The organism is Pantoea sp. (assembly GCF_028283705.1).
GTDB lineage: Bacteria > Pseudomonadota > Gammaproteobacteria > Enterobacterales > Enterobacteriaceae > Pantoea.
The window spans coordinates 55275-112945 of sequence record NZ_JAPWKD010000032.1 but is presented as its reverse complement, the minus strand read 5'-3'; the positions used below and the strand labels follow the sequence as shown (position 1 = coordinate 112945).

At 54.1% G+C, this 57671-nt stretch carries 51 protein-coding genes and 3 pseudogenes (1 of these 54 only partly in view); 31 read left to right on the top strand and 23 right to left on the bottom strand.

From position 1 onward, the window contains the following. The 4 genes from PW844_RS23525 to PW844_RS23510 form a co-directional block, all read right to left on the bottom strand. On the bottom strand, positions 1-754 hold the 5' end (the start) of the coding sequence (locus PW844_RS23525) for an acyltransferase family protein (RefSeq protein WP_299457024.1). 1199 nt of this gene lie to the left of the window's left edge; 754 of the gene's 1953 nt are visible here — the first part of the coding sequence; the start codon lies at positions 752-754; its stop codon lies beyond the left edge, outside the window. 334 nt (positions 755-1088) lie between these two features. Continuing rightward, positions 1089-2351, bottom strand: coding sequence for a histidine-type phosphatase (locus PW844_RS23520; RefSeq protein ID WP_299458296.1), 1263 nt, complete (start codon positions 2349-2351; stop codon positions 1089-1091). An 18-nt stretch (positions 2352-2369) separates the two neighbouring features. Then, complete coding sequence (locus tag PW844_RS23515; protein WP_299457022.1) at positions 2370-3182, bottom strand: inositol monophosphatase; 813 nt, start codon at positions 3180-3182, stop codon at positions 2370-2372. A 151-nt stretch (positions 3183-3333) separates the two neighbouring features. Then, positions 3334-3915 carry an ACP phosphodiesterase gene (locus PW844_RS23510; protein ID WP_299457019.1) on the bottom strand — a complete coding sequence of 194 codons (582 nt, stop codon included), beginning with the start codon at positions 3913-3915 and terminating at the stop codon, positions 3334-3336. 102 nt (positions 3916-4017) lie between these two features. Here PW844_RS23510 and queA point away from each other — a divergent pair, with 102 nt between their 5' ends. The 6 genes from queA to PW844_RS23480 all read left to right on the top strand — a co-directional run bounded on the left by queA (position 4018) and on the right by PW844_RS23480 (position 10037). Then, entirely contained in the window at positions 4018-5085 is a 1068-nt protein-coding gene (gene queA / locus PW844_RS23505) for a tRNA preQ1(34) S-adenosylmethionine ribosyltransferase-isomerase QueA (protein ID WP_299457017.1), read from the top strand. A gap of 97 nt (positions 5086-5182) precedes the next feature. Further along, positions 5183-6307: a tRNA guanosine(34) transglycosylase Tgt gene (gene tgt / locus PW844_RS23500; RefSeq protein ID WP_299457015.1), complete on the top strand. Its 1125-nt coding sequence runs from the start codon at positions 5183-5185 to the stop codon at positions 6305-6307. A 24-nt stretch (positions 6308-6331) separates the two neighbouring features. Continuing rightward, entirely contained in the window at positions 6332-6664 is a 333-nt protein-coding gene (gene yajC, locus PW844_RS23495) for a preprotein translocase subunit YajC (protein ID WP_084873094.1), read from the top strand. A gap of 25 nt (positions 6665-6689) precedes the next feature. Further along, on the top strand, positions 6690-8537 hold the full coding sequence (secD, locus tag PW844_RS23490; protein ID WP_084873096.1) for a protein translocase subunit SecD: 1848 nt from the start codon (positions 6690-6692) through the stop codon (positions 8535-8537). Between the two features lie 10 nt (positions 8538-8547). Then, positions 8548-9516 (top strand): protein translocase subunit SecF, encoded by a 969-nt coding sequence (gene secF, locus PW844_RS23485; RefSeq protein WP_299457009.1) that lies wholly within the window; start codon positions 8548-8550, stop codon positions 9514-9516. Between the two features lie 254 nt (positions 9517-9770). Beyond that, a complete protein-coding gene (locus PW844_RS23480) occupies positions 9771-10037 on the top strand; it encodes a hypothetical protein (protein ID WP_299457007.1) in 267 nt (88 codons plus the stop codon). Positions 10038-10109: 72 nt separating this feature from the next. Here PW844_RS23480 and PW844_RS23475 read toward each other — a convergent pair whose 3' ends face one another. Continuing rightward, positions 10110-10661 carry a DUF3251 domain-containing protein gene (locus PW844_RS23475; RefSeq protein ID WP_299457005.1) on the bottom strand — a complete coding sequence of 184 codons (552 nt, stop codon included), beginning with the start codon at positions 10659-10661 and terminating at the stop codon, positions 10110-10112. A gap of 195 nt (positions 10662-10856) precedes the next feature. Here PW844_RS23475 and nrdR point away from each other — a divergent pair, with 195 nt between their 5' ends. The 6 genes from nrdR (at position 10857) to pgpA (ending at position 14908) form a co-directional block, all read left to right on the top strand. Then, a complete protein-coding gene (nrdR, locus tag PW844_RS23470) occupies positions 10857-11306 on the top strand; it encodes a transcriptional regulator NrdR (RefSeq protein WP_021185864.1) in 450 nt (149 codons plus the stop codon). A 3-nt stretch (positions 11307-11309) separates the two neighbouring features. Then, positions 11310-12422 (top strand): bifunctional diaminohydroxyphosphoribosylaminopyrimidine deaminase/5-amino-6-(5-phosphoribosylamino)uracil reductase RibD, encoded by a 1113-nt coding sequence (gene ribD, locus PW844_RS23465; protein WP_299457002.1) that lies wholly within the window; start codon positions 11310-11312, stop codon positions 12420-12422. 72 nt (positions 12423-12494) lie between these two features. Next, positions 12495-12965 carry a 6,7-dimethyl-8-ribityllumazine synthase gene (gene ribE / locus PW844_RS23460; RefSeq protein WP_299457000.1) on the top strand — a complete coding sequence of 157 codons (471 nt, stop codon included), beginning with the start codon at positions 12495-12497 and terminating at the stop codon, positions 12963-12965. Positions 12966-12984: 19 nt separating this feature from the next. Then, positions 12985-13404, top strand: coding sequence for a transcription antitermination factor NusB (gene nusB, locus PW844_RS23455; protein WP_084873111.1), 420 nt, complete (start codon positions 12985-12987; stop codon positions 13402-13404). A 45-nt stretch (positions 13405-13449) separates the two neighbouring features. Beyond that, entirely contained in the window at positions 13450-14427 is a 978-nt protein-coding gene (gene thiL / locus PW844_RS23450) for a thiamine-phosphate kinase (protein ID WP_299456998.1), read from the top strand. After that, a complete protein-coding gene (pgpA, locus tag PW844_RS23445) occupies positions 14372-14908 on the top strand; it encodes a phosphatidylglycerophosphatase A (RefSeq protein WP_299456996.1) in 537 nt (178 codons plus the stop codon). The genes thiL and pgpA overlap by 56 nt, the downstream gene beginning before the upstream one ends. 1 nt (position 14909) lies before the next feature. Here pgpA and PW844_RS23440 read toward each other — a convergent pair whose 3' ends face one another. The 4 genes from PW844_RS23440 to xseB all read right to left on the bottom strand — a co-directional run bounded on the left by PW844_RS23440 (position 14910) and on the right by xseB (position 18996). After that, a complete protein-coding gene (locus PW844_RS23440) occupies positions 14910-15884 on the bottom strand; it encodes an aldo/keto reductase (protein ID WP_299456994.1) in 975 nt (324 codons plus the stop codon). An 85-nt stretch (positions 15885-15969) separates the two neighbouring features. Continuing rightward, complete coding sequence (gene dxs / locus PW844_RS23435; RefSeq protein ID WP_299456992.1) at positions 15970-17835, bottom strand: 1-deoxy-D-xylulose-5-phosphate synthase; 1866 nt, start codon at positions 17833-17835, stop codon at positions 15970-15972. Positions 17836-17854: 19 nt separating this feature from the next. Further along, positions 17855-18754: a (2E,6E)-farnesyl diphosphate synthase gene (gene ispA / locus PW844_RS23430; RefSeq protein ID WP_299456990.1), complete on the bottom strand. Its 900-nt coding sequence runs from the start codon at positions 18752-18754 to the stop codon at positions 17855-17857. Further along, positions 18754-18996 (bottom strand): exodeoxyribonuclease VII small subunit, encoded by a 243-nt coding sequence (gene xseB, locus PW844_RS23425; RefSeq protein ID WP_084873123.1) that lies wholly within the window; start codon positions 18994-18996, stop codon positions 18754-18756. The genes ispA and xseB overlap by 1 nt, the downstream gene beginning before the upstream one ends. A gap of 235 nt (positions 18997-19231) precedes the next feature. Between xseB and thiI the strand changes: the two are divergent. Next, a pseudogene (gene thiI, locus PW844_RS23420) lies at positions 19232-20682 on the top strand (tRNA uracil 4-sulfurtransferase ThiI). A gap of 149 nt (positions 20683-20831) precedes the next feature. Here thiI and yajL read toward each other — a convergent pair. Further along, a pseudogene (gene yajL, locus PW844_RS23415) lies at positions 20832-21429 on the bottom strand (protein deglycase YajL). Beyond that, positions 21395-22303, bottom strand: a pseudogene (gene panE, locus PW844_RS23410) (2-dehydropantoate 2-reductase); the annotation flags it as partial. The pseudogenes yajL and panE, both read right to left, overlap by 35 nt. A 126-nt stretch (positions 22304-22429) precedes the next feature. Between panE and PW844_RS23405 the strand changes: the two are divergent. Further along, the gene (locus PW844_RS23405) at positions 22430-22921 is read left to right on the top strand and encodes a YajQ family cyclic di-GMP-binding protein (protein ID WP_084873131.1); all 492 of its coding nucleotides are present in this window, start codon (positions 22430-22432) and stop codon (positions 22919-22921) included. Here PW844_RS23405 and PW844_RS23400 read toward each other — a convergent pair. Beyond that, positions 22918-24696: a sigma-54-dependent Fis family transcriptional regulator gene (locus PW844_RS23400; protein WP_299456984.1), complete on the bottom strand. Its 1779-nt coding sequence runs from the start codon at positions 24694-24696 to the stop codon at positions 22918-22920. The genes PW844_RS23405 and PW844_RS23400 overlap by 4 nt on opposite strands. 290 nt (positions 24697-24986) lie before the next feature. Here PW844_RS23400 and PW844_RS23395 point away from each other — a divergent pair, with 290 nt between their 5' ends. Both PW844_RS23395 and adhP read left to right on the top strand, forming a co-directional pair. Further along, entirely contained in the window at positions 24987-26507 is a 1521-nt protein-coding gene (locus tag PW844_RS23395) for an aldehyde dehydrogenase family protein (RefSeq protein ID WP_299456982.1), read from the top strand. Between the two features lie 32 nt (positions 26508-26539). After that, positions 26540-27580, top strand: coding sequence for an alcohol dehydrogenase AdhP (adhP, locus tag PW844_RS23390; RefSeq protein WP_299456980.1), 1041 nt, complete (start codon positions 26540-26542; stop codon positions 27578-27580). A 33-nt stretch (positions 27581-27613) separates the two neighbouring features. Here the strand turns inward: adhP and PW844_RS23385 are convergent, their stop codons facing one another. The 8 genes from PW844_RS23385 to PW844_RS23350 all read right to left on the bottom strand — a co-directional run bounded on the left by PW844_RS23385 (position 27614) and on the right by PW844_RS23350 (position 36417). After that, positions 27614-28978, bottom strand: a complete 1365-nt coding sequence (locus tag PW844_RS23385) for an MFS transporter (RefSeq protein WP_299456978.1) — start codon at positions 28976-28978, stop codon at positions 27614-27616. 132 nt (positions 28979-29110) lie between these two features. Then, complete coding sequence (gene cyoE / locus PW844_RS23380; protein ID WP_084878335.1) at positions 29111-29998, bottom strand: heme o synthase; 888 nt, start codon at positions 29996-29998, stop codon at positions 29111-29113. 12 nt (positions 29999-30010) lie between these two features. Continuing rightward, positions 30011-30340, bottom strand: coding sequence for a cytochrome o ubiquinol oxidase subunit IV (locus PW844_RS23375; RefSeq protein ID WP_084873144.1), 330 nt, complete (start codon positions 30338-30340; stop codon positions 30011-30013). Next, a complete protein-coding gene (locus PW844_RS23370) occupies positions 30340-30957 on the bottom strand; it encodes a cytochrome o ubiquinol oxidase subunit III (RefSeq protein WP_084873146.1) in 618 nt (205 codons plus the stop codon). The genes PW844_RS23375 and PW844_RS23370 overlap by 1 nt, the downstream gene beginning before the upstream one ends. Then, positions 30957-32939, bottom strand: coding sequence for a cytochrome o ubiquinol oxidase subunit I (cyoB, locus tag PW844_RS23365; protein ID WP_299456974.1), 1983 nt, complete (start codon positions 32937-32939; stop codon positions 30957-30959). The genes PW844_RS23370 and cyoB overlap by 1 nt, the downstream gene beginning before the upstream one ends. Before the next feature lie 4 nt (positions 32940-32943). Then, positions 32944-33855: a cytochrome o ubiquinol oxidase subunit II gene (gene cyoA, locus PW844_RS23360; protein WP_299456972.1), complete on the bottom strand. Its 912-nt coding sequence runs from the start codon at positions 33853-33855 to the stop codon at positions 32944-32946. A gap of 436 nt (positions 33856-34291) precedes the next feature. After that, the gene (ampG, locus tag PW844_RS23355; RefSeq protein ID WP_299456970.1) at positions 34292-35785 is read right to left on the bottom strand and encodes a muropeptide MFS transporter AmpG; all 1494 of its coding nucleotides are present in this window, start codon (positions 35783-35785) and stop codon (positions 34292-34294) included. Between the two features lie 53 nt (positions 35786-35838). Then, complete coding sequence (locus tag PW844_RS23350) at positions 35839-36417, bottom strand: lipoprotein (RefSeq protein ID WP_084873154.1); 579 nt, start codon at positions 36415-36417, stop codon at positions 35839-35841. Between the two features lie 270 nt (positions 36418-36687). Between PW844_RS23350 and bolA the strand changes: the two genes are divergently transcribed. The 9 genes from bolA (at position 36688) to PW844_RS23305 (ending at position 47073) form a co-directional block, all read left to right on the top strand. Beyond that, positions 36688-37002, top strand: a complete 315-nt coding sequence (bolA, locus tag PW844_RS23345; protein ID WP_084873155.1) for a transcriptional regulator BolA — start codon at positions 36688-36690, stop codon at positions 37000-37002. A 302-nt stretch (positions 37003-37304) separates the two neighbouring features. After that, positions 37305-38609 (top strand): trigger factor, encoded by a 1305-nt coding sequence (gene tig, locus PW844_RS23340; protein WP_084873158.1) that lies wholly within the window; start codon positions 37305-37307, stop codon positions 38607-38609. Between the two features lie 337 nt (positions 38610-38946). Next, complete coding sequence (gene clpP, locus PW844_RS23335; RefSeq protein WP_084873160.1) at positions 38947-39570, top strand: ATP-dependent Clp endopeptidase proteolytic subunit ClpP; 624 nt, start codon at positions 38947-38949, stop codon at positions 39568-39570. Positions 39571-39699: 129 nt separating this feature from the next. Next, positions 39700-40971 (top strand): ATP-dependent protease ATP-binding subunit ClpX, encoded by a 1272-nt coding sequence (clpX, locus tag PW844_RS23330; RefSeq protein ID WP_167136586.1) that lies wholly within the window; start codon positions 39700-39702, stop codon positions 40969-40971. A gap of 190 nt (positions 40972-41161) precedes the next feature. Then, positions 41162-43516 carry an endopeptidase La gene (gene lon, locus PW844_RS23325; protein WP_084873164.1) on the top strand — a complete coding sequence of 785 codons (2355 nt, stop codon included), beginning with the start codon at positions 41162-41164 and terminating at the stop codon, positions 43514-43516. 213 nt (positions 43517-43729) lie between these two features. Then, the gene (hupB, locus tag PW844_RS23320; RefSeq protein ID WP_014606441.1) at positions 43730-44002 is read left to right on the top strand and encodes a nucleoid-associated protein HU-beta; all 273 of its coding nucleotides are present in this window, start codon (positions 43730-43732) and stop codon (positions 44000-44002) included. Between the two features lie 237 nt (positions 44003-44239). Beyond that, positions 44240-46108, top strand: coding sequence for a peptidylprolyl isomerase (gene ppiD, locus PW844_RS23315; protein WP_299456938.1), 1869 nt, complete (start codon positions 44240-44242; stop codon positions 46106-46108). A gap of 140 nt (positions 46109-46248) precedes the next feature. Continuing rightward, the gene (locus PW844_RS23310; RefSeq protein ID WP_299456936.1) at positions 46249-46572 is read left to right on the top strand and encodes a helix-hairpin-helix domain-containing protein; all 324 of its coding nucleotides are present in this window, start codon (positions 46249-46251) and stop codon (positions 46570-46572) included. A gap of 102 nt (positions 46573-46674) precedes the next feature. After that, positions 46675-47073 carry a thioesterase family protein gene (locus PW844_RS23305; RefSeq protein WP_299456934.1) on the top strand — a complete coding sequence of 133 codons (399 nt, stop codon included), beginning with the start codon at positions 46675-46677 and terminating at the stop codon, positions 47071-47073. A gap of 43 nt (positions 47074-47116) precedes the next feature. Here PW844_RS23305 and queC read toward each other — a convergent pair whose 3' ends face one another. Both queC and PW844_RS23295 read right to left on the bottom strand, forming a co-directional pair. Then, positions 47117-47812 (bottom strand): 7-cyano-7-deazaguanine synthase QueC, encoded by a 696-nt coding sequence (queC, locus tag PW844_RS23300; protein WP_299456933.1) that lies wholly within the window; start codon positions 47810-47812, stop codon positions 47117-47119. A gap of 26 nt (positions 47813-47838) precedes the next feature. Continuing rightward, positions 47839-49566: an SgrR family transcriptional regulator gene (locus PW844_RS23295; protein WP_299456931.1), complete on the bottom strand. Its 1728-nt coding sequence runs from the start codon at positions 49564-49566 to the stop codon at positions 47839-47841. 93 nt (positions 49567-49659) lie between these two features. On the opposite strand from PW844_RS23295, the gene cof reads away from it, so the two are divergent. Continuing rightward, positions 49660-50484, top strand: a complete 825-nt coding sequence (cof, locus tag PW844_RS23290) for an HMP-PP phosphatase (RefSeq protein WP_299456929.1) — start codon at positions 49660-49662, stop codon at positions 50482-50484. Positions 50485-50518: 34 nt separating this feature from the next. Here the strand turns inward: cof and PW844_RS23285 are convergent, their stop codons facing one another. Further along, complete coding sequence (locus tag PW844_RS23285; RefSeq protein ID WP_299456927.1) at positions 50519-51553, bottom strand: PLP-dependent cysteine synthase family protein; 1035 nt, start codon at positions 51551-51553, stop codon at positions 50519-50521. A 115-nt stretch (positions 51554-51668) separates the two neighbouring features. On the opposite strand from PW844_RS23285, the gene PW844_RS23280 reads away from it, so the two are divergent. From PW844_RS23280 to amtB, 5 genes are all read left to right on the top strand, one after another. After that, complete coding sequence (locus PW844_RS23280) at positions 51669-52130, top strand: Lrp/AsnC family transcriptional regulator (protein ID WP_084873177.1); 462 nt, start codon at positions 51669-51671, stop codon at positions 52128-52130. Between the two features lie 24 nt (positions 52131-52154). Beyond that, entirely contained in the window at positions 52155-53924 is a 1770-nt protein-coding gene (locus PW844_RS23275; protein ID WP_299456924.1) for a SmdA family multidrug ABC transporter permease/ATP-binding protein, read from the top strand. Further along, positions 53917-55692, top strand: a complete 1776-nt coding sequence (locus PW844_RS23270) for a SmdB family multidrug efflux ABC transporter permease/ATP-binding protein (protein WP_299456921.1) — start codon at positions 53917-53919, stop codon at positions 55690-55692. The genes PW844_RS23275 and PW844_RS23270 overlap by 8 nt, the downstream gene beginning before the upstream one ends. Positions 55693-55950: 258 nt before the next feature. Further along, positions 55951-56289 carry a P-II family nitrogen regulator gene (gene glnK / locus PW844_RS23265; protein ID WP_007886947.1) on the top strand — a complete coding sequence of 113 codons (339 nt, stop codon included), beginning with the start codon at positions 55951-55953 and terminating at the stop codon, positions 56287-56289. Between the two features lie 31 nt (positions 56290-56320). Then, positions 56321-57610, top strand: coding sequence for an ammonium transporter AmtB (amtB, locus tag PW844_RS23260; RefSeq protein WP_299456865.1), 1290 nt, complete (start codon positions 56321-56323; stop codon positions 57608-57610). Positions 57611-57671 lie beyond the last annotated feature (61 nt).

Genomic DNA, 57671 nt, shown 5'->3' with positions numbered 1-57671 from the left:
CCAGCCAGCCGGGGAAGTCACTGTTGTTGGCCAGCAGCATGGCGGAGGCCACAATCAGCAGCCAGCCGAGCAGATTACACCCGTTGGCGGCGCGCCCCTCTATTGGCTGTGGTTGCCACAGTGCCAGCAGCACCCCGGCACCCAGCTCCCAGGCGCGGGTCGGCAGCAGATAGAACGCGCGGGTACTGTTAACCGGGGTCATCCACAGGCAGGCGATTAACGAGGCGATGCTGATCACCAGAATCACCCCTGGCATGGAGCGTCTGAAGCGTGCGGTCAGTAGCAAAATAAAGGGCAACACCACGTAGAACTGTTCTTCGATGCCGAGTGACCAGGTCATCAGCAGCGGGTTTAAATCGGAATCGGTGCTGAAGTAGTCGCCACTTTTCATCAGCAGCATATTGGGCACGGAAATAAATACCGCCACGCTGTATTTTGCCAGCTGACTGAATTCGAGCGGGGAAAGCAGGAGATAGCCGAGTAATAGCAGGACCGCCATCATAAAAAACAATGCCGGGGCAATGCGTCGTATACGTCGTAAGTAGAATTGATAAAAGGAGAAACGCGCTTCGGTTATTTCCCGGCTGATAATGCCACCAATTAAAAATCCAGAAATAACAAAGAAAATATCTACGCCAATAAAACCACCGGGCAGGAAGGTCACACCTGAATGGAACAACACCACTGATAAGATCGCGACGGCGCGCAGGCCGTCAATATCCGCGCGATAACCGAAATTACCCGATTTGGTCATAAGGCCACCCGTTGCTCTTAAATATCCTGACGCCTGAGGCGAAAAAAATAAATCGGCGCATCCTGTCGCCGAAAAACAAGGGTAAAAAAATAATGAATCAAGGGATGATTGACGTTTAAAGGTTAACGCGAGGTAAACGGAATGCGTACCTCTGACGGAAAATATAGATAATTCTCAGATGGCTCTGGCAAATGACTTTCGAGATTTTAATGATTGTGATTTTGGCTGGTAAGCCGGGTGAATATAAATTAACCGTAGCGGCGTAATTTATCACGCCGTTTTACCGAACATAAAAATGCCGATAAAAGAGCGCGATAAATCGCGCTGCGACACGTCATTGTGGGTAATTGACCGGGATTATCGCCTGCTTATCCAGCGCCTGGCTGAAGGTATTCAGTGTCGATTGATAAGGACACAAGGTGCCGACATCGGTAATTCGACAGTTTTTCTCATGCCACTCCTCGCGCAGCAACGGATGGCGATCGTCGACCGGGGCTAAGTGCCGCAGATCATCCAGACTTTGTGCCTGGAAGTAGATATGTAAAAAACGCTCGCCAGTTTGCGTATCGCGCCAGCGTTCGAACACCAGGCTACTGCCGGGTGGAACATTGCCACGGGAATACCCCGGCAACTGCCAGCTGAAATTCATCAGCGTTCGCACACGAGCGATATTGGTATCGTGCGCCACCAATAGCAGCCAGCGGGTAGCCGGTGAAGCGTTCTGTGCCGGGCCGACACCCTGTTCCAGCCCTTTAATGATGGCATCCAGCAAAATCGACCCACGGCGCTGTGCCAGATAAGGGACGTCGTTGCTGAGATCATAGCTGGCGGTCAAAATCGGTAACAGTGCGGTGATCTGGCTGGAGGCGGTGATATTGCCCCATGCCAGCTGGCTGAGCGGCAGGTTCTCGCTCCAGCCCAGCCGCAGAGTTTCCACCATACTGGCCAGCACGCTCAGGCCCTGTACATAAGTGTGTCCTTTTTTGGTTTGTTTCAGCTGCCACGGGCGATCAAACTGAGCGCAGTGGTTACCGGGCGCACAAACCGCCTGTTTAAGCTGCTGCACAGCGGGTTGCAGCTGCTGTTGCAGTGCCGCCAGATCACCGGCTTTAGCCACCATCGCAGCATATTCCCGGGAGGGATCGAGGTCAGCAAAGGGCAAATCCTCCGACTGGAACAGTGGGTCGGTATCGCCATCAACATGATGTATCGCGACCCCACAGCCAGGAAATGCACCATCAACCAGCGCCTGTGCGGTGGCGCGCGTGCGCTGTTTGGGGCTGGCACGCACGTAAATTTCGTCGCCAGCAGGACAGCCCTGGGTCAGCAGACCGAGCTGTCGATAGTGCTCGCCTTCCCAACGACCTTTGTTCACCACTGCGGCGTAACCGTGTCCGGTCAGTTCACCGTCGGCAGTGACCCAGCGTGTCCAGGGGCGATCGGTTGCCGCTTCGATCTCTTTACGATTGCCGGGAGTGGGGGGACGCACGCCGTGTCGGCTGAGCTCCACCACTTTTTCCAGCTGATAGTGATCGGCAGCCTGACTGCTACCGATCAACAGCCACAGCGCACTGACCAGCAGCAAAGACGATCGCATGGACATCGGTGAATCCTTTTATAAGCGGGCAGAGGAGGCTGGCAGCATCGCTTTCAGCTGTGGATAGAGCGTCGCATTGGTAAGCAGCACCGGATTGCCGTTTTTCAGCCCGTCGTTGTGCAGATAATCATTGGTGACGCCGCCTGCCTCACGCATCAGGACGATGCCTGGCAAACCGTCCCACGGGTGCATATGGGCTTCGAAATAGCCGATCAGACGCCCGGCAGCGGCCCAGGCGCTCATCAGCGCACCCGAGCCGGTACGGATAAACATGCCACCCTGTTGCAGCAGGGCAGAAATAAAGTTTGTAAGGGGGGCTGGCGGCTGGCTGTTGGAGCTGCTGATACCCAGCACCCCCTGATCCAGCTGCCGGGCGCTATGTACCTGGATACGTTTGTCATTAACCCAGGCACCTTTGCCGCGGCAGGCATGAAACAATTCGTGATGATTGGGATCGCACACCACGCCAATCACCGCTTCATTTTCACACACGATGGCCAGCGACACGCACCAGTTATGCAGACCATTAATAAAACAGCTGGTGCCATCGATCGGATCCACCACCCAGATAAAGCGCGCACCTTCCGTCTCGCCGCCGCTTTCTTCGCCCAGCACCGCGTCTTCGGGAAAGCGCTCGGCAATCAGGGATTTAATCAGTTGTTCCACATTGCGATCGGCTTCACTGACCACATCCTGGAGGTCCTTCTTATGCTCAATCACCAGTTGGTGGCGCTGCTGATACCAGGAAAGCGCGCGACTGGCGGCAGCTTTGGCGACATCACAGGCATAGTGATAACGCGCGTCAAGTTCAGTAAGTGATGCTGATGACATCTTTCCCTCTTATGATTTGCGACAGGCGAAATGGTTTAAATCGCCCGGACAGGCGAATGGGCTGTGTGATCCAGGTAACGAAAGTTAAGAAAGGCTTCATTAAGCCGCAGATAAAAGCGGCTGGCAAGAGGGGCGATGGATTCGGAATGCGTTATAGCTGTTGCGTGCGTGCCAGCGCCATCAGACGCGGATAGAACTGAAAGAACTGTTGCTCCAGCCCGGCATAGTGTTCAACGAAATCCTGATATGAGTCGCGCAGTGCTTTGAGGCGCGGGCGGCGCAGTGCCATGCCATTCAGTACCCGCGCCAGACGCGCGGGTTCAGCATAATGTTCAAACCAGCGATCGCGCCACATCACGTCATTAAGCTCGATAAACCCTTCCGGTGTGCCGTTCAACTGAGGAACAATGTCCCGCTCGGCATCGGCGGTAAAGGCCACCAGCGATTGCTCTGGATGTATTTTATCCCAGTGACGTGCCAGGAAATGGTCCCAGATAACGTCCAGCGTAATCGGCGCGACACGTCGGGTTTCGGCACGGAACCACTGACGCGCTTCGCGTACTTCCGGCAAATTATCGGTCATGATGTCGAGACGCCGGTGCAGCATGATGCCATCGGCAACCGGGGTCGGCCAGTCCTCATGTGGGTTACCGCGCACAAAGTCGGCCATTAAGTTACCGAGCAGTGAGCTGTCAGCCAGATGGGCCAGATGAAGGTGAGCAAGAAAGTTCATGGCGCATTATAGCCAGAATCAACGAGACGCAGCCAGTTGTTCAGAATTAGTCGCTTTTCCGCTAAACTATGCCGCCTGTTTTTAGTCCTGAAGAAGTGAAGTATGCGTGTAGCCGATTTTGCCTTTGAGTTGCCGGAATCTTTGATCGCCCATTATCCCCAGGCGCAGCGTAGCGGTTGCCGTCTGTTGTCGCTGGATGGCCCGAGCGGTGTGCTCAGCCACGGTGTGTTTACCGATGTACTGGATAAACTCAATCCGGGCGATCTGTTGGTTTTCAACAACACCCGCGTCATTCCCGCGCGCGTTTTTGGTCGCAAGGCCAGCGGCGGCAAAATCGAAATGCTGGTGGAGCGCATGCTGGATGACAAACGCGTGCTGGCGCATGTGCGTGCTTCAAAAGCACCGAAGCCGGGTACCGAATTGTTGCTGGGCGATGATGAAAACGTCAAAGCCACCATGGTGGCGCGCCATGGTGCGTTGTTCGAGATCGTGTTTGAAGACGACCGTGCGGTGCTGGATATCCTGAATAGCGTCGGCCATATGCCGTTGCCGCCTTATATTGATCGTCCGGATGAAGATGCTGATCGTGAGTTGTACCAGACAGTGTACAGCGCGCGTCCGGGTGCGGTGGCCGCGCCGACAGCGGGCCTGCACTTTGACGAGCCTTTACTGGAGGCGCTGAAAGCCAAAGGCGTCGAAATGGCCTTTGTCACGCTGCACGTGGGGGCGGGCACATTCCAGCCGGTGCGGGTGGAAACCATCGAAGATCACACCATGCACGCGGAATACGCCGAAGTGCCGCAGGACGTGGTGGATGCGGTACTGGCCTGTAAAGCACGGGGTAATAAAGTGGTCGCGGTTGGCACCACCTCGGTGCGGTCGCTGGAAAGTGCAGCGCAGGCAAGCAAGGATGCGCTGATTGCACCGTTCTTCGATGATACCCAGATTTTTATCTATCCCGGTTATCAGTACCAGGTGATTGATGCCCTCATCACCAATTTCCATCTGCCGGAATCTACCCTGATTATGCTGGTGTCGGCGTTTGCCGGTTATCAGCACACCATGGCTGCCTATCATGCGGCGGTCGCGGAGCAGTATCGTTTCTTTAGCTACGGGGATGCCATGTTCATCACCCGTAATCCGCATGGCGCAGGCAAGTCGTCGGCCTAAATTTGAGCATTAACCCGGCCGGACGCTATCCGTGCGGCTTTTTTTCCGGGCGCAGGCACGGACTTAAGCGTCAGACTGTCTCTCTGATGAGGTAATTGTGAAATTTGAGTTAGATACTACCGACGGGCGCGCACGCCGTGGCCGTCTGGTTTTTGATCGTGGCGTGGTGGAAACCCCGGCATTTATGCCAGTGGGCACCTATGGCACGGTAAAAGGCATGACGCCGGAAGAAGTCCAGGATACGGGTGCACAGATTATCCTCGGCAATACCTTCCACCTCTGGCTGCGCCCAGGGCAGGAAATCATGAAGCTGCATGGCGATCTACATGATTTCATGCAGTGGAAAGGACCTATCCTTACCGATTCGGGCGGTTTCCAGGTGTTCAGCCTGGGTGATATCCGTAAGATCACCGAAGCCGGTGTGCATTTCCGCAACCCGATCAATGGCGATCCGATTTTCCTCGATCCGGAAAAGTCGATGGAGATTCAGTTCGACCTCGGTTCCGATATCGTCATGATCTTCGATGAATGTACGCCTTACCCGGCGGACTGGGACTACGCGAAGCGCTCAATGGAGATGTCGCTGCGCTGGGCAAAACGCAGCCGCGACCGCTTTGACTCACTTGGCAACAAAAATGCGCTGTTTGGCATCATTCAGGGCAGTGTTTACGAAGATTTACGTGATGTCTCCGTCAAAGGTCTGGTAGAGATTGGCTTTGATGGGTACGCTGTGGGCGGCCTGGCGGTGGGTGAACCAAAAGAAGACATGCACCGCATCCTGGAACACGTCTGTCCGCAAATTCCGCACGACAAACCGCGTTATTTGATGGGCGTTGGCAAGCCGGAAGATCTGGTGGAAGGCGTTCGTCGCGGTATCGATATGTTTGACTGCGTTATGCCGACGCGTAACGCGCGTAATGGTCATCTGTTCGTCACCGATGGCGTGGTGAAAATCCGTAATGCGAAGCATAAAGATGATACCTCGCCACTCGATGCCGAGTGTGATTGTTACACCTGTCGCAATTACAGCCGTGCATACTTGCATCATCTCGATCGCTGTAACGAAATACTGGGCGCACGTCTGAACACCATCCACAATCTGCGCTATTACCAGCGCCTGATGGCGGGTTTACGCCAGGCTATCGAAGAGGGTAAATTAGAGCACTTTGTTAGCGAGTTCTATCAACGGACGGGCAAAGCGGTTCCACCGTTAAACGTCTGATAATTCATCAATGAGGGAAATTTAATGAGCTTTTTCATTTCTGACGCTGTGGCTGCAGCAGGCGCACCGTCTCAGGGAAGTCCTTATTCTCTGGTGATCATGCTGGTGGTCTTTGGTCTGATCTTTTACTTCATGATTCTGCGTCCGCAGCAGAAGCGTTCGAAAGATCACAAGAAATTGATGGATTCCATCTCCAAAGGGGATGAAGTGCTGACCAGCGGTGGTTTAGTGGGTCGCGTGACCAAAGTGGCAGAAACTGGCTACATCTCTATCGCCCTGAACGACACCACTGAAGTAGTGATTAAACGTGATTTCGTGGCTGCCGTTCTGCCGAAAGGCACCATGAAGGCGCTGTAATTTTTTCTTCCCGAAGGAAACTGCCGTGTTAAACCGTTATCCTTTGTGGAAGTACATCATGCTGGTCGTCGTGATTCTCGTCGGCCTGCTCTATGCGCTTCCCAACCTTTATGGTGAGGATCCGGCCGTTCAAATCACTGGTGCGCGCGGTGGCGCCGCCAGTGAGCAAACGTTGGATCAGATCCAGACTGCATTACAAAAAGATAATATTCAGAGCAAATCCCTCGTTCTGGAAAATGGCGCGATTCTTGCGCGCTTTGCTAATACGGATGTGCAGCTGCGCGCCCGTGAAGCGATTACCAATGTGCTTGGCGAGAACTACGTTGTTGCGCTCAACCTGGCTCCGGCTACCCCGCGCTGGCTGAGCATGCTGTCCGCAGAACCGATGAAACTCGGTCTTGATCTGCGCGGCGGCGTACACTTCCTGATGGAAGTGGATATGGATACCGCTCTGGGCAAACTGCAGGAGCAGAACGCCGACGGCCTGCGCAGTGACCTGCGTGATAAAGGCATCCCCTACGTTACCGTGAATAAAATCGCGAACTATGGCGTGGAAATCCGTTTCCGTGACGGCACCAGCCGTGATGCGGCCATCAGCTACCTGTCTTCGCGTCACCGTGATCTGGTGATCTCAAGCCAGGGTAGCGATACCCTGCGTGCGGTGATGACCGATGCTCGCCTGAGCGAAGCGCGTGAGTATGCGGTTCAGCAGAACATCAATATCCTGCGTAACCGTGTTAACCAACTCGGCGTAGCCGAACCGCTGGTGCAGCGTCAGGGTTCTGACCGCATTGTGGTTGAGTTGCCAGGTATTCAGGATACGGCGCGTGCCAAAGAGATTCTGGGTGCAACCGCAACCCTCGAATTCCGTCTGGTTAACACCACCGTTGACCCGAGCGCTGCGGCCAGCGGCCGTGTTCCGGGTGACTCTGAAGTGAAAATGACGCGTGATGGTCAGCCGGTTGTGCTGTACAAACGCGTGATTCTGACCGGTGACCACATCACGGATTCCACGTCGAGCATGGATGAGTACAACCAGCCACAGGTGAACATTTCACTGGATGGCGCGGGCGGTAACATCATGTCTAACTTCACCAAGGACAACATCGGTAAGCCGATGGCGACCCTGTTCGTGGAGTACAAGGACAGTGGTAAGAAAGATGCCAACGGTCGTGCGATTCTGGTGAAACAGGAAGAAGTGATTAACGTGGCGAACATCCAGTCGCGCCTCGGTAACAGCTTCCGTATCACCGGCATCAGCAACCCGAACGAAGCTCGTCAGCTGTCGCTGCTGCTGCGTGCCGGTGCGCTGATTGCGCCGATTCAGATTGTGGAAGAGCGTACTATCGGCCCAACTATGGGTCAGCAGAACATCACACAAGGTCTCGAAGCCTGCCTGTGGGGTCTGATCGCCTCCATCATCTTTATGGTGGTGTTCTATAAGAAATTCGGTCTGATCGCCACCAGTGCTCTGCTGTGTAACCTGGTGCTGATTGTCGGCATCATGTCACTGCTGCCGGGAGCCACGCTCACCATGCCGGGTATTGCCGGTATCGTGCTGACGCTGGCGGTAGCGGTGGATGCGAACGTACTGATTAACGAACGTATTAAAGAAGAGTTACGTAACGGGCGTTCCGTGCAGCAGGCGATTCATGAGGGGTACAAAGGTGCCTTCTCCAGTATCGTCGATGCTAACGTGACCACGCTGATTAAAGTCATCATTCTTTATGCGGTCGGTACCGGTTCAATCAAAGGTTTTGCGATCACCACTGCTATCGGTATCGCCACCTCCATGTTTACCGCTATCGTCGGCACCCGTGCCATCGTTAACCTGGTGTACGGCGGCAAACGCATCAACAAGCTGTCTATCTAAGGAGTGCGTTGTGGCACAGGAATACAGTATTGAACAGCTGAACCATGGGCGTAAGGTCGTTGACTTTATGCGCTGGGACACGCTGGCCTTTATCATCTCCGGTCTGCTGATTCTGGCGTCTATCGCCATCGTCAGCGTGCGAGGCTTCAACTGGGGCCTCGATTTTACCGGCGGGACGGTGATTGAGATCAACCTGGAAAAACCAGCCGAGCTGGATACCCTGCGCGTTGCGCTGGTGAAAGCAGGCTTCCAGGAACCCCTGGTGCAGAACTTTGGCAGCAGCCGTGACGTGATGGTACGCATGGCTCCGGTTCAGGGCCCGGCGGGTCAGGAACTGGGCAACAAAGTGGTGTCGGTGATTAACGAAACCGCACAGCAGAACGCCACCGTGAAGCGTATCGAGTTCGTCGGCCCGAGTGTGGGCAGCGATCTGGCGCAGGCGGGGGCGATGGCACTGATGTCGGCACTGATTGCGATTCTGATCTATATCGGTATTCGTTTTGAGTGGCGTCTGGCACTGGGTACCGTGCTGGCGCTGGCGCACGACGTGATCATCACCTGTGGCATTTTGTCGCTGGCGCACATCGAGATCGATCTGACTATCGTCGCGTCGCTGATGTCGGTGATTGGTTACTCGCTCAACGATAAAATCGTGGTTTCCGACCGTATTCGTGAGAACTTCCGTAAGATCCGCCGCGGTTCTTCTTACGATATCACCAACGTGTCGCTGACCCAGACGCTGAGCCGTACCCTGATCACCTCGCTGACTACGCTGGCGATGATCCTGATCCTGTTCATCTTTGGTGGTGCGCTGCTGAGAGGCTTCTCGCTGACCATGTTGATTGGTGTGACCATTGGTACCATCTCATCAATCTATGTCTCTTCAGCGCTGGCGCTGAAACTGGGCATGAAGCGTGAACATATGCTGGTGCAGAAAGTGGAGAAAGAGGGCGCCGATCAGCCTTCGATCATGCCGTAATTTGCGACAGTAAAAGTGTTAAAGTAAACGTAAACCGCGTCCTGGTTCAGGATGCGGTTTTTTTTATCAAATTCAGGTGAAATTCTGACCATTCTCCGTAGATCTTCCTCCTGACATCCAGAATTCAGTTATTCCAACGAATGACGACTCTTTTATGAAATGTGATTTGACTCAGGTTAATTTATTAAAAGGGCGCAAATTTTCGTTGATTTAACCATAAAATAACTGTGGTTTATTGGTAAGGGTGATTTTGCATGGCAGCCAGATGTGTCCCGATGGGGTTTAAGATAGCGATTGGTGTAACACTATTCATTATCTCGTTTTTGTTGGTATGTCCTTCATCTCCTGCTACTGCGAGTGAATATGCGTTCTGGAATAAGATAGCAAATCTGTTTGGTGAAAATGATGTCGAGGGGGTTGTCGGCATTGCTTTGCTCATCATTTGCACATTAACGACGATTATTGGTTATCCCATAGCTATCAGACTTATTGAGCGCAGGCTTAACAGAAAAAAAGAGTGAGACAGATGTTCTGCATTTCAGTAGTGGCGCGATAAATCGCGCCACTACGAATCGCTGCAAACTCACTGGCGATTAGGGTGTCGTCGCGCTGGTCACATCATGAACACGGATATAGCCGAGCTGTTCAGGAGACAGTCCGCTGAGGCGCAGCGGTACAGTCACGGAACTGCGTGGCATCAGGCTGGCGGGCACGCTGATGGTCTGGCTCAGGCTGTCTGCATTTAGCGGTTTGCCGCTGGCCGGGTCCATTTCACCCCAGACCACGGTTGCGTTCAGCGCCGGAACCGGTTTGTCGTCCGTTGAGCGAATATTCAGATTGGCACGACTGCCGCTGGCTTCACCCTCTACGTGTGTGAGTGACAGGCGTAATTTGCCCAGCTGGGTTTGCAGCTCCACCGGCGTGTTGGCCTGGGGTAGCAACCATGCGCCCTGGCTGGATTGGCTATTCAACTGCCCCTGAATTTCCAGCGCGCTGGCCTGATTGGTTAGCTGACGCATTTGCTGATTTAGCTGACTGACTTCCTGATGCAGTTGTTTGACCTGCGGTGAAACCGGGGTTGAACTACAACCACTCAAAACCAGCAAAGAAAGCGCTGCCGGCGCCCATAACATCCTGATCGTCATGCAATGTCCTTTCCATTGTTGGGAAAACCTCATGTTGCGCGATAAATCGCGCCGCGACAACCCGTGCACTGAATCGTGGCGGCGTGATTTATCACGCTGTTTTAACCATTACCGTGCTTTTCATGTCAACGCATTTTGTTGAAATCGAGATCGGCGCTACACTGTATGGCCCAAATTCTCGCGACAGGAAACGTCATGCATTGCCCATTCTGCTCCGCTGTGGACACCAAAGTGATTGATTCGCGCCTGGTCAGTGAAGGCTCATCAGTGCGTCGTCGTCGCCAGTGTCTGGTGTGCCATGAGCGTTTTACCACCTTTGAAGTGGCTGAGCTGGTGATGCCGCGCGTGGTAAAAAGCAACGATGTGCGTGAACCCTTTAACGAAGATAAGCTCAGCAGCGGCATGATGAAGGCGCTGGAGAAGCGGCCTGTCAGCGCCGATGCGGTGGAAAGCGCGGTTAATCATATTAAAACGCAGCTGCGCGCCACCGGGGAGCGCGAAATTCCCAGTAAACTGATCGGCAATCTGGTGATGGATGAACTGAAGAAGCTCGATAAAGTGGCTTACATCCGTTTCGCGTCGGTTTACCGCAGTTTTGAAGATATTCGTGATTTTGGCGAAGAGATCGCCCGCTTACAGGATTAATTCATGACCGACGAACGCTATATGGCGCGCGCGCTGGAACTGGCGCGTCGCGGACGTTTTACTACCACACCGAACCCCAATGTCGGCTGTGTGATTGTGCGTGATGGCGAGATTGTCGGTGAAGGCTGGCATCAGCGTGCCGGAGAACCCCACGCAGAAGTTCATGCGCTGCGTATGGCCGGCGATAAAGCCCGTGGCGCTACCGCCTATGTCACGCTCGAACCCTGTAGCCATCATGGTCGTACCCCGCCTTGTTGTGATGCGTTGATCGCCGCCGGTGTCAGCCGCGTAGTGGCTGCGATGCAGGATCCCAATCCGCAGGTGGCCGGTCGAGGCCTTTACCGTTTGCAGCAGGCAGGCATTGAGGTGAGCCACGGTTTGATGATGAATGAGGCTGAAGCGCTCAATCGCGGCTTCCTGAAACGCATGCGTACCGGATTTCCGTGGATCCAGCTCAAACTGGGTGCCTCGCTGGATGGTCGTACCGCGATGGCAAGTGGCGAAAGCCAGTGGATCACTTCTGCAGCGGCAAGGCGCGATGTGCAACGTTTTCGTGCCCAAAGTTCAGCTATTCTTAGCACCAGCAGCACGGTGCTGGCGGATAATCCGTCGCTCACGGTGCGCTGGGGCGAACTGAATGACGAAGTGCGCCAGCAACTGGATGAAAACTCGCTGCGCCAGCCGGTGCGGGTAGTGATCGATAGTCAGCAGCGCGTGACGCCGCAACATCAGTTGATTGACCAGCCGGGCGAAACCTGGCTGATGCGTAGCCAGGCGGATCAACAAGCCTGGCCTGCAAGTGTCAGCCAGATTGCCGTGCCGCAGCGTGAAGGTCAGCTGGATTTGGTGGCAATGATGATGTTGCTTGGTCAGCGCCAGATTAACAGCGTCTGGGTTGAAGCCGGTGCGTCGCTTGCCGGTGCGTTGTTACAGGCCGGATTGGTGGATGAGCTGATTATTTATCTGGCACCGAAGCTGCTGGGTAATGCCGCACGCGGCCTGTGTGAACTGCCGGGTCTGGAGCGTCTTGCCGATGTTCCTGCCCTGAATTTTAGCGATGTGCGCCAGGTGGGCGAAGACCTGCGTCTGACCCTGACTCCACATGGAAAAGCCTGAGCGCGTCGCCAAAGAGTATGATAGAATCCGCCCCCTTCTGCGGGGCTACAAAACAACTCCCAAAGGATATGTATGAAAGTTATCGAAGCTCCTGTTGCCACGCCTGATGCTAACATCGCCATCGTAATTGCGCGTTTTAACAACTTCATTAATGACAGCCTGCTGGACGGTGCGGTTGATGCGCTGAAGCGTATTGGCCAGGTGAAAGACGAAAACATCACCATCGTCTGGGTACCGGGCGCTTATGAACTGCCGCTGGCGGCGCGGGCATTGGCAAATTCCGGTAAACATGACGCGATCGTCGCGCTGGGCACCGTGATCCGTGGGGGCACGGCGCACTTCGAATATGTGGCCGGTGAAGCCAGCTCAGGTATCGCTAATGTGGCGATGACCAGCGAAATCCCGGTTACCTTCGGCGTGCTGACCACCGAAAACATCGAGCAGGCGATTGAACGCGCCGGCACGAAAGCGGGTAATAAAGGTGCCGAAGCGGCCCTGACTGCACTCGAAATGATTAACGTATTGAAAGCCATCAAAGCCTGATTTTTGTAAGGGGAATTTTGTGAAACCTGCTGCTCGTCGTCGCGCCCGTGAGTGCGCTGTCCAGGCGCTTTACTCCTGGCAGTTGTCTAACAACGACATTGCCGATGTGGAATACCAGTTTCTGGCGGAACAAGACGTCAAAGACGTCGATATTAGCTACTTCCGCGAACTGCTGGGCGGTGTGGCGACCAACAGCGCATACCTGGATGGTTTGATGAAACCTTACCTGTCGCGCCAGCTGGAAGAGCTGGGCCAGGTTGAGAAAGCCATCCTGCGTATTTCGCTGTATGAGCTGAGCAAGCGTGCTGATGTGCCGTACAAAGTGGCCATCAACGAAGGTATCGAGCTGGCAAAAGTATTCGGCGCGGAAGACAGCCATAAATTTGTCAACGGCGTGCTGGATAAAGCCGCTCCACAGATCAGACCCAACAGAAAATAATGCAAGAGGCCGGATTCCCGGCCTTTTTTCATTGAGACCTGACTTATGTCCTGTGGTGAATTCGAACTGATCGCACGTTATTTTAACCGCGTCACCAGCTCCCGCCGCGATGTGGAGAAGGGCATTGGTGATGACTGCGCGTTACTGAACGTGCCAGAAAAACAGACGCTGGCCATCAGCACCGACACGCTGGTGGAAGGCGTGCATTTCCTGCGTGATATCCATCCTGCCGATTTGGGCTACAAAGCTGTCGCGGTCAATCTGAGCGATCTGGCGGCAATGGGAGCCGATCCGGCATGGCTGACGCTGGCACTGACGCTGCCGCAAGTCAACGAAAGCTGGCTGGCGGCGTTCAGCGATAGCCTGTTCGAGCTGCTTGATTACTACGATATGCAGCTGATCGGCGGTGATACCACCCGTGGCCCGTTAAGCATGACGCTGGGTATTCACGGCCTGGTGCCGACAGGGCGGGCGCTGAAACGCTCCGGTGCGAAGCCAGGTGACTGGATTTTTGTCACCGGTACGCTGGGAGATAGCGCAGCCGGTCTGGCGCTGTTGCAGCATCGCTACCGTCTGTCTGATCCGGCGGTGCATGAAACCCTGATTAAGCGCCATCTGCGCCCAATGCCGCGTGTACTACAGGGGCAGGCACTGCGTAATCTGGCGACCTCGGCCATTGATGTGTCAGACGGATTGCTTTCCGATCTTGGCCATATCCTGCAAGCCAGCCGCGTTGGTGCACGACTCAATCTGGATGCATTGCCGCTCTCAGCGGTGCTGCGTGACCATTTCGAGTTGCCGCAGGTGCAGCGCTGGGCGCTCACTGGCGGTGAAGACTACGAACTGTGCTTTACCGTGCCGGAAGTGAATCGTGGCGCGCTGGATGTGGCGCTGGGCCATCTCGGTGTTCCCTATACCTGCATTGGTCAGATAGCGCCGGAAGCGGATGGACTCACGTTGCTGGAACATGGCAAACCGGTCAGCTTCAATTACAAAGGATTTGATCACTTTGACGTTAAATAAAGATGTGGCGAAAGGTCGCCTGCGGATGTCCAATCCGTGGCATCTGCTGGCGACCGGATTTGGCAGTGGCCTCAGCCCGGTCGTGCCGGGCACCATGGGATCGCTGGCGGCGATCCCTTTCTGGTGGCTGATGACCTTTTTACCGCTCCAGATTTATTCCCTGGTGGTGCTGATCGGCATCAGCGTGGGGGTGTATTTGTGTCATCGAACTGCCAAAGATATGGGTGTTCACGACCATGGCAGCATCGTCTGGGACGAGTTTATCGGCATGTGGATCACGCTGATGGCGATACCGATGATGAGCTGGCAGTGGGTGCTGGCGGGCTTTGTCATTTTCCGCATTCTGGATATGTGGAAGCCCTGGCCGATCCGCTGGTTCGATCAGAATGTGCATGGCGGCATGGGGATTATGGTCGATGACATTATCGCCGGGGTCATTTCCGCGGCGATTTTGTACGGGTTAGGGCATGCGATGGCTTAAGCTATTCGAACCCCACCACCGGGTGCGGTTGATAAACCGTCTCCAGTTCGGCGATATCGGTTGAACTTAGTTCCACATCCACCGCTTTCACCAGCTCATCAAACTGCTCGGCGCGTGAAGCACCGATAATCGGCGCAGTCACTGCTGGTTTATGTAACAGCCACGCCAGCGCAACCTGAGCACGCGTCACGCCTTTATCGGCGGCGATGGTGGCAAGACGTTCCGCGATGGCGGCATCATTCTCTTCGGTGTTGCTGTAGAGTTTTGCCATCACATTATCCGAAACGGAACGTGCGGTGGTTTCTCCCCATGGGCGTGTCAGTTTGCCGCGCGCCAGCGGGCTCCACGGCAGTACCGCAATCCCTTCACGCAGGCACAGTGGATGCATTTCATTCTCTTCCTCACGCTGAATCAGGTTGTATTGATCCTGCATGCTAACAAAACGCGTCCAGCCTTCACGCGCCTGCAACTGGAGCGCCTGCTCAAATTGCGACGCATGCATTGATGATGCGCCGATATAACGCGCTTTACCTGCTTTAACCACGTCATGCAGCGCCTCCAGCGTTTCTTCAATCGGCGTGTCGTAATCCCAGCGGTGAATCTGCAGCAGATCGACATACTCCATGCCGAGGCGTGCCAGGCTGTCATCAATCGATTGCAGGATATTTTTGCGTGATAAGCCCTGCGACAGATTACTCAGCGGAAAATAAACCTTAGTGGCGACAACGATATCTTCGCGGCGGGCAAAATCTTTCAACGCCCGTCCGACAATCTCTTCACTGCTGCCATCGGAATAGGAATTGGCGGTATCGAAAAAATTAATTCCGGCGTCGAGTGCCTGTTTAATCAGGGGGCGGCCACTTTCCTCCGGCAGCGTCCAGGCGTGATTACCACGCATCGGATCGCCAAAGGTCATGCAGCCTAAACACAGGCGTGAAACCTGTAAGTCGGTGTTGCCTAAGGGGATGGTTTTCATGAAGGCTCCTGCTGCGATGCTTAAGGGAAATCAATCCCTAAGCATAGCAGCAGGTCCGCTCATCGGTCGATGAGCGGGTAGGGGACTATTGTGCCAGCCAGGCGGTGATTTGCTGCTGAATACCGGCGGCATCCAGCTGATAATCATGACGCACTTCTTCCTGGGTACCCTGCGGGATGAACTCATCGGGCAGGCCGAGGTTCAGTACCGGGATGCCGAGGCGTTTCGCCATGACAAACTCGTTTACGCCGCTGCCCGCGCCGCCCATGATCGCCCCTTCTTCCAGGGTGATCAGCGCGTCGTGGCTGCCCGCCAATTCAGCGATCAACGCTTCATCCAGCGGTTTAACAAAACGCATATCGACCAGGGTGGCATTCAATGCTTCTGCCGCCGCTGCCGCTTCGGGTAGCAGTGTGCCGAAGTTGAGAATAGCCAGTTTCTCGCCCTGGCGCTTCACCACGCCTTTGCCCAGCGGCAGGCTTGCCAGCGGGTCCAGCGTTGCTCCGGTGCCGGTGCCACGCGGATAACGCACTGCACTCGGACCCTCCTGATAATGGTAACCGGTGTACAACATCAGGCGACATTCGTTCTCGTCGCTGGGTGTCATGATCACCATTCCCGGAATGCAACGCAGATACGCCAGATCAAACGCACCCTGGTGGGTTTGTCCATCCGCGCCGACAATACCGCCGCGATCGATGGCAAACAGCACCGGCAGCTTCTGGATCGCCACATCGTGGATCACCTGATCGTAAGCACGTTGCAGGAAGGTGGAGTAAATCGCCACGATCGGTTTGTAGCCGCCGATAGCCATACCCGCAGCGAAGGTCACCGCGTGCTGTTCCGCAATCGCGACGTCGAAGTATTGCTGTGGATAGTCGCGGGAAAAACCGACCATGCCGGAGCCTTCACGCATCGCCGGGGTGATCGCCATCAGACGGGGGTCATCCGCAGCTATCTCGCACAGCCAGCTGCCGAATACTTTTGAATAGCTCGGTAAACCGCCCGCGCTTTTCGGCAAGGAACCGCTGGCCGGATCGAATTTGGGGACCGCATGCCAGGTGATCGGATCTTCTTCCGCCGGGGCGTAGCCTTTGCCTTTTTTGGTCATGATGTGCAGGAACTGCGGGCCTTTCAGGTCACGCATGTTCTTCAGCGTACTGACCAGCGCCAGTACATCGTGACCGTCTACCGGGCCGATGTAGTTAAAACCGAGTTCTTCAAACAGCGTCCCCGGCACCACCATACCTTTCAGATGTTCTTCGGTACGTTTGACCAGTTCTTTAATCGGCGGCAGGTTGTCGAGCACCCGTTTGCCACCTTCGCGCAGGCGGGAATAGGTTTTACCGGAAAGAATTTGCGCCAGACGGTTGTTGAGCGCCCCCACGTTTTCAGAGATCGACATCTCGTTATCGTTGAGGACCACCAGCATATCCGGCTTAATGTCGCCCGCGTGGTTCATGGCCTCAAACGCCATGCCTGCGGTGATCGCACCATCGCCAATGATGGCGGCGGTGCGGCGGCCTTTGCCTTCACGTTCGGCAGCGGCAGCCATACCCAGAGCGGCGCTGATGGAGGTGGATGAGTGACCGACGCTCAGTACGTCATATTCGCTCTCTTCGCGCCACGGGAAGGGATGCAGGCCATTTTTCTGCCGAATGGTGCCGATGCGATCGCGGCGTCCGGTCAGAATTTTATGCGGATAAGCCTGATGGCCGACGTCCCACACCAGATGGTCAAACGGGGTGTTGTAAACATAATGCAGCGCCACTGTTAGCTCGACGACGCCCAGACCCGAAGCGAAGTGACCACTGGAGCGGCTGACGCTGTCCAGCAGATACTGACGCAGCTCGTCACACAAAGCCGGAAGCTTCTCTTTTGGCAGTAAACGTAATTCCTGTACCGTGCCTGCCAGCGCCAGTGTCGGGTATTTTGCAATATCAAAACTCATCAGAGACTCATTATGAAAGTTATTTATCGCGTTCAATTATGAAGCTAGCCAGCGCTTGTAATGCTGTGGTGTTGAATGATTGCGCGGCCAGAATATCCAGCGCGCCCAGCGCCTCCTGATAGAGGTCCCAGGCTTTTTGACGGGCATTATCCAGCCCCATCAGCGCCGGATAGGTGCTCTTGCCGAGTGCCTCGTCGGCACCCTGGGTTTTACCCAGTACGGCGGTATCGCCAACCACATCCAGAATGTCATCCTGGACCTGAAACGCCAGCCCGATGGCATTAGCATACACGTCCAGCACCGGAAGGGCAGCGCGGCCTTGCACACCTGCCGTCAGCGCGCCAAGGCGCACTGCGGCGCGAATCAGTGCGCCGGTTTTATGGCGGTGGATCTGCTCCAGCTTCGCCAGGTCAATGTTTTTCCCTTCAGCGGCAAGATCCAGCGCTTGTCCACCGCACATCCCTGCCACGCCACTGGCCTGCGCCAGTTCCGAGATCATGCTAATACGGGCTTCTGCACTGACGCCAGGCATAGGCTGGTCGGCCAGAATAGAAAACGCCAGAGTTTGCAGGGCATCGCCAGCGAGAATCGCCGTGTCTTCACCATATTTAATATGGCAGGTTGGCTGCCCACGGCGCAACGCATCGTCATCCATCGCGGGCAGATCGTCATGAATTAAAGAGTAAGCATGGATACATTCAACCGCCGCAGCGGGCGCGTCCAGGCTGGCCGGATCGGCCTTTAGCATCTCACCCGTGGCGTAGACCAGAAAAGGGCGCAGACGTTTACCGCCTAATAGTGCCCCATATTGCATGGCATTCACCAGAGGAGAACTCTGAAAAGGAAGTGGATCTAACAGGCGCGTCAGCGCAAGGTTCACCCGTTCGTGATAGGCGCTCAGCAGTTCAGGAAAATCCATCAGTTATCTTCCGGGGTAAAAGGGGCGAGCGCAGCGTCTTTATCATCGCTGAGCAGAATCTGCACGCGCTGCTCTGCTTGTTGCAGGGTTTGCTGACCACTACGTGCCAGCTGAACGCCGCGTTCAAATTCTTTCAGCGCCTCTTCCAGCGGCAGCTCACCACTCTCCAGGCGGCTGACGATCTGTTCCAGCTGCTGTATTGCGCTTTCAAAACTGGCGGGCGCTTCGGCTTTTTTCGGCATAATCAGTGTCGACTCACAGGTTGGGACATCATCTTGCAGTCGGTCATGGTAGCCGACGAGGATTAATTAGCAAAATAATGAATGTGACTGCGGTTGCAGAAGAAGTCACCTGACAAAGGTGATATACTCTCGCGCCTCGGATGCGGGTGCTCCTGCTTAACCCGCAATTATATGATTTTAACAGCTAAGTGCCGATGCTTTTAGCACTTATTTGCCCAAACGAACCTGTGTCGCCATGAAGTTTATCATCAAGCTCTTCCCCGAAATCACCATCAAGAGTCAGTCGGTGCGACTGCGCTTTATCAAGATTCTGACCGGGAACATTCGTAACATTCTTCGTACCCTGGATGATGACGTCGCGGTTGTGCGTCACTGGGACCATATTGTGGTACGGGCGAAGAATGAGTCGCTGCGCGAAACGGTGATTGCCGAGCTGACGCGCATTCCTGGCATTCATCATGTGCTGGCGGTGGAAGATCATGAATACACCGACATGCATAACATCTTCGAACAGACGCTGGCGTTATATCGTGACCGTCTCGAAGGCAAAAGCTTCTGTGTGCGTGTGAAGCGCCGTGGCAAACACGACTTTAGCTCGCAGGATGTGGAGCGTTATGTCGGTGGTGGTCTGAACCAGCATATCGAAAGCGCGCGCGTGCAGCTGAATCACCCGGATGAAACGGTCAATCTGGAGATTGAAAATGATCGCCTGTTGCTGATCACCGGTCGTTATGAGGGGCTGGGCGGCTTCCCGATTGGTACCCAGGAAGATGTGCTGTCGCTAATTTCCGGTGGTTTTGACTCCGGCGTCTCCAGCTATATGCTGATGCGTCGTGGCTGCCGCGTGCATTATTGCTTCTTCAACCTCGGCGGCGCAGCGCATGAAATTGGCGTACGTCAGGTGGCGCATTATCTGTGGCAGCGTTTTGGTCGTTCGCATCGCGTGCGTTTTGTCGCCATCAATTTTGAACCGGTGGTGGGCGAGATTCTGGAGAAGGTCGATGACGGCCAGATGGGCGTGGTGCTGAAGCGTATGATGGTGCGTGCCGCGTCAATGGTTGCTGAACGCTACGGCGTGCAGGCGCTGGTCACCGGCGAGGCGCTAGGCCAGGTATCGAGCCAGACGCTAACCAACCTGCGTTTGATCGACAACGCATCGGACACACTGATTCTGCGTCCGCTGATTTCGCACGACAAAGAGCACATCATCAAACTGGCGCGTGAAATTGGCACCGAAGATTTTGCCCGTACCATGCCGGAATATTGTGGCGTGATTTCGAAAAGCCCGACGGTGAAAGCGGTGAAAGCGAAGATCGAAGCGGAAGAACAGCATTTCGATTTCGCCATTCTCGATCGCGTGGTGGCCGAAGCGAGCAAGCATCGATATCCGGGACATTATCGAACAAACCAATGAAGAAGTGGCGGAAGTGGAAACGGTGGCGTCAATGTCGAATAACGATATGGTGCTGGATATCCGCCCGCTGGATGAACAGGAAAGCCAGCCGCTGACACTGGACAAGAGTGGAAGTGAAGGCGTTGCCGTTCTACAAACTCAGCACCCAGTTCGGCGAACTGGACCAGAGCAAATCCTATCTGCTGTACTGCGATCGGGGCGTGATGAGCCGTTTACAGGCGCTGTATCTGCGTGAACAGGGATTTACCAACGTCAAAGTTTACCGGCCGTAAGGGACCCGGGCGGGCGGGGCGGTACGCGCAATGCCGCCGTCGCCCCTCAGTACCGCATCGCCGCTAGCCGCCGGCAAACCTCTGTAGTCATTGTGGCGCGTCTATAATTCCTTCCAGATTCAAAGGGTTGTTGACGCACACGCACCATTTTAATCCCGATAGTTGTCGACACCCGACGGCAACACCAATTGCGCCGCCACCTCTGCCGCCTTGTCCTTACCCAGCAGAATATCAATGATCTTAAGCGAAAAATCCATTGCGGTTCCCGGTCCCTGGCTGGTCAAGAGATTGCTTTCCTTGATATAGACCCAGCGCTGGTCGCGCCAGGCTTGCGGCGGGATACAATCTTTTAATGCCGGAAAGCCGGTCATGGCGACGGAGGGGAACACCTGGTGGTGCTGTAACACCAGAGCGGGCGCCGCGCAGATTGCCGCCACCAGCTTGCCTTGATGTTTAAACCGACGAACGGCCGCCACCAGTTGGGGATCGTCTCGGAAGCCTTCGGCGCCTTTCGCGCCCCCGGGCAATACAATGACATCAAACAACCGGTCGCGCACTGTCGAAAAAGGCGTATCGGCCAGCAGACGTACTCCGCGTGAACAGCGGACCTCAAGCCCATCGCCGTTATTCACGGCGGCGGTTGTTACCTCAATACCGCCGCGCACCAGCAGATCGATAATGGTGACGGCTTCGGTCTCTTCACTCCCATGTCGCCAGACATACCAGAACCGATGCGTTCGTGCTCATATTGGGACTCCTTGCGTTTAATCAGGTCATACATTCGGGTGTTCTCCGGCAACGCGATGCCCTGCGCCCGTGCACGGCGCAGCAGGTAGCCGGTGATGTAATCAATTTCGGTCTGACGTTGCGCACGTACATCCTGCAGCATCGATGAAACGTTAGCGGCGGTGGTGTCGATCACGTCATAGATGATGTCGCGCAAATTATCGACGGCAATATGATGGCCTTCGCGCTCCATCACCCAAGCGATTTCTTCGCACAATGTTGCGATCTGTTCGGGATAAGCGCGCAGCGCGCCATTCTGGCAATCGTGTTCCACTGTCATGGGATTGATTACGCAGTTTACCGCCAGCTTGCGCCAGCAGGCAGCGGCGATGTGGTTATGCCAGGCGACATCCGGCAGGGCCTGATGGAGGATATCGGCAATATCGCTTAGCGCCTCACTCTCGCGGCTGGTCGGGCCGATATGAGTAATGCCCTGCGCCACATGTTTGATCACCGTGCCATCGCGCATCGCCGCATGGGTGGTAATGCCGCGCAGCAGCGGCTGCGGGATATCTTTTAGCTCATCCAGCGTGCCCATGCCGTTGTGCAGCAGCAGAATCGGCGCATGGGCGGGCAGTACGCTTTGCAGGTTCTTCACCGCCGGTGAGACCTGGGGTGCCTTCAACGTCACCAGCAATAGCTGGCTCTCCGCCAGAAACAGCGGGTCATTGGCGATAAAAGTGTGGTTGCTGACCTGTCCTTCAGGATCGATCACATTGACCGAACAATAGGGTTGAGGCACCCGCAACCAGCCCTGAACATCATGTCCCTGGCGTGCGAGTGCGGCGAGCCAAATCTGACCCAGGGCGCCGCAACCCAACACGGTAATTTTCATATTGCCTCCCGCTGGCGGGTTATTGTTTTTACACTCACCATCAATTATAGCTTTCGGTGTAGCGTGTTTTATTCGCGTGACAAGACGCGTATTATGCATGTCACTTTAGCGTCAGGAGAAGACAAGATGCCATCTTTCGATATCGTTTCCGAAGTCGAATTGCAGGAAGTCCGTAATGCGGTGGAAAATGCCAGCCGTGAACTGTCTACCCGTTTTGATTTCCGTAACGTCAGCGCCAGCATTGAGCTGAACGAAAAGAATGAGACCATCAAAATCACCACGGAGTCTGATTTTCAGGTCAAACAGCTGGTGGATATTTTAAGAGAAAAACTGCTGAAGCGCGGGATTGAAGGGGCAGCGATTGACGTCCCGGAAGAGATCGAGCACAGCGGCAAAAGCTGGAGCGTCGAAGCCAAGCTGAAAAAAGGCATCGAAAGCGACGTGGCGAAGAAACTGGTTAAGCTGATTAAAGACAGCAAACTCAAAGTGCAGACCCAGATTCAGGGTGATGAACTGCGCGTGACCGGTAAGTCGCGTGACGATCTGCAAGGCGCTATGGCACTGGTGCGCGGCGGCAACCTCGGCCAGCCTTTCCAGTTCAAAAACTTCCGCGATTAATCGCGTTTGTCGCGTGCAGCACGACGATACAGCGTGCTGCGCGCGACACCTAACGCCTCGGCGGTTTTGCTGATATTGCCGTTAAAGCGTTGCAACGTTGCGGCGATCAGCCGTTCATCATGACTTTGCCTGTCCTCAGCCACCGGGGCCGCCCTGCGGTATTCGGCTGGCAAATGCACTTCACTGACTTCTTCCCCTTCATCTGCCAGCGCCAGTAACACGCGCAGCAGGCTGCGTAGCTGACGCACATTGCCCGGCCAGGGAAGCTGTGCCAGGGAAGCCAGCAACGCGGGTGCCAGCTGGATGTCGCGTTCTCCGCCCCCCAGCTCAAGCCACAGGCGGTGAATGAACCCGGTGAGATCCGGCCATTCACGCAACGGCGGGATGGTCATCGAGAATTCCTGCAGGCGATAAAGTAAATCTTCCCGGAACTCACCTTCAGCAACGCGTTGCGCCAGATCGCGGTGGGTGGCACAAATCACCGCAAAGTTTACCGGCCAGCTGCGGCTGGAGCCCAGCGGTGCTACCTCTTTTTCCTGCAATACCCGCAGCAAACGGGTTTGCAGTGCCAGCGGCATATCGCCAATTTCATCGAGGAACAGCACGCCCCCATCGGCTTCACGGATCTTACCGATGTAGCCATTTTTACCTGCACCGGTGAAGGCACCCGGCTGATAGCCAAACAATTCGGACTCAATCAGCGATTCGGGGATGGCGGCACAGTTAATGGCGACAAATTTACCCTCACGCCAGCGGCTCTGCTGATGCAATGCCCGGCTGACATACTCTTTGCCGCTGCCGGTTTCACCGTGAATACACAATGAAACCCCGGCATTTAGCAGACGCACCATTTTTTCGCCGTCACGACGTAGCGAGAAGGGCAGGTCGCTGTGCGGATCGGCCGGGGTAGCAAAATGGGTGCGATGCGGTGCGCGCAGACGGAAGAACCAGGCTTGCGCGCCATAATGCAGTGGCAGCGGGATGGTGTTGGCAGCCTGCTCCTGCTGCGGGAACAGTTGCTGGAAAGTCAGACAACCGAGCTGCTCAGCGCTGAGTGCCAGTTCCCGCATTGCCAGGCGATTAGCTGCCATCAATACATTATCGGAAAACACCAGCAGCAGCTCGTCGCTGGTATCAATGCCCTGCGGTTCGCGATGCAGGCTCATCAGCCACTGCTGTGGATGCAGACTCTGCTTCACCCACAGATACTCAATTTGTTTCGCGGCAGCTTTTACCCAACTAAAGGTTTGCGGGTGAGGGAAGTGGGCCGGGCCGGAGATATCCAGCACGCCCGCAATCTGACCATTGGGCATCTGCAGCGGCATGGCGGCGCAGTACAGCCCCTGATTGCGCGTCAGGAAATGCTGATGACCATCGATTTCGCAGCCGTCATCAATCGCCAGCGCGGTACCGATGGCATTGGTGCCGCGTCCGCATTCGCTCCATAAATTGCCGGGTGCCAGCGCATAACGTTGTGCTTTTTCCATCGACTGCATATCGCCAAAGGTATGTAGCACCATGCCACTGGCATCGGAGAGAATCACAACCGATTGCAGTTCTGCCATCTTTTGCGCCAGCTGTTTGATCACTGGCTGGGCAAACTGCTGTAACCCAAGATTATTCGCCAGAAGGTCTGCCAGTTCGCCCTGGCGTACACGGGGAAAATCATCAGCGGTGCGATCAAGACCGTAAAGCTGGCTGCGGAACCAGGAATCGCTCAGAAGCGGAGTGGAATCTACGGCTGGTGCAATCGCGACGGATGAATTTCCCTGCATTGGTAACCTCATGCCTTAGCAAAGTGTTGCGACATTGTAGCTATTTGGTTTTTTTGGTGTTGCGATATGCAACACAGATGGCGATTTTTACCGCACTATCCCATGCGCTCGTCAGGGGTAATCCATTTATAACCGACTGATTAACATTATCATTTTTTAGATTATCGCCAACTAAAAAAAACTGGCACGTCTGGTGCAATAACCCATCCGGCAGCGGGCTGTTCAACCTGTGACCCTCAGGTTGCCGCTGCCAGCTCCAGAACATCTGACCCTACATTAAGGAGTTTGCGATGCGTTATGCACATCCCGGCACGCCCGGCGCTTTGGTTTCTTTTAAAGCGACTTACGGCAACTACATTGCGGGCAAATTCATAGAGCCGCGGAGCGGCCAATATTTCACCAACACCTCGCCAGTTGATGGCAGCGATATTGCGCAGTTCCCCCGTTCGGACGCGCGTGATATCGACTTAGCACTGGACGCTGCTCATCAGGCCGCCGACGCCTGGGGAAAAACCAGTGCCCAGCACCGTGCTAACCTGCTGTTACAGGTGGCCGACCGGATTGAAGCCAATCTGGAAATGCTGGCCGTTGCCGAAAGTTGGGATAACGGTAAGCCCATCCGTGAAACCCTGAATGCGGATCTGCCGCTGGCAGCTGACCACTTCCGCTACTTCGCGGGTTGCCTGCGGGCGCAGGAAGGCAGCACGGCAGAGATTGATGAACATACCGTTGCCTATCATTTCCACGAGCCATTGGGTGTGGTCGGGCAAATTATCCCGTGGAATTTCCCACTGCTGATGGCAGCGTGGAAACTGGCTCCGGCGCTGGCGGCGGGTAACTGCGTGGTGTTGAAACCGGCTGAGCAGACCCCGCTGGGTATTACGCTGCTGCTGGAGTTAATTGGCGATTTGTTCCCGGCGGGTGTGCTTAACGTGGTGCAGGGCTTTGGCCGCGAAGCCGGTGAAGCGCTGGCGACCAGTAAACGCATCGCCAAAATCGCCTTTACCGGCTCGACACCGGTGGGCCGTCATATCATGGCCTGTGCTGCGGAGAACATTATTCCCTGTACCGTGGAGCTGGGCGGTAAGTCACCCAACATCTATTTTGCCGATGTGATGGACGGTGAACCGGAATTTATCGAGAAAGCAGTGGAAGGACTGGTGCTGGGTTTCTTCAACCAGGGCGAAGTCTGTACTTGCCCGTCACGCGCCCTGATCCATGAGTCGATCTACGCTCCCTTTATGGAGCGCGTGATGGCGAAGATCGCCACAATTCGCCGCGGCGATCCGCTGGATACCGAAACTATGATCGGTGCCCAGGCTTCCCGTCAGCAGTTCGATAAGATTCTCTCCTATATTGATATAGCGCGTCAGGAAGGCGGCCAGATCCTCACCGGCGGTGAACGCGCCAGCATTGCACCTGCGTTTGATAACGGCTTCTACATTCAGCCGACGTTGATCAAAGGTGACAACCAGATGCGTTGCTTCCAGGAGGAGATCTTTGGGCCGGTGATCGGTGTCACCACCTTTAAAGATGAAGCCGAAGCGCTGGAGATTGCTAACCAGACGCAATTTGGCCTCGGTGCAGGCGTCTGGACACGAAACACTAATCTGGCTTATCGCATGGGGCGTAGTATTAAAGCCGGTCGCGTCTGGACCAACTGCTACCACATCTACCCGGCACACGCTGCTTTCGGCGGTTACAAGCAATCCGGGGTGGGACGCGAAACCCATAAGATGGCGCTCAACGCCTATCAGCAAACCAAAAACCTGCTTGTTAGCTACGACATCGCACCACTGGGCCTCTTTTAGGCCCACATCAGACCCTTTTGGAGAGTGAATTGATGACTATGAAGATCAAAAGCACGATGAAAGCGGCAGTTGTGAAATCATTCGGTGAACCATTGGTGATTGAAGACGTGCCGGTACCGTCCGTTGGACCGGGCCAGGTGCTGGTGAAAATCGCCGCCACCGGGGTTTGCCATACCGACCTGCATGCTGCCGAAGGTGACTGGCCGATCAAACCGAATCCGCCGTTTATTCCTGGCCATGAAGGCGTTGGTCAAATCGTGGCGATAGGTGAGGGCGTGAAACATCTGAAAATGGGCGATCGTGTCGGTGTGCCCTGGCTCTACTCGGCTTGCGGCCATTGCGAATACTGTCTTGATAGCTGGGAGACGCTGTGCCTGTCGCAGCAAAACGCGGGCTACTCGGTTAATGGCAGCTTTGCTGAATATTGCCTCGCGGATGCAAACTACGTTGGTATCCTGCCTGATAACATCGAATTCAATGAAATCGCGCCGATTTTATGTGCCGGTGTGACGGTGTACAAAGGGCTGAAAATGACCGATACCAAGCCGGGTGACTGGGTGGTGATTTCCGGTATTGGCGGGCTGGGGCATATGGCGGTTCAGTACGCGGTAGCCATGGGGCTGAATGTTGCCGCTGTCGATATTGATGACGAGAAGCTGGCGTTTGCGAAACGCCTCGGTGCCAGCGTGGTCGCCAATGCGAAAAATGTCGATCCGGCCAAAGTGTTCCATGAAAGCTTTGGCGGTGCGCATGGTGTGCTGGTGACGGCGGTGTCACCTAAAGCGTTTGAACAGGCGCTGGGGACCATGCGTCGCGGCGGTACCATGGTGCTGAATGGTCTGCCACCGGGCAAGTTTGATCTGTCGATCTTTGATATGGTGCTGGACGGCATTACGGTGCGCGGCTCGATCGTTGGTACCCGTAAAGATTTGCAGGAAGCGCTCGATTTTGCGGGTCGCCACAAGGTGAAAGCCAATGTCGCCGTGGAGCCGCTGGTCAACATCAACGACATCTTTGCGCGTATGCATGCGGGTAAAATCGAAGGGCGTATCGTGGTAGATATGTCGCTGTAAACAACAAGCCCGACGCAAAGGTCGGGCTTGGTTTTAACTGCTGGCGAGCAGCGCTTCCAGTTCGACGCGGCTCGTCACCTTGCTGTCTATCTTGATATAAGCACTTTTCTCTTCCGGCACGATAAACACCGAGGCAACGCCCGGCTGTGCTTTCAGACGTTTTTCCAGGTTCGGCACCGCCAGCACCGCATCGCTCAGCACCAGACGCAAGCTGCTGACGTAGGGCGGTTCCTGCATTGACATACTGACAAATAACCAGATGGCTGCCACCACCGCGCCGACCAGAAACACCGTTTGTGCGTCAAAATGACCAAATACCCAACCGCCCATGCTGCCGCCAATCGCCACCCCAAGGAACTGGCTGGTGGAGTAGATACCCATCGCGGTGCCTTTGTAACCCGGCGGCGATTCTTTGCTGATCAATGACGGCAGAATCGCTTCCATCAGGTTAAAGGCGAGGAAGAACAGTTGCACGCCAATCACCAGCGTCCAGAAGTGATTGCCTGCACCCCATAGCACGATTTCAGCGATGACAATTAAGGCGACGCAACTGACGAAGACGCGTTTCATGCGGCGTTTCGCTTCGGCATAAATGATGAACGGAATCACGCTGACGAAGGAGATCAGCATGGTCACCAGATAAACCTTCCAGTGCTCAGAGGCTGGCAGGCCAGCCTGCTCAAACTGACCCGGCAAGGCTACAAAGCTCGACATCAGCAGGATATGCAGACACAGAATGCCGATATTGAGTTTCACCAACCTGGTGTTGGTCAATACCGCACGAATGCTGCCTTTCACCATCCCGGATTCACGGTTCAGCACATGATGCGGCGCATTGGGTACCACCAGCAAAGTAATGACAATGCCAAGGCTGGCAAGAATGGCAATCATCCAGAACAGTGCGTGCAGACCCAGTGCATGGGTCACAATCGGGCCAATCACCATGGCGATGGCAAAGGTGACGCCAAAGCTGATGCCGATAAAGGCCATCGCTTTGGTGCGGTTCTGTTCGCGGGTGAGGTCAGACAGCAGGGCCATCACCGCAGCCGCGATGGCACCCGAACCTTGCAACGCACGGCCAAGAATGACACCCCAGATGGATGTGGTCGTAGCAGCAATCACGCTACCCAGCACAAACAGCAGCAGGCCGCCGACGATCAGTGGTTTACGACCGATACGGTCGGAGAGTAAGCCAAAAGGGATCTGAAAAACCGCCTGTGCCAGGCCATAAATACCAATTGCCAGACCAATCAACGTTTCACTGGCACCCTGTAACGCCATGCCATAAGTGGTGAGTACCGGCAGCACCATAAACATTCCCAGCATACGCAGGGAAAAAACCGTACCTAAGCCCCATGTAGCGCGCAGCTCTACTGGAGTCATTTTATTGTCGTTCATTCCAACCTCTGTAAGTTTGCTGCACTTATTTTAGGGAGCAGGGCAGGGCGGGTAAAACAATTGTTCTTAAGCAGTGGTAACAAAAAGAAAGGGCGCGAAATTCGCGCCCTTTCATGGTCTTGCGGAGCTAAATTACCAGACGTAAGTCAGCAGGTCTTTTGACGCCGGGGTCATAAAGTCCACCGACATCATCACGCTCAATGCGGTGACAGCAACAATTGAGAACACAAACAGTTTACGCGCCCAAACTTTGTCGTTTGAGGTTTTGTAACCTGAAAGCGCCATCCCAAGCCACCAGACACTCACTGCCGCAGCAACCACCAGATATTTGTAACCAGCGTAACCGCCCAGCGAAAGCATCAGGGTGGCAATCATAAACGCCAGGATATACAGCGTAATATGATTCTTCGCCACTGAAATGCCTTTCACTACCGGCAGAACCGGGATATTCGCTGCCTGGTAATCTTTAAAGCGGAAGATGGCAATCGCATAGGAATGCGGCATCTGCCACAGGCTAAAGATCGCCAGCAGAATCAGCGCGCCAGCATCAAACTCGTTGGTTACCGCGCAGTAGCCAATTACCGGCGGCATTGCGCCGGAAAGGCTACCAATCAGCGTACCGTAGACTGAATTACGCTTCATGTAGAGGCTGTAAATGCCGACGTATACCACGAAGCCCAGCACCGCCAGCCACATGGCCAGCGGGTTAGCTCCGAAATAAAGCAACGCAAAGCCAGCAATACCTAATGCGGTTGCATAAACCAGGCTTACTTTCGCCGAGATCAGGCCTTTCACCAGCACTCGATTCCGCGTTCTCTCCATCTTGATATCGATATCGCGGTCAATCACGTTGTTGAAAACACAACCTGATGCAACGACCAGCGATACACCAACCAGTGAGATGAGGAACAGGGTGTAATCAATGCTGCCTTTGGAGGCCAGCAGGAATCCACCGATCACAGAAATTAAATTGCCGAAAATAATTCCTGGTTTTGTTACTTGCAGGTATTGCTTAATCATCATGAGCGACTCTTAGTGGACCATCATGTTGTAGTTGAGGTTCCACATAATCCACAGTGAGCCTACGACGACAATCAGGATAATAACTGCCGCAAAGACAATGGCCACCATGTTCCAGCCACCCTCAGATTTGCTGTCCAGATGCAGGAAGTAAACCAGATGCACCAGCACCTGAACCACCGCACACACCAGAACCACACCCAGAATGGTGCCGTGAGAAGCGCTGCCATCCATCACCATCCAGAACGGGATTGCCGTCAGGATGATCGACAGGATGAAGCCAATCATGTAGGACTTCACGCTACCGTGAGATGCACCATGGTCAGTTACAGAATGACTCATTACATGGCCCCCATCAGATAAACAATGGTGAATACGCAGATCCACACCACATCGAGGAAGTGCCAGAACAGGCTCAGACACATGATACGAGTGCGGTTAGTCGCCGACAGGCCACGTTTGGAGATCTGGAACATCAGAACAGCCATCCAGATCAGACCAGAGGTGACGTGCAGACCGTGCGTACCAACCAGGGTAAAGAATGCCGACAGGAAGCCGCTACGGTCTGGACCGAAGCCTTCCATGATCAGGTGATGGAATTCATAGATTTCCATCCCGATAAATCCGGCACCGAACAGGAAGGTCAACGCCAGCCAGCTGATGACCGCGCCCTTGTTCTGGTTGTTCATCGCGATAACTGCCATACCGTAGGTAATGGAGCTCAGCAGCAGCAGCGCGGTTTCTACCAGTACAAACGGCAGTTCGAAGATATCTTTACCTGCCGGGCCACCGGCAGTGTTGTTGACCATGACTGCATAAGTCGCAAACAGGGTTGCGAAGATGATGCAGTCACTCATCAGGTAGATCCAGAAACCAAAGACTTTATTGGCTCCTGCATCGTGATGCCCATGCTCCGCATGGGCGTCGTGGTGGTGTGTCGTCACAGTTTGAGTTGACATTATTTCAGACCTGCTTTGCTGATTTCGTCAAAGTGCTTCTTCTCGATCTGCTCGATTTCCGCAACCGGTACGTAGTAATCCACGTCTTCATCGAAACTCTTCACAATCCAGGAGATGATCATGCCCAGGAAGGCAACAACCACCAGCCACCAGATGTGCCAGATAGCCGCGAAACCGAAGATCGTACCGAAGGCAGCGATAACAATGGCAGCACCACTGTTTTTCGGCATATGAATTTCTTCATATTTAGCCGGCTGCTGATACGCTTCGCCTTTCTCTTTCATTTCCCAGAAAGCATCGCGCTCGTGAACGTGCGGGATTACAGCAAAGTTGTAGAACGGCGGCGGTGAAGAGGTTGCCCACTCCAGCGTACGACCACCCCACGGGTCACCGGTCAGGTCACGGTTCTGGTCGCGGTCACGCACAGAAACGTAAAACATGATCAGCTGGCACAGGATGCCACAGGCAATCAGCGCAGCACCGCAAGCGGCAACTACCAGCAGTGAGTGGAACTGCGGATCGATGTCCTGGCTGATACGACGGGTCATACCCATGAAGCCCAGCGCGTACAGCGGCATAAACGCAACGAAGAAGCCGATGATCCAGAACCAGAAGGCGCGTTTGCCCCAGGTCTCGTTCAGGGTGAAGCCGAAGGCTTTCGGGAACCAGTAGGTCACGCCAGCCATACAACCGAACACCACACCACCGATGATGACGTTGTGGAAGTGCGCAATCAGGAACAGGCTGTTGTGCAGGACGAAGTCCGCACCCGGTACCGCCAGCAGAACACCTGTCATACCACCGATAGAGAAGGTGACCAGGAAGCCGATAGTCCACAGCATTGCTGAGTGGAACTCGACACGACCCTGATACATGGTGAACAGCCAGTTAAAGATTTTCACGCCGGTCGGAATCGCGATGATCATCGTCATGATACCGAAGAAGGCGTTTACGTTCGCGCCCGCACCCATGGTGAAGAAGTGGTGCAGCCAAACGATGAACGACAGTACGGTAATCGCGATGGTCGCCCACACCAGAGAGGTGTAACCAAACAGACGCTTTTTCGAGAAGGTCGCAGTGACTTCAGCGAAGACACCAAATACCGGCAGAACGAGGATGTATACTTCCGGGTGACCCCAGACCCAAATCAGGTTGACGTACATCATCATGTTACCGCCCATTTCATTGGTGAAGAAATGGAAGCCGAGGTAACGGTCGAGGGTCAACAGTGCCAGCGTAACGGTCAGAACCGGGAACGCAGCGATGATCAGGACGTTAGTACACAGGGAAGCCCAGGTAAATACCGGCATTTTGAACAGGTCCATGCCCGGCGCACGCATCTTCAGAATGGTCACGAAGAAGTTGATACCGGTCAGCGTGGTCCCGATACCGGATAGCTGAAGACTCCAGATCCAGTAATCGACCCCGACCCCAGGACTGTACTCCGCACCCGAAAGCGGCGGATAGGCCAGCCAGCCAGTCTGCGCGAACTCGCCCACACCCAGCGACAGGTTAACCAGGATCACACCGATCGCAGTGAACCAGAAGCTCAGGTTGTTCAGGAACGGGAAGGCAACGTCACGTGCACCGATTTGCAGCGGTACCGCGATGTTCATCAGACCGACCACGAAAGGCATCGCCACGAAGAAGATCATGATCACGCCGTGGGCGGTGAAGATCTGGTCGTAGTGGTGTGGTGGGAGTATGCCTGCTTCCCCGGCGGAAGCCATAACCTGTTGGGTACGCATCATCACCGCATCGGCGAAGCCGCGCAGCAGCATGACAAACGCCATGATGATGTACATGACACCCAGTTTTTTATGGTCGATTGACGTCAGCCATTCAGACCAGAGATATTGCCATTTACCAAAGTAGGTGATGGCTGCAATGACAGCCAGACCACCTATGATGATACCGGCAACCGTGACCATGATAATCGGCTCATGGTACGGCACTGCATCCAGTGTTAATTTTCCGAACATCGTATTATTCCTCGGCTCCGGCGTGACTCATGTCCATGCCTGCAGGCATGTCCATCTTCCCGTGGCTCATCTTGAACTTATCAATAACTTGCTTGAACAGTTCTGGATTGGCTGTTGAGAAATATTCCACCGGGTGATTTTCGCTTGGCGCAGCCAGTTTCTCGAAATCATCCATGGTGGTCAGCGTGTCAGGTGCCGCTTTAACTTTGGCGACCCACTGCTGGAATTCCGCGTCGTCTTTGGTAGCAATGGCTTTGAACTTCATACCAGAGAAACCGCGACCACTGAAGTTAGCAGAGATACCGTCGAAAATTCCCGGCTCGTTGGCGATCAGGTGCAGTTTGGTCTGCATGCCCGCCATCGCGTAGATCTGGCTACCCAGCGTAGGAATAAAGAAGGAGTTCATGACGGAGTTGGAAGTAATTTTGAAGCTGACTGGCGTGTTTGCCGGGAAGGCAATTTGGTTAACGGTTGCAATACCCTGTTCCGGGTAGATAAACAGCCATTTCCAGTCCAGCGCCACGACATCGATCTCAACCGGTTTCACGTCAGAAGCCAGCGGTTTGCTCGGCTCCAGCGCGTGGGTTGATTTCCAGGTCAGAACGCCGAGGAAGAGAATGATCAGGATTGGAATGGTCCAGACCACGGCTTCCACTTTGTTAGAGTGTGACCAGTTGGGGCTATACTTCGCTTCGGTATTGGTCGCCCGATATTTCCAGGCAAAAAATACCGCCATAAAGACTGCGGGGATAACGACGATCAACATCAAGCCGAAAGCTGTCAGAATCAACGAACGTTGCTCCAGTGCAATCTGTCCTTTGGGATTTAACAACGCACTATCGCAGCCGCTGAGTAATACAGCGCCTGCAATTAATGACAAAATCCCCAAACTTTTATTGTATTTCCTGAGTCTCATTTAACGACCTCAATGACAAAGGGCTCTATTGTCGTTTAAGTGTGCGCGCATTTTACGGGAAGGTTTATACAGTGTAAACCAGCTTAAGGATGTGTCAGGAGCCTGTTGACACCTTTTGCTAAGGGTGTCACAGATGTTGCGCAGGGTGACAAATTATTAAAAGAGACAAGCAGTTGGCGTCAATATAACAAAAACAAATGATAGTAACCGCAGTAAAAACAGGGAAAGCATAAACCGTACTTTTAATACCCATTTATTTAACAATTTTGCATCATTTATGCGATAAGAAAGCTACAAAATAATTGCTCACCGGTTTTTAATATTTTCTGAGATTGTTAATATAATGTTTCTTTTTGTCGTTGCGAAAAAATGCTATCTACTAAAATTAGTCGCAGATATTTTTTCGTCAATTATTTCGCCAACCACAATATAGTGATTAAGACTGATGCTGTTTTATCCGCGGGTGTTTTCGCAGCGCCAGGTAATCCAGTGTCACCCCAAATGCCACGGCGATTAAGGCCAGGGCCATTCCTGCCTCAAACAGATGTGTGACCAAATTCCCGCTCTGCCAGATTCCTGCGGCGCCGAGCGCCAGCGCCAGCAACCACAGAGCCAGCAATGCACATCCGAGGCTGAACAGGCGTACGGTCCAGCGATACCCCTGCGGGCAATAGCTACGGGTGATAAATTCGCCGCTTTCCTGGATCGCCTGAAGCGTGTTACGGCATACCCAGAGCAGCAGCAGGCCCGGTACGCCTGCGAAGACCGTAAAGGCGTAAAACGTTGACCAGCCCCAGAGTTCAACCAGCCAGCCAGCCGCAGGGCCGACATATACCCTGCCAACGGCAGAAAGTGCCGAGAGCAGGGCGAACTGGGTGGCGGAAAAGGATTTATTGCAGAGCGTCATCAGCAGCGCGACAAAGGCTGCCGTGCCCATCCCACCGCACAGGTTCTCGATAAATACCGCGCTGGCCATACTCCACAAATGCGGTGGAGTGACCGCCAGCAACCAGTAAGCAAAGTTGGAGACCGCCTGTAACACGCCAAAGATCATCAGCGCGCGGAACAGGCTCAGGCGTTGCATTAACATGCCGCCATACAGCGCACCCACGATGGTAGCCAGTAAGCCAAGGGTTTTATTGACCAGCCCGACATCGCCTGCATTAAAACCGACGCCCCGGATCAGGAACGTGGTGGTGAGTGAGGCTGCGAACGCATCGCCCAGCTTATAAAGGATGATTAGCGTGATGAGCAACCAGGCATTGTTGCGCAGGAAGAAGTCTTTCAGTGGCAGCGAAACCGCCTGGCGCAGGCTGTGCGGCTCATTGGCCGGGACCGCCGGCTCTTTCGCCAGCAATGTGGCGATCAGGCCAGGCACCATCAGTCCGGCCATCAACCAGTAAGTGGCCTGCCAGCCCAGGTAGCGATCGGCCAGCCAAAGCGCGAGGCCGCCGGAAATCAGCATCGCCAGGCGATAACCTAATACGGTAATTGCCGCGCCGCTGCCGCGCTCTTCGGGCGGCAGTATGTCGGTTTTCCACGCATCAAACACAATATCCTGTGAGGCGGAGCAGAAGGCGACCAGCACTGCAAGGGTCGCCAGCAGCGTTAAATCGCGTGAGGGCTGCATATAGCCCATCGCGATAATGCCACCGATGAGCGCCAGTTGCGTAACCAGCAACCAGCCACGGCGACGGCCAAGAAAAGGTGGGGTGTAACGGTCCATCATCGGTGACCACAGGAACTTGAACACATAGGCCTGGCCGACAAGGGAGAAAAAACCAATGGTTTTCAGATCAACGTTCTCAACGGTCATCCATGCCTGCAATGTCCCTGCAGTTAACGCCAGTGGCAGTCCGGAAGCGAAACCCAGCAGCAGTAAAACGGCGGCGTTACGTTGGGTAAAAATGCGCAGATAGTGAGAAGTCATAGCCAACCTGAAGTGAAGCCCGGCCAGAGGAGGCCGGGCGAAGAACGGCGAGATTAACGGGCGTTCTGTTTGATGAAGTTATGTACGCTGGTATCCTGCGCCATATCAGCAATCACGTCGCCAAGCGTGGAGTTAACCGCGTTGGTGATCTTGTCGTTGGTCGCAGTGAATGCGCCTTCTACGCTGTAGGTCTGGCGGTAGTTTTTAATCTGTTTGTTACCATTTTTCGCGGTAGCAATAATAGAAATGTCCGCTTTAGTGGTAATGCTGTAACGCACGTTGCCCTGTGTCACATCGGCATACAGACCATTAACCACAATTTGCAGATCAACCGCGCCATTCGGGCCAACCATATAGCCACGTGCGGTCATCTGTTTCTCCAGCACTTCCTGCAGCAGGAAACGCAGGTCACGGGATGGTGTGAGGGTGACCAGCTGGCCGTCGCGGTTTACTTTTGCCAGTGCCTGATCGCTACGTTGATCGGCGCCATTGATGCTGACGGTCACGCCCATCAGGCTTGGATCCTGCTGTGGCAGCTGAATTTTTGGTTCGATATTCAGCGTCGTATTATTGCTGGCGCAGCCGGCCAAAATAAATGCAGCCAGCAGAGGGAATAACAGTTTTTTCAACATACTCATTCTCGTTAGCGGGTATATAGGTTGGTTTGCAAAACTGCGGCCATCATAGCATTGCATGACAGCGAAAAAAGCCCTCCGCCAGTGGAAATTGATTGTAAAGGCTTTTTTCAGATTGACTGAGATAAACCCCCGTTGACCTGCGTGGCAGGCAGGTTAAGATGCGCAGCGCACATTATTTTTTCCAGCTTCCCTGCGGAAATGGTTAAAAACCTACTAATATTTAAACAGATGAGGCACAGCGCTCGCCGTAGAGGAGTGTTAACAATGATTCGCGAAGAAATAGAAGAAAAGCTGCGTAAGGCATTCGACCCTGCACACCTCGAAGTGCATGATGAAAGCTACCGTCATAACGTGCCTGCTGGTTCTGAAAGTCACTTTAAGGTGGTGATCGTCAGTGACTGCTTTACCGGCCAGCGTTTTTTAGCCCGCCATCGCTCCATTTACAGTGAGCTAACGGCTGAGTTTGCAGGAGGCGTACATGCGCTGGCACTGCATACTTACACACAAAAAGAGTGGGATGGCTTACAGGACACGGTGCTGGCTTCCCCTAATTGTCGTGGTGCTGGTACGCTCGCCTGATTTTTCTTACTTAATCTATATAAAACGGCCTGCGGGCCGTTTTCTCTTCCTTATTTGCTCCTAAACGCGATCTGCGGCGCAAAAAAGCAGCAAAACCGTTTAAAAGTGGTGACTTTGCAGCCTCGACTCGCCCCGGTGATGCCGCTATAATGCGGCGTCTATTTTTCCGGAATGTCTTCGGGAGCTTCTGACAACAGGGAACAGGTTCTGTCAGCAGATGCCCTCCCGTTAGTTGGATACGGCGCATTTCATATGTGTGGTGTCTGAAGTTGACCGAGCACGTGATTTTTTGAGGTAGCAAGATGACAGTTTCAGTAGAAACCACTCAGGGTCTGGGCCGTCGCATTACGATTACTGTTGCAGCTGACAGCATCGAAAGCGCAGTGAAGAAAGAACTGGTGGATGTGGCGAAGAAAGTCCGTATCGATGGTTTCCGTAAAGGCAAAGTGCCGATGCAGATCGTAGCTCAGCGCTACGGTGCATCTGTTCGCCAGGACGTGCTGGGCGATCTGATGCAGCGCAACTTTGTTGACGCCATCATTAAAGAAAAAATTAATCCGGCTGGTGCACCGAACTACGTTCCAGGTGAATACAAGCTGGGTGAAGACTTCACCTTTACGGTTGAATTCGAAGTCTATCCGGAAGTTGAGCTGAAAGGCCTCGACACCATCGAAGTTGAAAAGCCGGTTGTTGAAGTGACCGACGCTGACGTCGATACCATGCTGGAAACCCTGCGCAAGCAGCAGGCAACCTGGAAAGAGAGCGATGCAGCCGCTGGTGCTGAAGATCGCGCGACCATCGACTTCACCGGTTCTGTTGACGGCGAAGAGTTCGAAGGTGGTAAAGCCTCTGACTTCGTTCTGGCCATGGGCCAGGGCCGCATGATCCCGGGCTTTGAAGAAGGCGTTGTGGGTCACAAAGCCGGTGAAACCTTCACCATCGACGTGAAATTCCCGGAAGATTACCACGCGGAAAACCTGAAAGGTAAAGACGCGAAGTTCGAAATCGTACTGAAGAAAGTTGAAGTACGTGAACTGCCGGAACTGACCGAAGAATTCATCCAGCGTTTCGGCGTGGAAGATGGTTCAGTAGCAGGTCTGCGTACTGAAGTACGTAAGAACATGGAGCGCGAGCTGAAAGGCGCAATCCGTAACCGTCTGAAGTCTCAGGCGATCGACGGCCTGGTTAACGCCAATGCTATCGACGTGCCGGCTGCCCTGATCGACAGCGAGATCGATGTTCTGCGTCGCCAGGCGGCTCAGCGTTTCGGTGGCAACGAGAAGCAAGCGCTGGAACTGCCGCGCGAGCTGTTCGAAGAGCAGGCGAAACGCCGCGTTGTTGTGGGTCTGCTGCTGGGCGAAGTGATTCGCACCAACGAGCTGCAGGCTGATGAAACCCGCGTTAAAGCGCTGATCGAAGAGATGGCTTCTGCGTACGAAGATCCGCAGGAAGTAATCGAGTTCTACAGCAAGAACAACGAGCTGATGAACAACATGCGCAACGTAGCGCTGGAAGAACAAGCAGTAGAAGCGGTGCTGGAAAAAGCAAAAGTTACCGACAAAGCGACTAACTTCCAGGAACTGATGAACCAGACTGCTTCAGCCTGATTCGTTAGTTAACACGAAGTGCGAAGCCCGCGACCAAAAAGTCGCGGGCTTTTTATTTTTTTCGCTAAAGTCCCTGGATTTGTCTTCTATTTGATTAATTAATCGGCAAATTATTCGCTAAGCTCTTTTTCCGTGTTAGCGATTAGGGAAAAGGTTGTTATGCTTGAAATAACTGGGCAGCATCCCCAGATACAGGGAGAATGCATGAAGACAGTGAAACTGACTGATTAACCGTCCTGTTGGTGTCGGAGTGAGGAGGCAGCGCATGGTTTTCGTCGCACGCCTCACGTAAAATCGGTACAGAATGTTGCCAACGAAATTTATCCAGGAGACGGTAATGTCATACAGTGGCGATCGTGAATTTACTGCACCGCAGATGGCGCTGGTGCCAATGGTGGTCGAACAAACCTCGCGCGGCGAGCGTTCTTACGACATCTATTCCCGCCTGCTCAAAGAGCGTGTGATCTTCCTGACCGGCCAGGTTGAAGATCATATGGCTAACCTGATCGTGGCGCAGATGCTGTTTCTGGAAGCGGAGAATCCTGAGAAGGATATCTACCTCTACATTAACTCACCGGGTGGTGTGATTACCGCCGGTATGTCAATTTATGACACAATGAAATTCATCAAGCCTGACGTAAGCACCATTTGTATGGGCCAGGCTTGTTCGATGGGTGCGTTCCTGCTGACCGCAGGCACGAAAGGCAAACGCTTCTGCCTGCCTAACTCGCGTGTCATGATTCACCAACCGCTGGGTGGTTATCAGGGGCAGGCTACGGATATTGAAATCCATGCGCGTGAGATTCTGAAAGTTAAGCAGCGTATGAATGAGCTGATGGCTGAGCATACCGGTAAATCGCTGGAGCAGATCGAGCGCGACACTGAGCGCGATCGTTTCCTCTCTGCCAGTGAAGCGGTAGAGTATGGCCTGGTCGACTCCATTTTGACGCATCGCCAATAAGACACATCTGCCCGGCTCCTGCGCTATAGTTAACAGGACGAAGGGCAGGTGGGTTGAATGAATATCGGCCGTAAATGCACGGCCAGTGCCGTACGCCAGTATGGCCTGAGAACGAAAAGAGGTTAGCTGATGACAGATAAGCGCAAAGACGGTTCAGGTAAGTTGCTGTACTGCTCTTTTTGCGGCAAAAGCCAGCATGAAGTGCGTAAGCTGATTGCCGGGCCGTCAGTGTATATCTGCGACGAATGTGTCGATTTATGTAACGACATCATTCGCGAAGAGATTAAAGAGGTTGCCCCGCATCGCGAGCGCAGTGCGCTGCCGACGCCGCATGAAATCCGCCATCATCTCGATGATTATGTCATCGGTCAGGAAAAGGCGAAAAAGGTGCTGGCTGTGGCGGTGTACAACCACTACAAGCGTTTGCGCAATGGTGATACCAGCAATGGTATCGAGCTGGGCAAAAGTAACATTCTGCTGATCGGTCCAACCGGTAGCGGGAAAACCCTGCTGGCGGAAACGCTGGCACGTTTGCTGGATGTGCCGTTTACCATGGCCGATGCAACCACGCTGACTGAAGCGGGGTATGTGGGCGAAGATGTGGAAAACATCATCCAGAAACTGCTGCAGAAATGCGATTACGATGTGCAGAAAGCCCAGCGCGGCATTGTTTACATCGATGAAATTGACAAGATTTCACGCAAGTCTGACAACCCGTCAATCACCCGTGACGTATCGGGCGAAGGCGTGCAGCAGGCGTTGCTGAAACTGATCGAAGGCACCGTGGCTGCCGTACCGCCGCAGGGTGGCCGTAAGCACCCGCAGCAGGAATTTTTGCAGGTTGATACCTCGAAGATCCTGTTCATCTGTGGTGGCGCATTCGCCGGTCTCGACAAAGTGATTTCCCAGCGCGTAGAAACCGGTTCAGGTATTGGTTTCGGAGCGACGGTGAAAGGCAAGTCACAGAAAGCCAGCGAAGGTGAACTGCTGTCACAGGTGGAGCCAGAAGATCTGATCAAGTTCGGTCTGATTCCTGAGTTCATTGGTCGTCTGCCAGTGGTTGCTACGCTAAACGAGCTGAGTGAAGAAGCCCTGATTCAGATCCTGCGTGAGCCGAAAAATGCGCTGACCAAACAGTACCAGGCGTTGTTTAACCTGGAAGGTGTCGAGCTGGAGTTCCGTGATGAAGCGCTGACAGCGATTGCTAAGAAAGCGATGTCACGTAAAACCGGTGCGCGTGGTCTGCGTTCAATCGTGGAAGGTGCGTTACTCGAAACCATGTACGACCTGCCTTCAATGGAAGACGTGGAGAAAGTAGTGATTGATGAGTCGGTTATCGATGGTCAATCAGAGCCGATGTTGATTTATGGTAAGCATGAAGCGCAGGCTTCTGGCGAATAAATAAACAATTAAACCACGTTGTTATCTTAAAAAAGGGGAAAATCTTTCCCCTTTTGTTTTTCTCACGCCTGTGACATTGAATGTCGGATAAGCATCCCCATATACTCAATATCCTGTGGGTTTAACTGCAAATTGACTGTGTTCAGGCGGTTCCCATCACCTGGCGGACATTAAACTAAGAGAGAGCTCTATGAATCCTGAGCGTTCTGAACGCATTGAAATCCCCGTGTTGCCGTTGCGCGACGTGGTGGTTTATCCGCACATGGTAATTCCGTTGTTTGTTGGTCGGGAAAAATCGATTCGGTGCCTCGAAGCCGCGATGGATCATGATAAAAAGATCATGCTGGTTGCACAGAAAGAGGCTTCAACGGATGAACCTGGTATTAACGATCTCTTCTCTGTAGGGACCGTCGCTTCGGTATTGCAAATGCTGAAGCTGCCGGACGGCACGGTCAAAGTGCTGGTTGAAGGTTTACAGCGTGCCCATATCACCACGCTGGCAGACAACGGCGACCACTTTGTAGCCCAGGCTGAATATCTGATCTCGCCGGAAATTGAAGAGCGCGAACAGGAAGTGCTGGTCCGTACCGCTATCAATCAATTTGAAGGCTACATCAAGCTCAACAAAAAAATTCCTCCTGAGGTCCTGACCTCACTGAATAGCATTGACGATGCAGCCCGTCTGGCTGACACCGTTGCGGCGCATATGCCGTTGAAACTGGCAGACAAACAATCCGTGCTGGAGATGTCCGACGTTAACGAGCGTCTGGAATATCTGATGGCAATGATGGAGTCTGAAATCGATCTGCTGCAGGTTGAGAAGCGTATTCGCAACCGCGTGAAAAAGCAGATGGAGAAAAGCCAGCGCGAGTATTACCTGAATGAGCAGATGAAAGCGATTCAGAAAGAATTGGGCGAGATGGACGATGCGCCTGATGAATATGAAGCGCTGAAACGCAAAATCGAAGCGGCAAAAATGCCAGACGAAGCGCGCGAAAAAGCCGAAGCTGAGCTGCAGAAGCTGAAAATGATGTCACCGATGTCGGCTGAAGCAACCGTGGTACGTGGCTACATCGACTGGATGGTGCAGGTACCGTGGAATGCGCGCAGCAAAGTGAAGAAAGATCTGCGCAAAGCTCAGGAAACGCTGGATACCGATCACTACGGCCTGGAACGCGTGAAAGACCGTATCCTTGAGTATCTTGCGGTGCAAAGTCGCGTCAGCAAAATCAAAGGACCGATCCTGTGTCTGGTCGGACCGCCGGGGGTAGGTAAAACCTCTCTGGGCCAGTCTATCGCCAAAGCGACAGGCCGTAAGTATGTCCGTATGGCGCTGGGTGGCGTGCGTGATGAAGCGGAAATCCGCGGTCATCGTCGTACCTATATTGGTTCTATGCCGGGCAAACTGATCCAGAAAATGGCGAAAGTCGGGGTGAAAAACCCGCTGTTCCTGCTGGATGAGATCGACAAAATGTCTTCGGACATGCGTGGCGATCCTGCTTCTGCGCTGCTTGAGGTACTGGATCCGGAACAGAACATCGCCTTTAACGATCACTATCTCGAAGTGGATTACGATCTGTCAGACGTGATGTTCGTAGCGACCTCAAACTCAATGAACATCCCGGCGCCGCTGCTTGACCGTATGGAAGTGATTCGTCTTTCCGGTTATACCGAAGATGAAAAACTGAACATCGCGAAACAGCACCTGCTGCCGAAACAGATTGAGCGTAATGCGCTGAAAGAGAAAGAAATCAGCGTCGATGACAGCGCGATTATGGGCATCATCCGCTACTACACCCGTGAAGCTGGCGTGCGTAGCCTGGAGCGTGAACTCTCCAAATTGTGCCGTAAAGCGGTGAAAGCGTTGCTGATGGATAAAGAGAAAAAACACATCAGCATCAACGGTGACAACCTCAAAGATTTCCTTGGGGTACAACGCTTTGACTATGGCCGTGCCGACAGCGAAAACCGAGTAGGTCAGGTGACGGGTCTGGCGTGGACAGAAGTGGGTGGTGATCTGCTGACCATCGAAACCGCCTGTGTACCGGGTAAAGGTAAACTGACCTATACCGGTTCACTGGGTGAAGTGATGCAGGAATCCATCCAGGCCGCTTTGACCGTGGTTCGTGCTCGCGCTGAAAAACTGGGTATTAACGGCGATTTCTACGAGAAACGTGATATCCACGTTCACGTGCCGGAAGGTGCGACGCCGAAAGATGGTCCGAGCGCAGGTATCGCGATGTGTACTGCGCTGGTGTCCTGTCTGACCGGCAACCCGGTGCGTTCTGATGTGGCGATGACCGGTGAGATCACGCTGCGTGGTCAGGTACTGCCAATTGGTGGCTTGAAAGAGAAACTGCTGGCAGCACACCGTGGTGGCATCAAAACGGTGCTGATCCCGGATGAGAACAAACGCGATCTGGAAGAAATTCCACAGAACGTGATTGCCGATCTGACCATTCATCCGGTGAAACGCATTGAAGAGGTGCTGAACCTGGCGCTGGAAAATGCGCCTTACGGGATGCTGGTTGCGACCGCAAAATAGTGATTAACGGCAAAAACCGCTAAAAAGCGAGGCTGGCAGGCCAAATGGTGCTTGCCAGCCTTTTTTTGTGCCGCTAAGTTAGGGGGCTGCTGGATCAACGATTAAGATGAATACCGTTGTTTCGGCTCGAAAGGCTTGATATAACTGGCTGCGCGTTCGTACCCGGCGGGAAGCTCGGATACGATGTGAATAATAAAAGAGGGGATGAATAGAGTGAATAAGTCACAGTTGATCGACAAAATTGCTGCGGATGCGGATATTTCTAAAGCGGCAGCGGGACGTGTATTAGATGCATTCATGGGCTCCGTTTCTGATGCGCTGAAAGGCGGTGATGAAGTGGCACTGGTTGGTTTCGGTACTTTCTCTGTTCGTGAGCGCGCTGCTCGCACCGGCCGTAACCCGCAAACCGGTAAAGAAATCACCATTCCGGCTGGTAAAGTGCCGGGCTTCCGTGCTGGTAAGGCACTGAAAGACGCTGTCAATTAATGACTGTTGTCACATCCGTTGAAGCATTTTCTTCGATGGATTGAGGACGCAAAAGCCGTTCTCATGTAACATACGGGCACATCATTTTTGATGTGCCTTTTTTATTCTGATGCGCAGCAAAAAGCCTTTGGCTCTTGTCTCCGCAGGGTTGCCAGCTGCCAGCCTGAACTGCAGCTGCACGATGATGACATCGTGTCAGAGCTTTACATTCACACTACAGCGGAGTGTTGTCATACCATGATGGACAATTTACGTGCGGCGGGAAATCACGTCGTGCTCAAAATCATTCTGGGATTGATTATCCTGTCCTTTGTACTGACCGGGGTGGGCAACTACCTGATTGGCGGTAACAGTGATTATGCTGCCAAAGTGAACGGCCACGAAATCAGCCGGGCAGAGCTGGAACAGGCTTATAACAATGAGCGCAATCGCCAGCAACAGATGCTGGGTGATCAATTCTCGCAGCTGGCCAGCAACGAAGGCTATATGCAGCAGATGCGCCAGCAGGCGCTTTCTCAGTTGATTGATCAGGCTCTGCTTGATCAGTACATCAAAGATTTACACATTGGTATCAGCGATGACCAGGTCAAGCAGGCGATTTTCAGTCAGCAGGCTTTCCAGACCAATGGTAAGTTCGACAACGTCAAATATAACGGCCTGATCAGCAGCATGGGGTTCACCGCTGACCAATATGCTGAAGCACTGCGTAAGCAGCTGGCGACACAGCAGCTGATCAACGCTGTGGCCAACACCGATTTCATGCTGAAAGGCGAAACCAGCAAACTGGTTGACCTGGTGGCACAGCAACGTGAAATTCGTCAGGCGACGATTGATGTCAATGCGCTGGCGGCAAAACAAACCGTGACTGACGATGAAATCAGCCAGTATTACCAGCAGCATCAGAGCAGCTTTATGGCGCCTGAGCAGTTCCGTGTGAGCTATATCAAAATGGATGCTGCCAGCCTGCAGGAAACGGCCAGCGAAGCGGATATCCAGAGCTGGTTCGATCAGCACAAAGCCGATTATTCTCAGCCGCAGCGTAACCGTTACAGCGTGATTCAGACTAAAACTGAAGCAGATGCTAACGCCGTGCTGGATGCGCTGAAAAAAGGCGAAGATTTTGCGACGCTGGCGAAGAGCAAATCTATCGACCCGATCTCCGCCCGTAAAGGCGGTGACATGGGCTGGCTGGAACCGAACACTACCCCTGATGAACTCAAAAACGCCAATCTGACGGAAAAAGGTCAGCTCTCTGGTGTCATCAAGTCATCCGTGGGCTTCCTGATTGCGCGTCTGGATGACATCCAGCCGGAGCAGGTGAAACCGCTGGCAGAAGTACATGCTGCCGTTGCTGACAAAGTGAAGCAGGAAAAAGCGGTGGATGCCTTCTATAAAATGCAGCAGAAAGTCAGCGAAGCGGCCAGCAACGATAACGAATCCCTGGCGGGTGCCGCTGAGGCTTCAGGTCTGAAAGTGGTGGAGACTGACTGGTTTAGCCAGGACAGCGTACCGCAGGATCTGGATTTCGACGCGGTTAAACAGGCGATTTTCAACGGTGGTCTCGTGGGTCAGAACGGTGCGCCGGGCAATAACTCGGACATCATTTCAGTCGATGGTGATCGCGCGTTTGTACTGCGTATCAGCGAACATAAGCCAGAAGCAGTGAAACCGCTGGATCAGGTGAAAGCGCAAATCGCCGATACTCTGAAACATGATAAAGCCACGCAGCAGGCGAAAGAGCAGGCGAACAAACTGTTGGCCGATCTCAATGCCGGTAAGCAGGATGTGTTGCAGGCCGCCGGTCTGACGCTCAGCGCCAGCAAATCGGTTGATCGCAATGCGCAGGATCCGGTCGCGCAGTCAGCATTTAATCTGCCACAGCCAGCGGATAACAAACCGTCCTGGGGTGTGAGCGAAGATATGCAGGGCAATGTGGTACTGGTAGCCCTGGATAAAGTCAGCGCGGGTAGCATGCCGCAGCCGCAGATTGACCAGATGGTGAAAGGTGTGACGCAGAATAACGCGCAGATCGCCTTCGAAGCCCTGCTGGAAAACCTGCGTAAAGACGCCAAAATCAAGTACGGCGCAGCCGCACAAATGCAGTAAGCCTCGCAAAAAAAATCAGAACCGCTGAAACAACCAAAGGCCGCTTATGCGGCCTTTTCCATTTCTGATTATCCGCTTTTGAGCCTTTACCCATGCTGTGACACCCTGCATCTGCTGTTAAACACAAGGAGAGACACAGCATGGTCAAACACACTTTTCAGGTTTTATTCTTCTCGCTGGCCCTGGCTGGCACGGTCGCTACCTCCAGCCTGGCTGCGGCGGAAAGTCCCAGTGAAACTCAGGCCACACAGGTTTCGTCACCGGCAGAAGGGCAGATCAGCATCAATGAAGCCACAGCAGAGGAACTCGCCGCCGCCATGAATGGCATCGGTCTGAAGAAAGCCCAGTCCATCGTCAGCTATCGGGAACAGTACGGCCCGTTTACCGCGATTGATCAATTAAAGGAGGTGCCAGGCATTGGCAGTGCGTTGGTTGAACGTAATAGCGTCCGGCTGAAATTGTGAGAAAGCTCGCGACTCATGAAGGATGAAGCAGACCTGCATTTACGCTGTGCTATGCTCAACAGGTCCAACCAGTTGTCATTCTCAGCCTAATCAGGAGCAACAATGCAGACCACAATCAAAGTGCGCGGCTACCATCTTGATGTCTATCAGCATGTTAACAACGCGCGTTACCTGGAGTTTCTGGAGGAAGCGCGCTGGCAGTGGCTGGAAGATGTCGATGCGTTTAACTGGCTGGTACAGCAGAAACTCGCCTTTGTGGTGGTGAATATCAACATTAACTATCGCCGCCCGGCTGTGCTGGGCGACGTACTGACCATTGAGAGTGAGATTGCTCAATTGAATGGCAAGAGTGGTGTCATTTCGCAACGTGTATTGCTGGCCAGCGATGGTTCGCCGGTTGCTGATGCGGCATTAACTTTTGTTTGTATTGATTTGCGCACGCAAAAAGCAGTGCCGATGGAAGGGGAACTGCGTGAACGTCTGGCGGCACTGATGGTTTAGCTGACAGAGCTGGCGTCAGCGACGCCAGCCGATTTCGGAGGGATCAGGCCAGAGCACTTTTCTGTTTCATCTGCGCCATAATCGCCGCTGCATTCGCCTGGTAATCCGCCAGACCACGCGCACGTAAATGGCAGGCGGCACATTCGCCACAACCATCGCCTTTTACGCCGTTATAGCAGGTCAGCGTTTCAGCACGTACCAGTGGCAGTTGCTGCCAGTAGTCGGCCAGCGCCCAGGTTTCGGCTTTGTTCAGCCACATCAGCGGTGTTTCGAAACGAATATTGCGCGCCATTCCCAGACTGACGGCGTTATTCAGGGCCTTAACAAACTCATCGCGGCAGTCAGGGTAGCCGGAGAAGTCAGTTTCGCACACGCCGGTGATCACCGCTTCGGCTTCAACCTGATAGGCATAAATTGAGGCCAGCGTTAAAAACAGGATATTGCGACCCGGCACAAAGGTGCTTGGCAAACCACTGGCTTCAGGATCATAAGCCGGGACCGGGATGTTATCGCGCGTCAGGCTACTGACGGCTAATTCGTTCAGCAACGTCACATCCAGCACTTTGTGCGCCCGGGCACCGAGCTTATGTGCCAGTTCGGATGCCACCTCAATTTCTTCACGATGGCGCTGACCATAATCAAAGGTGACGCAATGCACTTCATCATATTGTTGCAACGCCTGAATTAAGCAGGTGGTGGAGTCTTGTCCGCCACTAAAAACTACAACGGCTCTTTTCATCTTTTCTTCCGTATAAAACCGAGCCGCTATGGTAATGGCTCGGGTGTGTGATGAACAGTATCGACTGCGGCTGGTGGTGGTATCCAGGCACGCGTGAAGTCGAACCAGCCCAGGCTATTGAGTTGAATGCCTTCCACGCCGGGCGGGGCTGAAATCTGGTAGCGATAATTAAATAATGGCAGCAGATAACCGGCGCGCATCAGTTGCTCAAACAGCTGGTGGCTAAGAATAGCACGCTGATCCGGGTTCTGTTGTTGAGCGATCTCGCGCAAATGTTGACGTAAATGGATGTCACTGTGCGCACCCCTGAGCGGTTGCCATACCGGATCGTTTTCCAGCCAGCTGATCAGGGTAAACAGTGGCGCATCGCCAATCAGACGATCACCCATCACCACGTCTGCATCGGCCAGCTCGCGTTCATCGCGCCAGCTTTTCACATCATGGAATATGCAGGTCAGCTGGCAACCATAGCTGGCCAGCAGGGGTTTCAGTGCTTCAGTCATCACATGAAGCTCAACCGGCAGATGATAATGCAGTGTCAGTGTGGCGGGCAGCGGCGCATTTTCTTCGGCGGGTGGGGGGACTGGCCAGCCGGGCAGCAGCTCCAGGCTTGGCGTGATGAGCCCCTCATCCAGCGGTAACTGCTGAATCATGCCGCTACGCTGAATCAGTGAAATCAGGGTTTTGGCTTGTGCTGAGCTGAGCCGGGATGAGATGCGCGGTGCCAGGTAGCAGAATCCCAGGCTGATGCTGCGATCGACCGGGCGCAGAGCATCAAGCTCGTCAGGATCACCAATAGCAATTTGCACCGGATGGCGACAACTGGTGCCAAGGGTACGATCAAACAATTGCGGGGTGATCCAGTATTCAACGGCCTGGATCAGTGGCCGTTGCAGATGCCAGCGCGGGTGGCTTTCCAGTCGCACCAGTTCATCGGTGAAATGCGCCAGTTTCCACGCACCGCTGCCGATGGTAGCAAGCTCCGGGTGTGGCAACAGGCAAAACTGATGCGCCAGTCGTTGTGGCAGCCAATAATCACTGTGGCGCAGGCGGATACGCAGCGCCAGCGGGTGAGGGGCAGTGATGCTTTCAACCGAAGCCAGCAAGCGTAATCCCGGTGCGCTACGCAGAATCTTGTGTAACTGCGTGACCAGTTGCGTGGCATACAGCGGTTCATCGTTATGCCAGCTGAGCTGCGGGCGCAGCCAGAAAAACCAGTCGCAGCCACTTTCATCATGCTGCCAGTGATGGGCTAAGTCGCCTTCAACATTATTGTCCCGAAAGCGCGTCAGCCCGGAAAAGATCTGACGGGCGAGGTGTTGTTCGGCGCGCCCGGTCAGATGCAGCGGCAGCAGCGCTTCGAGGGGCCGATAGTAAGGAATACGCAGTACCGGGGCCTGATTGAGCCATTGTCCACCCATCAATGGGCGCAGCATCGTTAGCAAATGCTCCGGTTGCACATCCAGCACCTGCAATGCCTGCGTTGCTTCCCCTGCCGCAAGTTGCTGCTGCAAAAGTTGCTGGCGTAGCTGATCCGGGGTGGTGAGAAAGGTCAGAGTTCCCTGTTTACCGCGTCCCGCAGTGCCCTGCCAGCGCAGCCAGTCGGCCTCCTGCCATTGCCGTAACAGGGTGCGGATATGGCGTTCACTGCAAAAACAGTGCTGTGCCATCGTCGCGACACTCAGATGCTGCGTTTCACCCTGGCTAAGTTGCCAGAGACGCTGAAATTGATTGACCCGATTAAGCTGGCGCATATCTAAACCCGGAACAGTTTTCTAAAAGTATTCACTATTAGTTCCGTAATTACCAGGCGATAGTAAAGGTCTCTAACCGACAGGAGAACTCGCATGGTCCGCCTCGCGGCATTTGATATGGATGGCACGCTGTTGCTGCCAACACATCGCTTAGGCAAAGAAACGCTCGCCAGTCTGCACGCCTTACACCATCGTGACGTCACGCTGACCTTTGCCACCGGACGTCATTTGCTGGATATGCAACCGGTGGTGAAGGAGCTGATTACGCTGCCTGCATGGCTGATTACCGGGAATGGCACGCGCGTGCACGATCTGGATGGCAACCTGTTATTTGGCTGCGATTTGCCGCCATCGATCGCCGAAGAGGTGCTTCATCGCCACTGGCAAACTCCCGCGTCTATCCATGTATTTAATGATGAAGGCTGGTTTACCGACAAACCGTTGCCCTTTGTACGCGAAGCGCATGTGATGAGTGGTTTCCAGTATCAGCTGCGTGACCTGAAGAAAATGTCAGCTCATGAAGTGACCAAAATCTGCTTTATTGCCCCGCATGAAACACTGCGTGCCCTGGAAATCGAACTGCGTGAAGCGCTGGGCGAACGTGCGAATATTTGTTTTTCTGCCTGGGATTGTCTGGAAGTACTGCCGTTGGGTTGCCACAAGGGTGCTGCGCTGACATGGCTGTGCCAGCACCTTTCACTGTCGTTAGCGGATTGCATGGCGTTTGGCGATGCCATGAACGATCGCGAAATGCTGGAGCAGGTAGGTAACGGCTTCATTATGGGCAACGCCATGCATCAATTGAAAGCGGTGTTGCCCCATTTACCGGTTATTGGCCATTGCGAGACACAGGCGGTGTCTCACTATTTAAATCACTGGATGACCACACCACACCTCGATTATTCCCCCGAATGCTGAGGTTTGCAGTGAACCGGACAGGATGTCCGGTTTTTTATTGCAGTTCACGCACCCACGGCGCGATATCGCCAATGTGATCAGCCACCCATTGGGGATCGTAATAGGTATCCGGATAACGCTCGCCACTGTCGCATAAAATGGTCACCAGTGACCCTTGCTCCCCCTGGGCCCGCATACGCTTCGCCACCTGCATCATGCCCCAGAAGTTAGTGCCAGTGGAAGCTCCCGGTCGGCGTCCTAAAATCTGCTCCAGTTTCAGCATCGCTGCAATGGTTGCGACGTCCGGCACTTTCATCATTTCATCAATGACATCCGGCATGAACGAGGGTTCAACGCGTGGGCGGCCAATGCCTTCAACCATGCTGCCACGTTCGCTGCGCAGCTGGTTATCACGGCTATGCCAGTAATCAAAAAAAACCGAATGCTGTGGATCGACCACCAGCAGCCGGGTGTCAAAACCCTGATAGCGAATATAACGTCCCAGGGTAGCGGAAGTACCGCCGGTGCCAGCACTCATGATCAAGGTATGCGGCACCGGGAAAGGTTCATGCGCCATCTGGCGGAAAATACTTTCGGCAATATTGTTATTACCCCGCCAGTCCGTAGCACGTTCAGCGTAGGTGAACTGGTCCATAAAATGGCCATTCAGTTCACGCGCCAGGCGCTCTGACTCGCTGTAAAGCTGGCAGGGGTCGCTGACGAAGTGACATTCGCCGCCATAAAAGCGGATCTGCTCAATTTTACGTTTGGCGGTACTGGCAGGCATCACCGCGATAAACGGCAGCCCCAGCAGACGGGCAAAATAGGCTTCCGATACCGCCGTACTGCCGGAGGAGGCTTCTATAATGGGTGTCCCTTTGCGGATCCAGCCATTCGCCAGACCATACAGAAACAGCGACCGTGCCAGACGATGCTTCAGGCTGCCGCTGGGATGGGTGCTTTCATCTTTCAGATAGAAACGAATGCCGGGGAAATCATCCAGCGTAAAGCGAATCAGGTGTGTATCAGCAGAACGCTGAATATCAGCGTTAATTTCGTTGATAGCGTGACGAATCCAGGGCGTTTGCATGCTGTGTTTCCGCAAAATTGAATGGCCACAGTGTAAGGCACTGGCAGGAAAAAGAGGTTGCTTTAATCCGGGTATAATGGCCCGATGAGAGAAAAATTTTCTCCCGGAGAGGTAAATGCTAGATAAAACTGACCGTAAACTGCTGGCATTATTGCAGCAGGACTGCACCCTGTCGCTACAGGCGCTGGCGGATGCGGTCAATCTCACCACTACACCGTGCTGGAAACGCCTGAAAAAACTGGAAGATGATGGCATTATTCGTGCGCGCGTTGCGTTGCTGGACGGGGAAAAAATCGGCCTGGCACTGACGGCGTTTATGTTTGTCAAAACCCAGCAACACAGCAGTGACTGGTACCAGCAATTTGTCAGCGTCGTCCAGCAGATGCCGGAAGTGATGGCGTTCTATCGTATGGCCGGGGAATACGACTATCTGCTGCGGATTCAGGTCGCGGATATGAAAAGTTATGATGGTTTTTATAAGCGGCTGGTGAATGGCGTACCGGGCCTGATTGATGTGACCTCCAGCTTCGCCATGGAAGAGATTAAATACACAACCGCATTGCCGGTGGCACCCTGAACGGGTAAAGAAAGAGACAGTCTTGTGCGATTATTCAGCCAGTTGAGTTGGTATTTTCTGCGTGAGTGGCGGCGATATCTGGGCGCAGTCACTTTGCTAATCATTATTGCGCTTCTGCAATTACTGCCACCGCATCTGGTGGGGGTGATTGTGGATGGCGTCACCCAACATACCTTAAGCACCGGACGGCTGATGATGTGGATCGGCGTGATGCTGATTACCGCCGTTATCGTCTATCTGCTGCGCTATGTCTGGCGCGTGTTGCTTTTTGGTGCCTCGTACCAATTGGCGGTGAAACTGCGTGAGGATTTTTATCGTCAGCTGAGTCGCCAGCATCCGGCATTTTATCTGCGCCACCGTACCGGTGATTTGATTGCCCGCGCCACCAACGATGTCGATCGCGTGGTGTTCGCCGCCGGGGAAGGGGTGCTGACACTGGTGGATTCGCTGGTGATGGGCTGTATGGTGCTGGTGGTGATGAGCGTGCAAATCAGCTGGCAGCTTACCTTACTGGCGCTGGTGCCAATGCCGATGATGGCGGTGATTATCCATCGTTACGGTAACCAGCTGCACAATCGCTTCAAACTCGCCCAGGCAGCGTTCTCCAGCCTGAACGATCAAACTCAGGAAAGCCTGACCAGCATTCGTATGATCAAAGCCTTTGGTCTGGAAGATCATCAGTCGCAGCAGTTTGCTGCTATCGCACGCGATACCGGTGAGAAAAATTTGCGGGTGGCGCGGGTGGATGCGCGTTTTGATCCCACCATTTATATCGCCATTGGTTTATCAAACCTGCTGGCGATTGGTGGCGGTAGCTGGATGGTGTGGCACGGCAGCCTGACGCTGGGACAGCTCACCAGTTTTGTCATGTATCTCGGCCTGATGATTTGGCCGATGCTGGCGTTGGCGTGGATGTTCAATATTGTCGAGCGCGGCAGCGCCGCCTGGAGTCGTATCCGCGCGCTGCTGGCAGAAGCACCGGCGGTTGAAGATGGTCAGACGGTTCTGCCACCGGAAGCGGGGAATTTGCAGGTGGCGATTCGCGAATTCCGTTATCCGGCCACGGCCGGTGTAGCACTCAGCCATGTCAATTTTCAGCTCAAGCCCGGTCAGATGCTGGGACTATGCGGGCCGACCGGATGTGGTAAAAGTACGTTACTGAGTCTGATTCAGCGCCACTTTGACCTTGAGCAGGGCGACATTCGTTATCACAACATACCGTTGCCGCAGCTGCGTATCGATAGCTGGCGCAGCCGTCTGGCGGTGGTCAGCCAGACGCCTTTCCTGTTTTCTGACACCGTAGCCAATAACCTTGCGCTGGGGCGACCTAATGCCAGCCAGCATGAGATTGAACGCGTGGCGAAAATGGCCTGTGTCCACGAGGATATCCTGCGCTTACCGCAGGGTTATGAGACTGAAGTGGGTGAACGTGGTGTCATGTTGTCGGGGGGACAGAAGCAGAGGATTGCCATTGCGCGTGCGCTGTTGCTGAATGCCGAGATCCTGATTCTGGATGATGCGCTGTCTGCCGTGGATGGGCGCACCGAACACGATATCCTGCACAACCTGCGACAGTGGGGTCAGGGGCGAACCCTGATTATCAGTGCCCATCGTTTGTCGGCACTGACGGAAGCCAGCGAAATTCTGGTGCTGCAGCAGGGCATGGTGGCACAGCGCGGCGATCACGATGAGCTGGCGGCACAAAACGGCTGGTATCGCGATATGTACCGTTACCAACAGCTGGAAGCAGCGCTGGACGAGGATGAGATCACCGAAGGAGCGAGTCGTGGCTAAATCTGTACGCTTGTGGCCCACGCTAAAACGTTTACTTTCTTACGGTAAACCCTGGCGCAAATCGTTATGGCTGGCGGTGGGGATGCTGTGGCTGGCCGCAGCGGCGGAAGTCACCGGACCGGTGCTGGTCAGTTATTTTATCGATCATCTGGTGGCGAAACATCAGATGCCGTGGGGTATTGTCGCCGGGCTGGTGGTGGGTTTTATTCTGTTGCAACTGCTGGCGGCCGGGTTGCATTATTTTCAGGCTTTGCTGTTTAACCGCGCCGCGATCGGTGTGGTACAGCAATTACGTTCTGATGTGATGAATGCCGCGTTGCGCCAGCCGCTCAGCGCCTTTGATACCCAGCCAGTGGGGCAGATTATTTCGCGTGTCACCAACGATACCGAGGTCATCCGCGATCTTTATGTCACGGTCGTGGCAACGGTGTTGCGCAGTGCCGCATTGATTGGTGCCATGCTGGTGGCGATGTTTGCTCTCGACTGGCGTATGGCGCTGGTGGCGATTGCCATTTTCCCGCTGGTTCTGGTGGTGATGCTGATTTACCAGCGTTACAGCACGCCCATTGCGCGTCGGGTACGCAGCTATCTGGCGGATATCAATAATGGCTTCAATGAAGTGATTAACGGCATGAGCGTAATCCAGCAATTTCGCCAGCAGGCGCGTTTTGGCGAACGCATGGGGGAGGCCAGCCGCTCCCACTATCTGGCTCGTATGGAGACGCTGCGACTCGATGGCTTCCTGCTTCGTCCGTTGCTGAGTTTGTTCTCTGCACTAATTTTGTGCGGCCTGCTGATGCTGTTCAGTTTTGCCACGCCCGGTGTGTTTGAAGTCGGTGTGTTGTACGCGTTTATTACCTGGCTCGGGCGTCTGAACGAGCCGTTGATCGAACTCACCACGCAGCAATCCATGCTGCAACAGGCGGTGGTCTCCGGCGAACGTATTTTTGAGCTGATGGATGCGGTCCAGCAGGATTATGGCGCGGACAACCGTCCGCTGGCGTCCGGGCGTATTGCGTTGCGTGATGTCAGTTTTGCTTACCGTGCCGATCGTGATGTGCTGAGCCGGATCGATCTGGATGTGCCTGCGCGTGGCTTTGTCGCGCTGGTGGGCCACACCGGCAGCGGCAAAAGCACGCTGGCGAATCTGCTGATGGGCTACTACCCGGTCACGCGTGGCAGTATCGAGTTGGATGGTCGGCCGTTGCCACAACTGACACATCAGGCGTTGCGCCAGGGCGTGGCCATGGTGCAGCAGGATCCGGTGGTGCTGGCCGATACCCTGCTTGCCAATGTTCGTCTTGGCCGCGATATCCCGGAAGACGCGGTATGGCAAGCGCTGGAAACGGTGCAACTTGCGCCACTGGTACGCTCGATGCCGGATGGCATCTATACCCGGCTGGGCGAGCAGGGCAATAATCTGTCAGTCGGGCAGAAGCAGTTGCTGGCACTGGCGCGGGTATTGGTGTCGCTACCGCAGATTCTGATTCTCGATGAAGCCACCGCCAATATCGATTCCGGCACCGAACAGGCTATCCAGCACGCACTGCGCGCGTTGCGCCAGCACAGCACGCTGGTGGTGATTGCGCATCGCCTTTCCACTATTACCGAAGCAGATCAGATTCTGGTGCTGCACCGTGGGCAGGTTGCCGAGCGGGGCACACACAGCGAATTGCTGGCGCAGCAGGGCCGTTACTGGCAAATGTATCAGCTGCAACAGGCAGGTGATGAACTCGCGGCGGGCATTCCCTTAGCCACTGAAGGGTGAGTTGCACCTTTTTTGAGCGCCATTATCGGATTATTCTGTACAAATGCACTTCTTTGAGGCTGTACGCACCAAAGAAGTGCAAATATTCCACTCCTTTCTTCCTTTCCTTGTTGCATTTGTGTTGTCCATCACATAACGAAGCGTGTTGCCACGCGGCTAATGCGCTGACTCTGCGGTTTTTTTATTTATGGCACACCCTTTGCTTATATCCCTGCGTGTCCGGTAAGACTTACTCATTAAATACCTGGAGGGGATCGTATGAAGCTGGTTACCGTGGTAATCAAACCATTTAAGCTGGAGGACGTGCGTGAAGCCTTATCCTCTATTGGCATTCAGGGACTGACAGTTACCGAAGTGAAGGGTTTCGGTCGCCAGAAAGGTCACGCAGAGCTTTATCGCGGTGCCGAGTACAGCGTGAACTTCCTGCCAAAAGTAAAAATTGATATCGCCATTGCTGATGATCAGCTGGATGAAGTGGTCGATGTCATCAGTAAAGCCGCTTACACCGGCAAAATTGGCGACGGTAAAATTTTCGTCGCGGAACTGCAGCGCGTTATCCGTATTCGTACTGGCGAGACCGACGAAGCAGCACTGTAACTGGGCCTTGATTGTGATGGGATGGAAAGAAATGAATAAAATGATGACGAAGTTGGGCCTGACCAGCCTGGCGCTGTTACCGTCTCTGGCCATGGCGGCAGCACCTGCCGTTGCGGATAAAGCCGATAACGCGTTTATGATGATCTGCACCGCGCTGGTGCTGTTCATGTCAATTCCTGGTATTGCCCTGTTTTACGGCGGTTTGATTCGCGGTAAAAACGTGTTGTCGATGCTGACTCAGGTAGCGGTAACCTTCTCCCTGGTCTGCGTGTTGTGGATGATTTACGGTTATTCGCTGGCCTTCAGCGAAGGTAACGCCTTCTTCGGTAGCTTCCAGTGGGCGATGCTGAAAAACATCGAGCTGAAAGCACTGATGGGGACTTTCTATCAGTACATCCACGTTGCGTTCCAGGCTTCCTTCGCCTGTATCACTGTGGGCCTGATTGTCGGTTCTATCGCTGAACGTATTCGTTTCTCTGCGGTGCTGATTTTCGTTGCGGTATGGCTGACTCTGGCCTATCTGCCGATTGCACACATGGTCTGGGCTGGCGGCTTGCTGGCGACCGATGGCGCGCTGGACTTCGCAGGCGGTACTGTGGTGCATATCAACGCCGCGGTGGCTGGTCTGGTGGGTGCTTACCTGGTGGGCAAACGTGCTGGCTTCGGTAAAGAAGCATTCAAACCGCACAACCTGCCGATGGTCTTCACCGGAACTGCGATCCTGTATGTGGGCTGGTTCGGTTTCAACGCCGGTTCTGCCTCTGCTGCGAACGAAATCGCTGCCCTGGCGTTCCTGAACACCGTGATTGCGACTGCGGGTGCGGTACTGTCATGGACCTTCGGTGAGTGGGCGCTGCGTGGCAAGCCTTCTCTGCTGGGTGCCTCTTCCGGCTTCATCGCGGGTCTGGTTGCTATCACCCCGGCGTGTGGTTATGTCGGTGTTGGTGGTGCGCTGATTATCGGCCTGGTGGGTGGTCTCGCTGGCCTGTGGGGTGTCACTACCCTGAAGAAATGGCTGCGTGTTGATGACCCGTGTGACGTGTTCGGTGTGCACGGCGTGTGTGGCATCGTAGGTTGTATCCTGACGGGTGTGTTCGCTTCCTCTTCACTGGGTGGCGTGGGTTATGCCGAAGGCGTGACTATGGGTCATCAGGTCTGGATTCAGCTGTTCAGCGTGGGTACCACCATCGTCTGGTCCGGTGTGGTTGCCTTCATTGGCTTCAAACTGGCCGATATGATTGTTGGCCTGCGTGTTCCGGAAGATCAGGAACGTGAAGGTCTGGATGTTAACAGCCACGGCGAAAACGCTTACAACCAGTAAGAGCCAGGCTGAAGAAGAGCAGTGCGCTAAAACAATAAAAAGCAGAAGGGGCGAGAAATCG

Coding starts and splice junctions, on each gene's coding strand:
- PW844_RS23520 (WP_299458296.1), bottom strand. CDS start 2,351: ATGCGATCGTCTTTGCTGCTGGTCAGTGCGCTGTGGCTGTTGATCGGT.
- PW844_RS23515 (WP_299457022.1), bottom strand. CDS start 3,182: ATGTCATCAGCATCACTTACTGAACTTGACGCGCGTTATCACTATGCC.
- PW844_RS23510 (WP_299457019.1), bottom strand. CDS start 3,915: ATGAACTTTCTTGCTCACCTTCATCTGGCCCATCTGGCTGACAGCTCA.
- queA (WP_299457017.1), top strand. CDS start 4,018: ATGCGTGTAGCCGATTTTGCCTTTGAGTTGCCGGAATCTTTGATCGCC.
- yajC (WP_084873094.1), top strand. CDS start 6,332: ATGAGCTTTTTCATTTCTGACGCTGTGGCTGCAGCAGGCGCACCGTCT.
- PW844_RS23480 (WP_299457007.1), top strand. CDS start 9,771: ATGGCAGCCAGATGTGTCCCGATGGGGTTTAAGATAGCGATTGGTGTA.
- PW844_RS23475 (WP_299457005.1), bottom strand. CDS start 10,661: ATGACGATCAGGATGTTATGGGCGCCGGCAGCGCTTTCTTTGCTGGTT.
- nrdR (WP_021185864.1), top strand. CDS start 10,857: ATGCATTGCCCATTCTGCTCCGCTGTGGACACCAAAGTGATTGATTCG.
- ribD (WP_299457002.1), top strand. CDS start 11,310: ATGACCGACGAACGCTATATGGCGCGCGCGCTGGAACTGGCGCGTCGC.
- ribE (WP_299457000.1), top strand. CDS start 12,495: ATGAAAGTTATCGAAGCTCCTGTTGCCACGCCTGATGCTAACATCGCC.
- thiL (WP_299456998.1), top strand. CDS start 13,450: ATGTCCTGTGGTGAATTCGAACTGATCGCACGTTATTTTAACCGCGTC.
- pgpA (WP_299456996.1), top strand. CDS start 14,372: ATGGCAAACCGGTCAGCTTCAATTACAAAGGATTTGATCACTTTGACG.
- PW844_RS23440 (WP_299456994.1), bottom strand. CDS start 15,884: ATGAAAACCATCCCCTTAGGCAACACCGACTTACAGGTTTCACGCCTG.
- dxs (WP_299456992.1), bottom strand. CDS start 17,835: ATGAGTTTTGATATTGCAAAATACCCGACACTGGCGCTGGCAGGCACG.
- ispA (WP_299456990.1), bottom strand. CDS start 18,754: ATGGATTTTCCTGAACTGCTGAGCGCCTATCACGAACGGGTGAACCTT.
- xseB (WP_084873123.1), bottom strand. CDS start 18,996: ATGCCGAAAAAAGCCGAAGCGCCCGCCAGTTTTGAAAGCGCAATACAG.
- PW844_RS23405 (WP_084873131.1), top strand. CDS start 22,430: ATGCCATCTTTCGATATCGTTTCCGAAGTCGAATTGCAGGAAGTCCGT.
- PW844_RS23400 (WP_299456984.1), bottom strand. CDS start 24,696: ATGCAGGGAAATTCATCCGTCGCGATTGCACCAGCCGTAGATTCCACT.
- PW844_RS23395 (WP_299456982.1), top strand. CDS start 24,987: ATGCGTTATGCACATCCCGGCACGCCCGGCGCTTTGGTTTCTTTTAAA.
- adhP (WP_299456980.1), top strand. CDS start 26,540: ATGACTATGAAGATCAAAAGCACGATGAAAGCGGCAGTTGTGAAATCA.
- PW844_RS23385 (WP_299456978.1), bottom strand. CDS start 28,978: ATGAACGACAATAAAATGACTCCAGTAGAGCTGCGCGCTACATGGGGC.
- cyoE (WP_084878335.1), bottom strand. CDS start 29,998: ATGATTAAGCAATACCTGCAAGTAACAAAACCAGGAATTATTTTCGGC.
- PW844_RS23375 (WP_084873144.1), bottom strand. CDS start 30,340: ATGAGTCATTCTGTAACTGACCATGGTGCATCTCACGGTAGCGTGAAG.
- PW844_RS23370 (WP_084873146.1), bottom strand. CDS start 30,957: ATGTCAACTCAAACTGTGACGACACACCACCACGACGCCCATGCGGAG.
- cyoB (WP_299456974.1), bottom strand. CDS start 32,939: ATGTTCGGAAAATTAACACTGGATGCAGTGCCGTACCATGAGCCGATT.
- cyoA (WP_299456972.1), bottom strand. CDS start 33,855: ATGAGACTCAGGAAATACAATAAAAGTTTGGGGATTTTGTCATTAATT.
- ampG (WP_299456970.1), bottom strand. CDS start 35,785: ATGACTTCTCACTATCTGCGCATTTTTACCCAACGTAACGCCGCCGTT.
- PW844_RS23350 (WP_084873154.1), bottom strand. CDS start 36,417: ATGTTGAAAAAACTGTTATTCCCTCTGCTGGCTGCATTTATTTTGGCC.
- bolA (WP_084873155.1), top strand. CDS start 36,688: ATGATTCGCGAAGAAATAGAAGAAAAGCTGCGTAAGGCATTCGACCCT.
- tig (WP_084873158.1), top strand. CDS start 37,305: ATGACAGTTTCAGTAGAAACCACTCAGGGTCTGGGCCGTCGCATTACG.
- clpP (WP_084873160.1), top strand. CDS start 38,947: ATGTCATACAGTGGCGATCGTGAATTTACTGCACCGCAGATGGCGCTG.
- clpX (WP_167136586.1), top strand. CDS start 39,700: ATGACAGATAAGCGCAAAGACGGTTCAGGTAAGTTGCTGTACTGCTCT.
- lon (WP_084873164.1), top strand. CDS start 41,162: ATGAATCCTGAGCGTTCTGAACGCATTGAAATCCCCGTGTTGCCGTTG.
- ppiD (WP_299456938.1), top strand. CDS start 44,240: ATGATGGACAATTTACGTGCGGCGGGAAATCACGTCGTGCTCAAAATC.
- PW844_RS23310 (WP_299456936.1), top strand. CDS start 46,249: ATGGTCAAACACACTTTTCAGGTTTTATTCTTCTCGCTGGCCCTGGCT.
- PW844_RS23305 (WP_299456934.1), top strand. CDS start 46,675: ATGCAGACCACAATCAAAGTGCGCGGCTACCATCTTGATGTCTATCAG.
- queC (WP_299456933.1), bottom strand. CDS start 47,812: ATGAAAAGAGCCGTTGTAGTTTTTAGTGGCGGACAAGACTCCACCACC.
- PW844_RS23295 (WP_299456931.1), bottom strand. CDS start 49,566: ATGCGCCAGCTTAATCGGGTCAATCAATTTCAGCGTCTCTGGCAACTT.
- cof (WP_299456929.1), top strand. CDS start 49,660: ATGGTCCGCCTCGCGGCATTTGATATGGATGGCACGCTGTTGCTGCCA.
- PW844_RS23285 (WP_299456927.1), bottom strand. CDS start 51,553: ATGCAAACGCCCTGGATTCGTCACGCTATCAACGAAATTAACGCTGAT.
- PW844_RS23280 (WP_084873177.1), top strand. CDS start 51,669: ATGCTAGATAAAACTGACCGTAAACTGCTGGCATTATTGCAGCAGGAC.
- glnK (WP_007886947.1), top strand. CDS start 55,951: ATGAAGCTGGTTACCGTGGTAATCAAACCATTTAAGCTGGAGGACGTG.
- amtB (WP_299456865.1), top strand. CDS start 56,321: ATGAATAAAATGATGACGAAGTTGGGCCTGACCAGCCTGGCGCTGTTA.